This window comes from Streptomyces sp. NPDC054813 (genome assembly GCF_053611365.1).
Genome location: NZ_JBSHAF010000007.1, coordinates 315,803 through 371,452 on the forward strand (window position 1 = coordinate 315,803; position 55,650 = coordinate 371,452).

Consider the following 55,650-nt stretch of genomic DNA (forward strand, 5'->3'; position numbering starts at 1 on the left):
ACGCCGACGGGCACCTCATCGACGGAATCGTGCCGGGCAGCGTCCTTGACCGCGTCGATGCGCTCGTCGGCTCCGGGCGGTCCCAGACCACCACGGTCGGCGGTCACCTTCTGTATGCCCAGCCGATCCGGCTGGAAGGCCACCGCGTCATGGTGGTCGTGAGGGTGGATCTGACGCCGTACGAGACGTCGGAGCAGCACAGCCTGACGATGTCGCTCATTCTGGGCGGCATCTCGATCCTGCTCGCAGGCGTCGTTGCGCACCTCGTGGTGGGTCGTGCGTTGCGGGTGGTCCACGAAATGGCGGCTCTCGCCGACGAATGGGGCGATCACGAACCCGGGCGCCGATTCGACCTCGGCGTTCCTCACGATGAATTCGGGGAGCTCGGGCGAACTCTCGATCGCCTGCTCGACCGCGTGGACAACGCGCTCGCGGACGAGCGCCGGCTCACCGATGAGATCGCACATGAGTTGCGGACGCCCCTGACGGCCCTGCGAGGCGAGGCACAGTTGGCGCAACTTTCCGGTCAGCATGTGGCACCGGCGGCCGTTCTGACCGAGGTCGACCGCCTGAACACGGCGATCACCACGATTCTTGGTGCCGCCCGGACACGGATCGACGGCGGTACCCGCTGCGATCTCAGGGCGGCGGCGCGACAGGCGATCGCCGGTCGCTCCATCGAACTCGCCATCCCGGCCAACGTCGACGTCGCCGTGGCGACCGAACTCGTCGTGGCTGTGTTGTCGCCCCTGCTGGAGAACGGCCTGCGGCATGCGAGTTCGCGGGTCTGGGTCACGGCGCGCATCCAGTCCCAGGGGGTCGTGATCGATGTCCTCGACGACGGCCCGGGGTTCGATCCGGCGGAGGTCGACAGGGTCTTCGAAGCGGGCGTGACCAGCGGCGACGGGCACGGGTTGGGGCTGGCGGTGGTAAAGCGTCTCGCCGCGTCCGCGGGAGTGGCAGTCCGTGCGATCGCGGCTGGTCACGGTCGCGTCGAGGTGACCTTCCCCACGGCAGAGGCGAACGCGTAGTCAGGTTGTGTGCAGGTTGGCCGAGCCAACCTCGGCGCATGACAACGACGAGCGAAGCCCGCACGCGGCGCAGTGGGCAGCTGATGCTGAACAAGGTTCCCGAGGTCACCATCTGGTTCTGGGTGATCAAGATCCTGTGCACTACCGTCGGTGAGAGCTTCGCCGACTGGATCAACATGAAGCTGGGCGTCGGCCTGGTGAACACAGCTTGGATCTTCACCGCCGTGTTCGTCGTGGCCCTGGGCGTCCAGCTGCGGCTGAAGCGGTACGTCCCGTTCCCGTACTGGCTGACCGTGGTCGTTGTCAGCGTCACGGGCACGCTCTACACAGACATCCTCACCGACCAGCTCAACGTGCCGCTGTGGATCAGCACCACGGTGTTCTCGGTCCTGCTCGCCGTGGTCTTCGGCGCGTGGTGGCTGCGCGAGCGCACCCTCTCGATCCACTCGGTCACGACGCTGTCGCGTGAGTCGTTCTACTGGCTCACCGTTCTCGTCACCTTCGCGCTCGGCACCGCGACCGGCGACTGGACCCTCGAGCTCACCGGCTGGAGCCCGGGAGTCTCGGTCCTGCTGCCGCTCGGCCTCATCGCTTCGATCACGCTGCTGCGGAAGTTCGGCGCGAACCCGGTGCTGTCCTTCTGGCTCGCCTACATCCTGACCCGCCCGCTGGGCGCCAACATCGGTGACTGGCTCGCCTCCCCGAAGGTCGCTCAGCCGGGCGAGCCGAGCGGCCTCGCCCTGGGCACCTTCACCACCAGCCTGATCTTCCTCGGCCTCATCCTGGCGACCGTCATCTACCTGACGGTGACGCGTTCCGACGTGACCGAGACCTACGACGCCACGCACACCCCGCAGATCACCCCGAACCCGCGCAGGGAGCGCACCGCGCTGGTGGGCTTCGGCCTCCTCGCCGTGGCCACCGGGGTCCTGCTGGTCTGGGCGCACAGCCAGCCGCACGTCGGCCCGGCGCCGGAAGAAGACGCCACCTCCACCGTTCACCTCGCGCCTGGCCAGGCCGTGAAGAAGTTCCCGTCCACGAAGGTCGACGCGCTGCGGACACTCGCATCGACCTCGCTCAGGGACGTGCAGTCGGGGAACGCTACCGGGGCCCACACAGCTGCCCAGTCGCTGCGAGACCTCTGGGATGCCGACCAGGCTTCGTTGCAGCCGCTGGACAACACCGGATGGACGTTCCTCGACGCCCAGATGGACCAGGTCCTGAAGACCTTCGGTATCGACCACTCGAACCCGCCGATGTCGCCGGCCCACCAGGTGACCGAACTCCGCACCCTCCTCACGGATATGCGCTGACGGACCTGATCGGCGGCGACTCCGCTGGAGTCGCCGCCGATCACGCGTCACCGCGAGGCCGGCGGGCCACTGCCCAGCCTGATGCGGGCGAGCTGCTCATCGGAGATGGTGCCCTCGCCCCGGTTGGAGATGTACATCGCGCGGGAGTCACGGCTGATGTAGGACGGGGACCTGGTGCCCGGCGGCAAGGGCGGAGCGCCGCCATGACAAGGCCGTGGCAGGGAGGCGACACGGCACCATGCTGCTCGGGCGAGGGCGGCGGGGCGGCGAATGCGGCACGGCAGTCAGGATGTGTTCAGGTAGTCCGTGGCACGGTCGGGCCTCATGGCACACGAGACATCAGAAACCACGGCGGCCTCGTCGGTCGATGCCGCGGCGTCCTCGGGCCGCCGATTCTGCTGGAACAAGGTGCCCGAGGTCACCGTCTACTTCTGGATCATCAAGGTGCTGTGCACGACGGTAGGGAAGACCGCCGCCGACCTGCTCGACGAGAAGGCCGGGCTCGGCCTGACCGGAGTGACGGTGTTGATGAGCGCCCTGCTGGCGGTCGTCCTGGTCGTGCAGTTCCGCACCGCTGCCTACCGTGCCGGCGTGTACTGGTCGGCTGTCGCGCTGATCAGCGTCGTCGGCACCCTGATCAGCGACAATCTCACCGACAACATGGGGGTGCCGCTGGAGACCAGCGCCACCGTCTTCGCGATCGTCCTCGCCGTGGTCTTCGTGGTCTGGTACCGGCGCGAGCGGACGCTGTCCATCCACAGCATCGACACCCCGGGCCGCGAGTCCTTCTACTGGCTCGCCGTCCTGCTGACGTTCGCGCTCGGTACCGCCACCGGCGACCTGGTCTCCGAGCGGATGGACTTCGGCTACTGGCTGTCCGCGGTCCTGTTCGCCCTGGTCATCGCCGCGCTCGCCCTCGCACACTTCGCGCTTGACCTGGACGCGGTGTGGAGCTTCTGGATCGCCTACGTCCTCACCCGCCCGCTCGGCGCGTCCGTCGGCGACTACCTCTCGCAGCCGACCGGTGACGGCGGAGTGGGCCTGGGCACCGTCGTCACGAGCGTGCTGTTCCTCGGTGTCGTCCTCGGCCTGGTGGTGTACCTGGCGGTGACCCGGAAGGACGTCGCGCAGCCGCACCAAGCCGCGCGCCACGCCGCCTGAACAGGGAAGGAGTAGGCGTTCAGAACCACGATCGCGCTGTTCCTGATCTTCGTGGTGACGCTCGTCGTCCAGCTCAGGTCCCGCTGCTACAACCCGTTCTTCTCCTGGACGGTCATCCTGTCGACCAGCATGGCCGGCACCACGATGTCCGACTTCATGAACCGCGACGCCAGCGCCGAGTACCTGCGCGGCGGCGCCACCTCGCTCGGCTGGGGACCGCAGGGCCTCGGCCTCGGCTACCCGGCCGGCGCGGCGATCCTCATCTCGATCCTGCTGGTCGTGTTCGCGGTCTGGCGGCTGAGCGGGATGACCTTCCAGATCCGCGACATCGGCACCTTCCGCCTCCGTGTCTCCTTCGCTCAGGTCGCGGCCTGGGCGCCCCGGTCACGCTGGGAGACGGCCAGGTAACCGACGAATCCGACGATCGCGACCGTCCACGCCAGAGTGACCGGCGCTGGGCCGAAGCCGAGGCCGCCGCGGGCGTGGCCGAGAGCCATCCAGTCGGCGAGGGAGGCACCGAGGGGGCGGGTGACGACGTACGCGGTCCAGAAGGCCGCTACCGCATTGAGGGCGCCGAAGCGGTGAGCCAGGGCGGGCACGCAGATGGCCGCCGCGAACAGGACGACCGAGCCCAGGTAGCCGAGGCCGGCGGTGGCGGTGAGGTCGCCCGCGGCGGTGCCCAGGGCGAAGGCGGCGAGTACGGCCGCCCAGTAGAACGCTTCGCGGCGGCGGGTGATGGTGTGGACGGAAGGTCCGCTCGCTGGCGTACCAGAGCATGAAAACCGCGGCCAGGACGATGAGGAAGGCCGGCGTCGACGCCGTGTACGGCACGCCGAGGCCGACGTGGAGGACGTCTGCCGCCATGGTGCCGAACACGCTGACCATGACGACGGCGGTCCAGTAGGCCCAGGCGACATACCGGCGCAGGACGAACTGGACGGTCAGGGAGGTCGCCAGGGCGAGGCCGCCGAGTGCGACTGCCGGTACTGGGCCGAATGTTCCGGCCAGGAGGTTCGACGCCGTCTCGCCCCTACCGGTGGTCAGGACCTTGATGATCCAGAAGTAGAAGGTCACCTCTGGCACCTTGTTCGCCAACTGGCGTGCGGAGATGAGGGGCCGGTCGTCGAGGACGTGCCCAGCGGACATCTCCGCACGATGGCACGCCGAACCTGAACGTGACCTGAACGGTGAGACCAAGGGCGCAGTGGCGCGTAGTACCACCGTACGACCCGGCGGGCGTGGATCAGTCCGCGGTACCACCGAATCAGGGTGTTTCGCCTCCTAGCGTTGTCGCTGAGGCGTCAGGGAGACAGACGGGCGCCGGTTCCGACAGGAAGAGACGCGCATGATCGACGCTCAGCAGCTGACCAAGCGGTACGGGGAGAAAACGGCCGTCGACGGCCTGGACTTCGCCGTGAAGCCGGGCACGGTCACGGGCTTCCTGGGGCCCAACGGCGCGGGGAAGTCGACGACCATGCGCATGATCGTCGGACTCGACGCCCCGACCAGCGGCTCCGTCACGGTGAACGGACGCCGCTACGCCAGCCACCAGGCGCCGTTGCAGGAGGTGGGGGCGCTTCTGGAGGCGAAGTCGATCCATCCGGGCCGCTCGGCCTACAACCATCTGCTGGCGCTCGCGCTGACGCACGGGATTCCCCGGCACCGGGTCGACGAGGTCATCGAAATGGCGGGCCTCGGCAGCGTGGCGAAGAAGCGGGCCGGTGCCTTCTCCCTGGGCATGGGCCAGCGGCTCGGTATCGCCGCGGCGCTGCTGGGCGACCCGCAGACGGTGATGCTGGACGAGCCGGTCAACGGGCTCGACCCGGAGGGCGTGCTCTGGATCCGCAACCTTCTGAAGGCACTCGCCGACGAGGGGCGGACCGTCTTCGTGTCCTCCCACCTGATGAGCGAGATGGCTCTGGTCGCGGATCACCTGATCATCGTGGGGCGCGGGCGGCTGCTGGCCGACACCACCGTGAGGGACCTTGTCCGGGAGGCGGGCGGGGACACGGTGCAGGTGGCTACCCAGGAGCCGGCCCGGCTGCGGGAGGCGCTGGCCGGACCGGGGGTCGACATCACCGGCCGGGCCGGCTCCGAGGAGCTCCAGGTGGCCGGGCTGAGTGCCCGGGAGATCGGCCTGAAGGCGGCCGAGCAGGGGATCGCGCTGTTCGAGCTGACGGCGCGGACGGTGTCGCTGGAGGAGGCGTTCATGAACCTGACCAGGGATGCCGTGGAGTACCACGGCTCCACGACCGTCGAGACCCTGGAGACCGTCGGGAGGTCCGCATGAGCACCCTCACCACGACTGTGGAGGCGCCCCCGGCGGCTTCGGCCCGCCCCGCCTACCGGGTGACCGGACGGCGTGTGCTGGCCTCGGAGTGGGCCAAGCTGTGGTCGCTGCGTTCGACCTGGATCACGCTGGGCCTCGGCCTGGTCTTCCTCGTCGCCTTCGGCCTGATCGCCGCCGCTCACTACAAGTCCAGCATCGGCTCCCCGCACCAGGACCGGGACTTCGCCACCGCCACGGCCGTGAGCCTGTCCCTCTTCGGCACCAACTTCGCGCAGCTCGCGCTGGGCGTGCTCGGCGTGCTGGTCACGGCCGGGGAGTACTCCACCGGCATGATCCGCTCGACGCTCGCGGCCGTGCCGCGCCGGCTCCCCGTCCTGTGGTCCAAGGCGGCCGTGTTCGGGCTGGTCGCCCTGGTGGTCGCCACCCTGGGCGCGTTCGTCGCCTTCGGGTTCGGCAGCGGCATCGTCTCCGGCACCCCCGCCGCCATGGGATTCGGCCACGCTGGAGTGCTGCGCAGCCTGCTGGGCGCCGGACTCTACCTCGGCCTGGTCGGCGTCATCGGCACCGCCCTGGGTGCCCTGCTGCGCTCGGTGGCCGGCGGCATCTCGGTACTGGTCGCCTCCCTGATGCTGATCCCGGGACTGGTCTCGCTGCTGCCCAGCTCCTGGCAGGACAACATCAGCCCCTACCTCCCGAGCAACGCGGGCGAGTCGATGTTCGCCCTGACCCATGACAGCACCACCCTGTCGCCGGGCGCCGGGCTGCTGGTCTTCCTCTGCTGGACGGCGCTCGCGCTGGCTGGGGCGGCGTACCGGCTGGTGCGCAGCGACGTCTGACCGCCCGCACGATGGGCAGGTGACGACCTTGACCACCACCACGTCCACCGACGACGTCAACGGGATGGGACCGCTGGTCGCCCGGTTCGCCCGGGCCGGCCAGCGGCTCCGGCAGGCGGACCGCGCCCACCCGTGGGTGCTGGACACCACGGTGGTGGTGCTGGTCTTCGCCATGTTCTGTCTGCCGGACCTGCTGCACCACGGCGGCGCGGGGGAGGAGGGGGACGGGGACGGCCGGCACCGGTTCCAGTTCGCCTTCACCCAACTCCCCCTGGCAGCCGTACTGGCCCTGCAGGCCGGGTTGGTGCTGCCGCTGCTGTGGCGGCGGCGCCGGCCCCTGGCGGCGTTCGTCGCCATCGCCGTCGTCTTCGTCCTGCAGTGGTCGCTGGGTGCCGCGCTGCGCGCGGACGTGGCCCTGTTCGTGGCCCTGTACAGCCTGGCCCTGCACGGGCGGCTGCGGCGGCTGCCGTGGGCCTGCGCGGTCATGGCCTCCGGGATGGTGCTGGTCGCGGTGCGCGTGTCGCCGGCCATGTCCGTGTGGGATGCCCTGTTCTTCCTGCTGAGCACGGCGACCGCGGCCCTGGCCGTCGGTCTGATGGTACGGTCCCGGCGGGCGCAGCTCGCGGGACTGCGGGAGCGGGCGGCGCGGCTGGAGACGGAACGCGACCAGCGCATCAGACTCGCGACCGCCACGGAACGCGCCCGGGTGGCCCGCGAGATGCACGACATCGTCGGCCACAACCTGGCCGTCATCATCACCCTCGCCGACGCCGGCGCGTACGCCACCGACACCGCTCCCGAACGCGGCAAGGAGGCTCTGCACCTCATCGGCGAAACCGGCCGCACGGCCCTCGGCGAGCTGCGCCGGGTGCTCGGCGTCCTGCGTGAGGCGTCGGACGGATCCCGCCAGGCGCCCGAACTCAGTCCCCAGCCCGGCCTCGTCGACATCGAGACGCTGTGCGACGGCGTGCGCGCTGCGGGCCTGGAGATCGTCTACCGGACCGTCGGCGAGGTGGACGCCCTGGACCGGGGAGTGCAGCTGACGGTCTACCGCATCGTCCAGGAAGCCCTGACCAACACGCTGAAGCACGCCGGCGCCGGCACCCAGGTGAAGCTGTCGGTCGTCGTCGGGGACGAACGACTCGTCGTCCGGATCCGCGACAACGGGCCGGCCGGACACCCTGGACCACGGAACGAGGAGGGCCACGGACTGGTGGGCATGCGCGAACGAGCGGCGCTGTACGGAGGGACCGTTGACGCCGGTCCCGCGGCCAACGGGGGATGGGCCGTGGAGGCCGCCCTCGACCTGACACCTCGGGGAGGCGCCCGGTGACCACGGTCCTCGTCGTCGACGACCAGCAGCTGCAACGCTACGGCTTCCGGGTGCTGCTCGACTCCATGCCCGAGACGGAGGTGGTCGGCGAGGCCGCGAACGGCTCCGAGGCCGTCCGCAGGACCGCCGAACTCCGTCCCGACGTGGTGCTGATGGACGTACGGATGCCCGGCATGGACGGCATCGAGGCGACCCGCCGGATCGCCGAGGCCGGGGGGCGTTCCCGGGTCCTGGTGCTGACCACCTTCGACGTCGACGAGTACGTGCATGCCGCCCTGCGGGCCGGAGCCAGCGGCTTCCTCCTCAAGGACGCGCGCCCCGACGAACTCCTCGCCGGGATCCGCGCGGTCGCCGGGGGCGACGCGGTGATCGCGCCGGCCCTCACCCGCCGCATCCTCGACGAGTACGCCCGGCACGTGCCCACCAGAAGGGGGGACCCGGGGGAGGACCCCCGCCTGGCCGCCCTCACCGAACGCGAGCGCGAGATCCTCGTCGCCATCGGCAAGGGCTGGACCAACGGCGAGATCGCCGCTCGCTTCGTCGTGGCCGAGTCCACCGTGAAGACGCACGTCGGCCGCGTCCTGGCCAAGATCGGCGCCCGTGACCGAGTCCAGGCCGTGATCTTCGCTTACGACCAGGGTCTCGCCCGCCCCGGCATCAGCTGACCGGAAGCCACTGGTGAGGCTTCCACCTCCGGCGCGCCCAGCAGCGGGATCGCCGTCAGGGCGGGCCCTCGTGCCTGGACGTCTCGCACCGTCCGGACGTCTTGCGTTGGCCGCCGCTTGCCGTGCCCGGCGCTTCACGAAGAAGTGTGGAGGCGGCTTCTCACCCGCCTCTAACCCTACAGGCCGTAGTGTGGGATGTCCGCCTACGAGCTATAGAGGATTCGATTCCGTGGCGTGCGACGACGAGAGGTGCAAGATGGCCGACGGCTCGAACGCCACGACGACCGGTGCCCCGCGCACCGGGCTGCCCGCGCGGGCCGTCCGGCCCCGGCGCCCGCGGGGCGAGCCCCGGCTCGGGGCGGTCGCGGCCGCCTTCACGCTCGCCCAGCTCGTCCTCGTACGGCCGGATCTCGGTCTCGGCTGGGACGAGACGGTCTACGTCAGCCAGGTCAGCGGTCACGTTCCCGCCGCCTACTTCAGCGCGCCGCGCTCCCGCGGTATCTCACTCCTCGTCGCGCCGATCGCCTCGTGGTCCGACTCCACCGTCCTGCTCCGGATCTACCTGGCCGTCCTCTCCGGTCTGGCCCTCTACCTCGCCCTGCGCGTGTGGCGGGGCCACTTCGGGCCCGGCGTCCTGGCCCTGGCCGGCGCCCTGTTCGCCTCGTTGTGGGTGACGCTGTTCTACGGCCCCCAGGCCATGCCCAACTACTGGGTCGCCATCGGTGCCCTGGCCTGCGTCGGCTGCTTCCTGCGCGCCCGCGCGAACGCACGGGACCGGGCGGCCTGGTGGGGGGTGTTCGCGGGCGCGGCGTTGATGGCGTGGATGCGCCCGATGGACGCGGTCTACGTCGTGCTGCCCCTGCTTGCTCTCTCCGTGCGTCGGCCGCGTCTGCTCGCCGTGCTGGTCATGGGGTTGATAGCGGGTGCCGGCGAGTGGGTGATCGAGGCTTACGTGAGCTACGGCGGCCTTGCTCAGCGCCTGTCCGCTGCCTCCGCCATCCAGGGCGGTCTTGGCTGGCACCTTGCCGTGCTCGACCAACTGCGCAGTCTCGGCGGCCGTACTCTGTGCCGGCCCTGCACCGGAGCGGCCCCCAGCCCCGTGGTGACGTTGTGGTGGTACGTGCTGCCGCTCCTCGCCGTCCTGGGCGCGGTGGTCGCCGTGCGCGCCCGGCGCGCGCTGCCCGTGCTGCTTCCGCTTGCCTGCGCTGTCACGGCCGCGGTCCCCTACCTGTTCCTCATCGGCTACGCGGCCCCCCGCTTCCTGCTGCCCGCCTACGCTCTGCTCGCCCTGCCCGTCTCCCACGGCCTCGTCCGCCTGGTCACGGCCCCGATCGGCCGGATGGCGCGCACCGCCGCCGTCAGCCTGGTGGCGATCGGTGTGGCGGGTCACCTGGCCGTGCAGTACGCCGTCCTGGAGCACACCGTGCACAGCTCCGCGGCCTCCCGCGCCGACTGGTCTCGCACCGCCGCCGCGCTCCGTGCGCTCGGTGTCCGGCAGCCCTGCCTGCTCAGCGGCTACGACGCCGTACCGATCGCTTTCTACACCGGCTGTGGCTCTGCCCAGACGGCGGGGCACGACGCCAGCACCACCGTGGCCGAACTGAAGCGCGCCGCTGACCGCACGCCCTTCGCTGTCCTCGCTCCACCGGGGGGTCGTCCGCCCGCGTACGCGCGCACCTGGCCCACGGAAAAGGTCGGCGGTCTTCGGGCGTACGTGGCACCCGATGTACAGCAGGGGAGGTGACCGTCGTGACCGCGACCGAGAGCCTGCCGATCACCTTGGGCAGGCGCCCGTACTTCCAGCTGGGCATCACCCTGATCGTGCTGGCTGCCGCCGGCTGGATGCTCGCCGCGCACCGGGCCACGCTCGACAGTGGCACAGACCGGCTGGCCGCTGCCGACGGGGAGTGGTTGGTGCTCGCCTGCGCCGCCGCCGCGGCCACATGGGTGTGCGCGGCTGTGGCCCAGCAGGGGGCGGTGGTCGAACGGCTGCCCAGAGGGCGGCTGGTGGCCGCGCAGTTCGCGGCCGGCGCCGCCAACCACCTCCTTCCGGCGGGGGCCGGCGCGACGGTGGTCAACCTGCGGTTCCTGACACGCTGCGGGCTGTCCACCAGGCGCTCGGTGACCGCGCTGGCGGTGAAGGCGGCCGTCGGCGGGATCGTCCGGTGCGCGCTGGGCGTGGCCCTGCTCGTCGCCTCGCCCGGCACGGTCCGTCTCTCCGCGCGAGCCCCGCATCTACTGGGCCTGCTGCCGGTGGCGGCCGGAGCCGTCGTCCTGGTGGTCACGATCAGCGGTCGCCTCAGACGACTGGTGGCCCGGGCGTTCGCCGATGTCCGGGACGTGCACCGATGCCGGGCTCGGGCCTGTGCGCTGTGGGGCGGGTCGGTCGCGTTCGCTCTGTTGCATGCCGGTGTGGTTGTTGCTGTGGTCCATGCGATCGGTATCGGCCTGCCCGCGAACCGTGTGGTCATGGCCTACCTGGTCGCCAGCGGCGCGGCGGCGCTGCTGCCCACGCCGGGCGGACTGGGCTCCCTGGACGCTGCGCTCGCCCTCGCGCTCACGGCGGCCGGCGCGCCGGGGTCGGCGGCGGTGTCGGCGGTCCTCGGCTACCGTCTGCTGACCGGATGGCTGCCGCTGGCCCCGGGGCTGCTGGTCCTGGCGCTGCTCGCCCGCCGCTCGGCACTGTGAACCAGCGAGGTGTTCGCCGTACAGGGGGCGCCGTGGGCGCGTTCTCAATCCGGCGGATCAGATTGGTGTTCCAGCCGGTACCCGTGGCCCCGCAACGTGGTGATCCGGGGCAGCCGGGCCTGCCTCCCCTCCGCCTGTGCCGCGTCGGTGAGTCTGCGGCGCAGGCCCGCCAACGTCACGTCGAGGGTCTTGGTGGAGCCGAACCAGTTCTCGTCCCACACCTCGGCCATCAGCGTCTCGCGGGAGACCGCCTCGCCGACCCGCCCGGCCAGCACTGCGAGCAGGTCGAACTCCTTGGCCCGCAGCGGGACTTCGACACCTAGCAGCGCGCAGCGCCGGGTCGTCACGTCGACGACCAGATCGCCCAGCCGCACCGGCCCCCGGGCCGGTACGGCCACCGCGTGCCGCCTGAGGTGAGCCCGTAGCCGGGCGAGCAGCACGGTCATGCTGAACGGCTTGACCAGGTAGTCGTCGGCGCCGGCGTCCAGCCCGGCGATGACGTCGATGTCGTCGGTCCGTGCCGTCAGGACGACGATCAGCAGGTCGGGGAGGCGGGCGCGCAGCTGCCGGGCAACGTCCAGGCCGTCCACGTCCGGCAGCCCCAGGTCCAGCAGCAGTACCTCGTACGGTGCCCGCCCGGCCTCCGCGAGTGCGCCTGCTCCGGTGCGGCACCACGTCGGCGCGTAGTCGTGGCCGCGCAGGCCGGTTTCCAGGTGGCGGCCGATGGTGTCGTCGTCCTCGACGACGAGGACGCGTAGTCGGCTGCGGTCCGGTGCGGCGGGCGTGCGCATGGTCGACAGCCTAGGAGCCCCTGGGACAAGGTGCCCGTCGTGGGTGCACGCCGTGTTCACAGGTCGCGGAGCTCCTCCACGGCGGGGCGGTGGCTGCCGCGGATGCCGTTGAGGGCCGCGGCCAGGATGGCGGCGACGGCGGCGGCCCCGGTGAGTGCCAGGTAGGCACCGGGGACCGACAGGGCCGCGGGCGGCGGATCGAAGACCCCGGTGAGGACCTTGACCAGCATCTCCGACAGGGCCCAGCCGATGAGGGCGCCTCCGGCCAGGCCGCCGACGGCCAGCAACAGGGCCTCGGAGAGGACCATGCCACGCAGGTGGCGTGGTTGTGCGCCGAGGACGGTGGCGATGGCGAAGGTCCGGCGGCGTTCGGCGAGTCCGAGGGCGAGGACCAGGCCGCCGGCCCCGGCAGCGAGCAGCACGGCGAAGGCGAGTTCGATGCGGGTGAGGCCGGCCAGGTCGACGGAGGTCAGGCTGGTGCCGACGGTGCCGCGGGTCTGGGTGAGGTCGGTGACGGTGGCCCGGGTACCGAGCTGCCCTCGCAGGTGGGCGGCGATCTGTGGCTGGTTCGTGCCACCGGTGTCGAGGAGGAAGGACCCGACCGCGTCGCTGCCGGTGGCCCTGGCGATGTAGGAGGCATTGGCGACGAAGAAGCTGTCCTTGGGGGCGGTGGGGAACTCCTTGGCGATACCGGCGTAGTGGAAGGGGACCGTGCGCAGGGCCTTGGTGCGCGCGTCCTGGATGCGCAGGTTGACGGTGTCGCCGGGGGAGAGCTGGAAGTCGTTCACGGTCTCGACGCTGACCAGGAGGTTGTCCGGGCGCTGCGCGAGGCGGCGCATCAGCTGGTCGGCGGTGCCGCCCGCGAAGGACGCGTCCTGGAGCGAGGTGGCCTTGGCGATGCTGCCCGGTCGGACGCCGTAGAGGTCCTGCAGGTCGGAGCCGACGTAGGCGAAGCGGTGCTGGAGGGGTTCGACGTGCCGTACGCCGGAGATCTTCAGCGCGGCCCCGGCGGTGGGCGGGACCTGGGCGCCGGGTGGTTCGGTGACGGTGACGTCGGCGCCGTTGGTCAGCCGGGCGTCGACCTCGGCCTGCTGGTGGTAGGTGGCGTTGAACACGGCGGTGGAGATCGCGAAGGAGACGGCGAGGGCGAGCAGGACCACCGACCGGGCGAACGGGCGGCGGCGCCGGGCCAGGACGGCGGCGGTGGTGCCGGCCAGGGTCGCGGTCAGCGGCCGGACCAGCCGGACCAGGACGGGGCGGCCGTGGGTGAGGGCGAGCAGGGTGAGGCGCCACAGCAGCAGGGCCGCGCCGATCCACAGCAGGGCGGGGCCGAGGAAGGCCCAGTACGACACGGAGATACTGGGGACGCCCTCCGGGGCGAGGACGAGTGCGTACTGGTTGCCGGAGGAGGCGCGGAAGACGAGCCAGGAGCCGATCAGGAGGGCGAGGTCCAGGCCGTACCGCATCCACCAGGGCGATCGGGAGCGTCGTACGTCCTCCTGCTTGCGGGTGTCGGCGACCGTGACCGTGCGCAGGTCCCGCAGGGCGGGGACGAGGACGGCGCCGGCGGCCACCGCGGCTCCGAGGACGAAGGCGACGGCGTACCAGACGGACCAGGTCGCCGCGCTCGCGCCGAACGAGGCCGTGCCGAAGGCGAGTCGGCCGGTGAGGGCGGCGATGCCGAGCCCGGCCAGACCTCCTGCGAGGCCGATCAGGGCGGCCTCCAGACCGGCGAGTGCGGTGATCTGGCGGGGCCGCAGACCGCGCAGCCGCAGCAGCCCCTGTTCCTGGCGGCGCCGTTCGCCGCCGGCCGAGGCGACCGCCGCCGTCAGCGTGGCGGCCAGGACCGCGCCCGGCACACCGAGGAAGAGGAAGAGGATCTGGGCGTACAGGGCGTCCTGGCGGGCCGAGTCGAGAGCCGCGCCGACGTTGTCGCCGACCAGGGCCGTGCCGGCGGAGCGGGCTTCGAGGTTGTGGGCGGCGCCGGTGACGGCGGAGTACGCGGAGGCCGGGTCGGAGGGCAGCCGGGTGTTGTCGCGAGCGGCGTGGATCTGGGTGGTGACACCGGTGGCGCCGCGGGTCAGGGAGGCGAACTGGGTGGCGGGCAGCAGGACGACGTTGTCCGGGGGAGCGGTCGGCTGGGACTGGCTGGGGGCGCCGACGGTCTGGAAGAGGGAGTCGGCCTGGGGCAGGTCGACCACGCCGTCCACCTTCACCTGCCGCAGACCGGCACCGGGCAGCTGGATGCCGATGGTGTCGCCGGGGACCGCGTGCAGGTTGGAGGCGGTCTGCTGGGCCAGCAGGACACCGGTGGACGCGCCGGAGAGCGTGCGGATGGCATCGGGGAAGCGGGCGCGGTAGCCGTCGGGCAGGCCGAGGGCCATGCTGGGCCCGGTGGTCTGGGTGCTGCCCTGCACACGGGCGGTGAAGCCGCTGGTGTGCGCGAAGCCGACGGGCAGGGCGGTGCGGGTGCCCGGGGTCCCGGTCACCAGGGACAGGACCGTGTGCGGGTCGGCGCCGGGTTGCACCTGGACCTGCCAGTCCACGGCGACCGAGCGCACGGCGCGCTGGGTCATGGTCGCCTTCGACGCGGTGAGGAAGGAGCCGAGTGCGGCGACGAGGGCGACCGCGAGCGCGATGCCGGTCAGGGCGGCCAGCAGCCGTCCGGTACGGTGGCGGGCCAGTCCGCTCGCCCATGTGATGATCACGACACCTCCTCGGGTGTGAGCAGTCGTCCGTCGCGCATGCTGCGGCGGACGGTGAGCCGGGCGGCGACAGCGGGGTCGTGGGTTGTGACGACGAGGGCTGCGCCGGTGTGGTCGGCGGCCGTCAGCAGGGCGTCCAGGACGCGGTCGCCGGTGGCGTGGTCGAGGCGGCCGGTGGGTTCGTCGGCCAGGATCAGGCGGGGTGCCTGGGCCAGGACCCGGGCGGCTGCCACCCGCTGGGCCTGGCCGCCGGAGATCTCCTCGGGGAGCCGGTCGGCCAGGTCGGCGGCGTCCACGAGGGCGAGTGCCGCGAGCGCGCACAGTCGCGCCTCGCTCTCCGGACGATCGGTGAGGACCAGGGGCAGAGCGGTGTTCTCCACCACGTTCAGGGCTGGTATCAGGCTATCGCCCTGGAAGACCAGGCCGATGTCGTACGGCTCGAGCACGGCGGCCCGTGTGACGGTGCCGCTGGTGGGCTGCTCCAGCCCGGCGAGCAGGTGCAGCAGCGAGCTCTTGCCCGACCCCGAGGGGCCGACGACCGCGAGCCGATCCCCGGCCCGGATCTCCAGGTCGGCCCCGTGCACGGCCACGACCGCCTGAGGCCCACGGCCGAAGGTCAGGGCCGCGTCCGCGCAGCTGACGAGTACCTCATCCGACGGCATCGCGTGCCTCCTCGTGATCCTGCCGCCGGGCGTCGGTGGCCTTCCCATCTGTCAGGGTGATCACCCGGTCCGCGATGCGGACGGCTTCTCGGCTGTGCGTGACGATCAGTACGGCGCACCCTTCCGCGGCCCGCTCCCGCAGCATCGCCAGTACCAACTGCTCTGTCTCGCCGTCGAGTTCACCGGTCGGTTCGTCGGCGAGCAGGACGGTGGGTGCGTTGGCCAGCGCGACGGCGAGTCCGGCCCGCGCCAGCTCTCCGCCGGACAACTGTCGCGGCAGGGCGTGCGCCCGGTCGGCGAGCCCTACCCGAGCCAGTAGTTCCCCGGCCGGGACGGAGGCCCTGCGGCCCCGTGCCCGCTGCGGCAGGCGGACGTTGTCGCGCACGCTGAGGTGCGGCAGCAGGTTGCGGGTCTGCAGCAGGACGCCGATGTGCCGGGCCCGCAGCCGGGCCCGCTCGGTCTCGGGCCGATGGCTGATCCGTACGCCGTCGACGTGGACCTCGCCGCCGGAGGGCTCGTCGAGTCCGGCCAAACACGCCAGAAGGGTCGACTTGCCGGCCCCGGACGGGCCCACGACCGCGACCGTCTCTCCACGACGCACCGTCAGCGACACCCCGCGCAGCGCGAGTGTCTCCTCCTCGCCGGCCCGGTAGAAGCGGTACAGCTCGCGGGCCGTGAGGACATCGCCGGCGACACCGCCGGTCTGTGTGCCGTCGGACATGGTGCTCACCGCCAGGTGAAGGAGTCGCTGACGATGCGCCACGGATCGACGTTGTCGGCCTTGACCGGTCCGGACAGGGTCAGGTCCACCTCGTGTCCCGCGCGGTAGAACGCGTATCGCTCGAAGGCGTCCCGCACCACCTTGCCGGTGACCGGGTCCTTCGCTGAGTCGCCTTGATAGGTGAGCAGGACCGCACGGCCGGCGTGCCGGGTCACCTCACTCACCTTGGGTGAGGAGAACTTCGGTACCTGGGAACGGAGCTGAGGTACAACCGCGTTGGTGACCGAGCCGGCCGTGGGCGCGCCGGAGGCGGAAACCGAGCTGATCCTCACGGTGTTGAGCTTGTCGGTGAACGCGGTGGTACCGCCTTGGCTTGTACGGGCCCAGCCCTCAGGTACCTTCACGGTGAAGCCGGTGTAGGAACCGCCGGTCGGCTGGTAGGCGACGTACACCTGGTTGTCAGGGATGTCGCCGGGCGGGTTGGACTCGGTGGGTGCCGGCTTGTGCTGTCCGCTGACGGTGGTCGAACCGGACACAGGGCTACCGGAGCCGGCGTGCGACCCGGAACCGGAACAGCCGGCGGTCACCGCCGCCACGACGCTCAGCCCGACGACGGCGTACGTCCGTGTGTGTGCTGCCATGGCCACTGCCCTCCAGGGGTGTCCTCGGACCGGACGGTCATGGCACCGACGCTAGGAAGCCGCCGGTTAACGCCCCGCTCGCCGAGGGTTAGACGACGGCAAAACCGTGTGGCGCAGCACATCCGCCCAGGTGAACGGCCCGCATGATGAGGGCATGAGACAGCGCGTGGTGCGAGTCGCCCTGACCGCCGCTCTGGTCGCCGTCGTCCTCCTCGCCGTCCCGCTGGCCCTGGCGATCAGGTCGTCCCTGTACGCCGACCAGCGCGACACCCTGGAACGGTCGGCCCTGGCCGCGGCCGTACATGTGAGCCCGGACTACGTGACCGGCGACCCGGTGGAACTGCCCGCGCCGCCATCTGGCGGGCGTCTCGGCCTGTACGACCCTCGATTGCGACTGCGCGCGGGCAGCGGCCCCCGGTCCGGCGACACCCCGGTCCGGCAAAGCCTTGGCGGTGAGGTGGTACGGGGCCGGGCGGGCCCGGACCTGGTGGTGGCCGTACCCGTCTCCCACGCCGAGAAGGTGATCGGCGTCGTACGGGCCTCATCTCCCGCCGTTGCCGTACGGAACCGGGTCGCCATCGCCTGGCTGCTGCTGCTCGGCGTCGCCGCACTCGCGCTGACCGTCGCGGTCCTCGTCGCCCGCCGTCAGGCCCGGGTGCTGGCCGCACCGCTGGAGGACCTCTCCCGCCAGTGCCGGGCGGTGACCGAAGGCGACCTGAACGTACGGGCCGCCCCGAGCAGCGTCGCCGAGATCGACCAGGTCGCCCGCACACACAACGAAATGCTGCACAGCCTTTCGGAACTCCTGCGCCGCGAACGTGACTTCACCGCCAACGCCTCCCACCAGCTGCGCACCCCGCTCACCGGCCTGCAACTCGCCCTGGAGGCGGGCCTCGCCCAGGACGACGACGCCCGGCTGCGGCCCGTACTGGCCGAGGCGCTTGCCACCACCCAACGCCTGCACCACACAGTGGAGGAAGTGCTGCGCCTGTCCCGCTCCGGAGAAATGGCTCGCCCCACCGCCGGGACGATCGCCGTACGACAGCTGCTGCGGGAGACGGAGGAACGGTGGCACGGCCTGTTCGCCCAGGACGGAAGACGCCTGGAGTGCGCCACCCAGGAGACACCGGCCGACATCCGGGTCCCGGGCGCGTCCGTCTCGGAGGTGCTCGGCATCCTGCTGGACAACGCCCGGGTGCACGGGCGCGGCACGGTCCGCGTGGCGGTGCGGGACCTGGAGGACGCCCTCGCCTTCGACGTGAGCGACGAGGGCGCCGTGACGGGCGAGTACTCCCGGCTCTTCGACCGCGGGCGCACCGGCGACGGAGAGGGAACAGGCATTGGCCTGGCCCTCGCCCGTGACCTGGCCGTCTCGCTCGGCGGCAGGCTCTCCCTGACCAACCGACACCCGGCAACGTTCACTTTGCTTCTCCCCGTCGACCAGGATGAGACACAGGAGGCAGGGATACCGGGGTGAGACGGGCCGCGTACAGCGAAGAGAGACTGACCGGCGGCGGAGCTACGGCCGTGCGGCCGGAACGCAGTGCGGGGCCGCCGGGTGGCTGTCACCTGGGCGGCCCATCGCCTACCGCGAGCTCCAGCACCGCATGGCCGCCCTCGGTACGGTCCCGGAGACCGACCAGGCCGACGTGAACGCCCTGTTCAGCGCCGCCCGCCCGCCGGCCGTGCCCGGCGTCCCCGCCAAGGGCCACTCCGCCCCGACGCTCGCCCTGCTGCACCAGACTCTGCGCGCCGCGCACGACGCCCTGTCGGCAGCGGAGGCCGCCGAACGCACCAGGGTCTCCCGTGCCACGGCCCAGCGCTATCTCTCCTACCTGGTCAAGGAGGGCATGATCCGGCTCGAACTGCGCTACGGAGCCACCGGGCGCCCCGAGCACCGCCACCGTGCCGCGCACTGAACCGGGTCAGGGCAGGGCGGCGGGACTGGGCGCCGGGGTGTCGTGGGCGGCGCGGGGGTGGGAAAGGGCGAGGTAGCCGACCAGCGCGGCGCACACCAGCGCGGCGAGGATCGCCGTGGTGCCGAACCCGACGCCGACACCGAGCGGCCTGTCCATGCCGAGCCAGTCGGCGAGTGAGGCACCGAGGGGGCGGGTGAGGACGTACGAGGCCCAGAACGCGGCGATGGCGTCGAGCCCGGCGAATCGGTGCAGCAGCCACGGCACGAGGATCGCCGCGCCGAACAGCAGCGCGGAGTGCACGAATCCGAGGTCGAGGTAGAAGCCGGTGAGGTCGCCGGCGGCGGTGCCCAGGGCGAAGGTGAGCAGCACGGTCAGCCAGTAGAAGACCTCGCGACGGCGCGTGGTGACGGTGTGGATCGACAGCGTGCGCTCGGTCGCGTACCAGGCGGCGAAGCACCCGGCCAGGGCGATCGCGTACCCGGTCGTCGTGACCGGCAGGGGCACATGCAGGCCCACGCGGAAGCAGTCCGCGGCGGCGGTGCCGAAGACCGCGATCATCGCGACGGTGAACCAGGACGGCGCGGGGTGGTACCGCGAGGAGCGGAACTGCCACCAGAAGGCACCCACCAGGGCGGCGGCACTCGTCCCGGCGGACAGCCACAGGCTCCACTGGCCGAGAAAGTCGGAGGTGGCCTCACCCATGCCGGTGGTGAGGGCCTTGACGATCCAGAAGAGCGCGGTGGCCTCGGCGACTTTCGTCGGCGTATTCGCCGATGTTTCCTTTTTCATTTCCTGACTTCTGCTTTCTGTGGTTTATCTGTGCCGTACTCGGGGTGTCCTTCCGGTGAGGTTAGAAATGCGGGCGGGAACGGTGCGTCAGTCGATGGTCGCTACTTTCCGCAGGTGTACGACCTTCGGTTGATGTCCTGTGCGCCGGTGTCCCGTAGCCTCGGGAGCGTGATTTCGATCGGCCCGGAATTCCTGGAGCGTGTGCGCCGGCCGGCCCTCGCGCCTCTGCTGGTGTTCGGACCGCCTCTCGTCTGCGCCGCCGTCGCGGTCCACGAACTGCTCTACAACCGGGCGGGGGCGGTGGACTGGACGCTGGCGACGGCGGTGATCGCGCCGCTGGTGCTGCGCCGCCGGGCCCCGGTCGCCGTCTTCTGGTGCTGCTGGGTGGTGGCCGTGCTGACCTGGGCGCTGGGCACCGTGTCGCTCGCCGAGCTGGCGGTCCTCGTCGCCCTGTACACCGTCGCCGCCGAGCGCGGTCTTCGGTACTCGCTGAGTGCGGCGGTCGCCGTCGCGGCCGGTGCCGGGGTGGTGGCGGTGCGGTTCGGGCCGCCGGGCAGCGTGAATGACGTCGTGCTGGTGCTCACCGGCTTGGCCGCGGCGGCCTTCTTCCTGGGCACGACCGTGCGGGCGCAGAGCCGCTACCTGCTCTCCGTGGAAGACCGCGCCCAGCGGCTGGAGCAGGAGCGCGCCCAGCAGTCCCGGCTCGCCGCGGCGGCCGAACGCACCCGTATCGCACGGGAGATGCATGACATCGTCGCCCACGGGGGTCGTCGTGGTCGCCCTCGCCGAGGCCGCCGCGGCCACGACGGCGACCGATCCGGACGGCGCCCGCCACAAGATGCTCCAGGCCGCCTCGACCGGCCGGCAGTCCCTGACCGGCATGCGCCGCCTGCTCGGCGTCCTGCGGGCGGAGGACGGGGCCGACCGGGCACCGCAGCCGGACCTGGGCTCGCTCAAGACCCTGGTGGACGAGACCCGCCGCACCGGCCTGGACGTCCGGCTGACCGAGACCGGCACCGAGCAGCAGTTGGACGCCGAGGTGCAGACCACCCTCTACCGGATCGTGCAGGAGTCACTCACGAACGTCGTCAAGCACGCGACGGAGGCGTCGAAGGTCGACATCGTCCTGCACCGCGATCCCCGCCGGGTCGCCTTCACCGTCACCGACGACGGCAGACCGGCCCCCGGACCCCGCCCGGGCGGCTCCACCGGCAACGGTCTGACCGGGATGCGGGAGCGCGTCGCTCTGTTCGACGGAGACCTGACCGTCGGACCCACCGCCACGGGCTGGAAGGTCTCCGGTGAACTGAAGCTGAGCGAGCCGCGATGACCATCAAGGTCCTCCTCGCCGACGACCAGGCGCTCGTCCGCATGGCGTTCCGCAGCCTGCTCGGCACCATGCCGGACATCACCGTCGTCGGGGAGGCCGCCGACGGCCGGCAGGCCGTCGACCTCGTCCGGCGGACGGCACCGGACGTGGTCCTCATGGACGTCCGCATGCCCATGATGGACGGCATCGAGGCGACCCTTCGGATCGCGAGCGCCTCGCCGTGCCGCGTGCTCATCCTGACCACCTTCGACCTCGACGAGTACGCGTTCGAGGGGCTACGGGCGGGAGCCTGCGGATTTCTCCTCAAGGACGTCGTCCCGGCCGTGCTGCACGAGGCGATCCGGGCCGTGGCCGGCGGTGACGCGGTACTCACCCCGCGCATCACCCGCGACCTCGTCGACCGCTTCGCCACGGCCGCGCCCTGGCCCCGTGACGAGGCGGCCGGCGCGCTGTTCGCCCAGCTGACGGCCAGGGAACGGGACGTCTTCCACCTCATCGCCACCGGCCTGACGAACGCGGAGATCGCTCAGCGCCTCCACCTCACCGAGGCCACGGTCAAGACCCACATCACGCGCATCCTGGCCAAGCTGCGGCTCCGGGACCGGGTGCAGGTCGTGATCTTCGCCTACGAGCACCGACTGCGCCCGCACGGAACCTGACCGGTCGCGCCTGCGCGGCGGCGGTAAGAGACGGGTGCCTTCCCGGTGGGTGATTTCACGCGAACCGCTTACCGGCTACATCCTTGTAGACGTCAGATGAACTGTGGATGATCGAAACGGGGCGTCCATTCGTCCCTGCCCTGAACGACGGGAGCGCGAACCCCGTGCCGGGGCGGTCGGACGAGCCTCCGGCGCGGCGGAACCGGCCGACCCGACACCTGCGGTGGCCGCCCGGCGGGGGCGAGGCAGAGGAGGCAGTTCTTGGCTGACACCCATCGTGGCGGAATGGGCGTCGAGATCCGTCGTCGTACCGCGACGCACCTGGCGGCACCGCCCCCGACCCGGGCCTCAGTCCTCGGCGTCCCGGACGCCGGACCCCAGCCGTGGCACCGGGGCATGACCCTGATGGCCACGATCAGCCTGTTCATCGGAACGCGCGCCGCCTGGACCACCGCGATGGCGACGCGCCCGCCGGTCGCCGCCGTCATCTCCATCTGCTACGCCTCGATCCTCGTCTGCGCCGTCCTCAGCCTCCTCATACGGCGCCGACGGGCACTGATCAGGGTCGACGCGGCTGTACTGGTCACCGCCCTCGCACTGGTGATCTGCGGCTACCTGCTCGACCACGCCGGCACCGACGAAGCCGCGCTGACCTCCCAGGCCGCGAACCAGATCCTGCATGGCCGGCCGGTCTACGGCCAGGCGTGGCCCTGGTTGTTCGACACGCACGGCGTCGGGATCACCAAGACCATGTCCGGCGGCGCCGACTACACGTACGGCTATCCGCCACTGACCGCCCTGCTCGCCGCACCGGTGCATGCCGTCCTCCACTCGACGTCGGCCGCCACCCTGGTGCCCACGGTCGCGCTCCTCGTCTCCTCGGTCCTGCTGTGGTTCCTGCTGCCGGCGCCCTGGCGGTCCGCCGGCACGGCCGTCTGCCTCGGCTTCGGCCTGCTGCCCCACTACGCCTACGCCGGCTACCCGGCCGTCACGGCCCTCGCACTGCTCATCCCCGTTGTGGTCAGCTGGCCCGGCACGGGCGAGGGCGGCCACCTCGGGGCAGGGGGCGTGCTGCGGGCGGCCTTGCTGGGCGCCGCCTGCGCCGCCCAGCAACTCGCCTGGTTCCTCGCCCCGTTCCTCCTGATCGGCCTGTACGCCGTCCGGCGCGGCGAACTCGGCCCCCGGCGCGCCCTGGCGGTCACCGCCCGCTATACGGCCACCGCCGCCCTCACCTGGTCCGCGGCCAACGCGTACTTCGCCGTCCAGGACTTCCCGGCCTGGCTGAACGGAATCCTGCTGCCCCTGGAGCAGAAGGCGATCCTGCACGGCCAGGGCGTGATGGGCATCTCCTACTACTTCACCCACGGCAGCAGCCGCCTCGACTACTACTCCTACGGCAGCCAACTGCTCCTGCTCGGCCTGCTCACGACCACGCTGCTGTTCGTCCGGCGGCTGGGCCCCGCCCTCACCGTCCTCCCGTGGCTCCCGTTCTACCTCGCCACCCGCTCCCAGGACGGCTACTTCCTGATGATGACCCCGCTGTGGCTGGCAGCCGCCGCCACCGTCCCGGCCAGCGCGTTCGCCACCGCATGGCAGCCACGCCTGCCCCGCCTGCCCCGTCTCACCGGCCGCCGCGCCAAGGCCGTCGTCGCGGTCGGGCTGCTCGCGCCCGCCCTCGCGTGCCTCGTGATCGCCGCCGCGAGCCCGCCGCCGCTGCGCATGAGCCTCGTGCCGCACTTCGCCAGGCACGGGTCACGTGTCGGTGTCACCACCATCGACGTCCGGGCCGTCAACACCACCGGTACGGCACTCGAGCCGCACTTCGCGAGCCGTACCGGCCAGGGCGCCTCCAACTGGTGGACGATCGCCTCGGGCCCCACCGTGCTGGCCCCGCACGCCGCCGCGGAGTACCGGGTGGAGCCAGAGGGGGGGTTCCGCGCGATGCCCGGCGGCCACGGGCCGGGCAGCTACCTCATCGCCGTCACCGGCACACCGATGACGATCACCTCCGCCCACATCCCGGCCGCCGCTTCCGGCGCCGGCGCGTGATCCGAGCTTCCTCGCCGGTCATTGCCGTGCGCGACGATCGGTTACTCCCGTGTTGAAACGGGCGGTTCGGAATACGTTGTTCTCGGCGCGCACGGGCTGGTCCCGGATCCATGGCGCGAGGGGTCTGGAACCGTGTTGAGTACCGCTGAACAGCATCTGACGTGGCCAATCTGCAAATAGCTCTGACTTGCGCGAATGTAGTACCGGTAGGTCGCTGGAGAAACCAATTTCGGGAGAGAGAAAGCACATGCCGCAAGCAGGGGCTTTACCCTCGGGTCGTCATCAGCCCAGGAGGGCTTGGAACCGATCGAGGCCAATAGCGGCTAAGAGACCATCTCAGTTGGCGTGATCTTGCGGCAGCCTGGGGTGATGACTGCTGCGCTTGTCGAGCGGATGGCGCCGGAAGAGCTGTGGACGTTGTCCCAGCGGGTGGTGCCGCCGGCACCGGTGCGCCCGCAGGGTGGAGGGCACCGCCGGCGAGGGGACCGCGAGGTGCTGGCCGCGATCGTCTTCGTGGCCACCTCGGGCTGCACCTGGAACCAACTCCCGCCGGGCTTCGGGCTGTCGGGGGTCACCGCCTTCCCACGGTTCACCGAGTGGACAGAGGCCAGGGTGTGGGCCAAGCTCCACCGCCTGGTCCTGGACCATGGAGAGTCCGGCGGGGACTGACAGCAGTTCGAGGAATGCCGATCGGCGGACGGGGTAGGCGCGTGCCTGCCGGACGATGGACCGGCGAGGACGAGGCTGATCGACCGGGAGGGCGCCATGATGCCGACGACGACCGTGCTGACGGCCGGGCAGACGGTGGATGTGCCGGAGATCACGGACCCTTCCAAGGTCGCGCCGAAGGACGCGCGGGAGCTGTCGAAGCCGTTCTTCGACCGGCTGGCCGTCCTGGAGGAGGGAACGCCCGAGTATCAGTACGCGCGCAACACGCTGATCGAGATGAACATGTCCCTGGTCCGCTTCGCGGCCGGCCGGTTCCGCAGCCGCGGGCCGGAGGAGTTGGAGGACATCGTCCAGGTCGGCATGATCGGCCTGATCAAGGCGATCGACCGCTTCGAGCTGGCCCGCGAGGTCGAGTTCACCTCCTTCGCTGTGCCGTACATCGTCGGCGAGATCAAGCGGTTCTTCCGCGATACCTCTTGGGCCGTACATGTCCCGCGCCGGCTCCAGGAAGCCCGCGTCCAACTCGCCCGCGCCAACGAGGAACTGCGCAGCCGACTGGGCCGGACACCGACCACCAAAGAGCTTTCCGAGCTGATGAGCCTTCCGGAGGACGAGGTCGTCGAGGCCCAACTGGCCTCCAACGGCTACAAGTCCGCCTCCCTGGACGCGGCGATCAACGGCAGCGAGGACGGCGAGGCCGCGCTGGCGGACTTCATCGGCGACGAGGACGCCGCCCTCGGCCTGGTCGAGGACTTCCACGCCCTCGCCCCGATGATCGCCGAACTCGACGAACGCGACCGCAAGATCATCCACTGGCGGTTCGTGGAGGAACTCACCCAGGCCCAGATCGGTGAACGTCTCGGTGTCTCCCAGATGCACGTCTCCCGGCTGATCTCCCGTCTCCTGGCGCGCCTGCGAGAAGGCATGCTCAGCACCGTCTGACGCGCGAAGGCATGCTCATCACCGTCTGACGGTCGGGGGCCCGGCAGCCGTTTCGGCCTGGCGCCGGTCTCTCGCGTGGGCGCGACCTTCACGACATACTCACCGCCATGAGCCCTGTGAGCGGTGAGGCCAGGCCGCCGGATCCGACCACGGCGCATGCGGGCCCGCTGCCGCACCTCATGCAGTGCGAACAGGGCGACGCGTGGGTGGTGACCGTCGTCGGCGCCTTCGACCTGGACTCAGCTCCCGTCCTGTCGGCGGCGCTGGGGACCGGAGCCCGGACCCACTCCAAGGTGGTGGTGGATGCCGCTGGCCTGACCTTCGCGGATTCGACCGTCCTGAACCTGCTGCTGCACTTCAACCGGACGGCCGTGCTGCGGGTGGCCAGGCCCGCGCCGGCACTTGCGAGGGTTCTGGAGCTGACAGGAGCGGATGCCGTCCTGGACGTCCGGCCGACGGTGGAGGACGCGCTCGCCGGGTGACAGGCATGCCAGGCACCGGCGGAGACCGTACGCTGAGGGGGCTCGGGGCCTGCCATGGGGAGGTCTGCGATGCCGCGGAGCATCTGGTCCGGCGCGATCAGCTTCGGCCTGGTCACTTCTCTGAACTAGCAGCTGAGCTGTACGAGCGGCGCTGCTCACCACCACCCGAGCATGCTGGAAGACATCGACCATGTCGGCCTGGTCACCGCCGGAGCCGATTGCTTGCCACCCAACAGGACCCCTCCCTCCTTCCGAGGCAGGCAGCCGCGCCGAAGGTATGCGCTCCACACCTGCTTCACAGCGCCGGTACGGCACCGATCTGCTGCATGACTCCGAGGAGGTCGGGCTGGCCTCGTTCGCCGACGATCCGGCCGTGGGCCAGGTAGTAGAAGTTCATGGCCTGCACCGAGACCTTGTTGCCGCTCGCAGGGATCCCGAAGAATTCGCCCTCGTGCGTGCCGCGCATGGTGAACCGCGCAGCCACCGTGTCGCCTTCCCTGACCATCTCTTCCAGGGTCCACTGGATGTCCGGGAGTCCGCTGCGCATCATCCCGATGACTTCCATGTAGCCCTCGGGGCCTCGAAGCGGTTCCGGGTGACTCGGTGCGTGAAACACTGCGGCGGGAGAAATGACCTCGCGGGCAAGGTCCTCGTTGGCCGTGTTGATGAACTCGACGAAGCGGTTCATTACTGACTCGACAGATTCCGGCGGCATCATTCTCTACCTTTCAGGGTGGTCGGTGGGGATCCGGTCTCCACGCTAACATCGAATCGATGTGTGCATCGATTCGATGTGGTTGTGGGATACTGGGGGCATGCTGGAACTAGCGATACTGGGCTTCCTGGCCGAGGGCTCCCTGCCCGGACACGAGCTACGCCGCCGGGTCTCGCAGTTGACCGGGTACACGCGGCCGGTCAGCGACGGCAGCCTGTATCCGGCGATCAACCGCCTCGCCAAGGCGGACCTGCTGGAGCGGTGCGCCGACCCGGGTGCGGGCGCAGCGCGGTACGTGCTGAGCCTGACCGATGCCGGGCGCACTGAGCTGCTGAATCGGCTGCGCAAGCCGGCCGACCATGAGATCACCGACTTCACCCGCTTCTTCACCGTCCTGGCGTTCCTCTCCCACCTGCCCGACGTGTCCGAACAGCACGCGGTGCTGCGCAGACGGCTGGAGTTCCTGGAGGAGCCGGCGAGTTTCTTCTACTCCGGTGACAGGCCGCTGCGAGCCGAGGAGGTCCCGGACCCCTACCGGCGCGGCATGCTGCTCACCGCCCGCGCCATCAGCAGCGCCGAACGCGCCTGGTTGCACAGGGTTCTGGATGGCGACGAGCCCACCGAGAACGCTTCCTTCCCGCTCGACGAACCTGCAAGCTGACCGCCCACGGAGGTACCCATCCATGCTTGCGTCCTGGTACGACGAACAGGGCCCCGCCGCCGATGTCCTGCACGTTGGCGACCTGCGCGACCCCACTCCCGGCCCCGGCGAGGTCCGCGTCCGCGTCAACGTTTCGGGCGTCAATCCCGGCGACACCAAGAAGCGGCGCGGCTGGCTCGGCTCCTCGATGCCGCACCCGCGGGTGATCCCGCACAGCGATGCCGCCGGAGTCATCGACGCAGTGGGCGACGGGGTCGATGCCCGCCGCGTCGGACAGCGGGTCTGGGTGTACGGCGCCCAGTCCTATCGCCCCTCCGGCACCGCCGCCCAGTTCACTGTCGTACCCGCTGATCTGGCCGTCCCGCTGCCCGACCACCTCAGCGACGAACTCGGCGCCAGCCTGGGCATCCCCGGGATCACCGCCCACCGCACCGTGTTCAGTGACGGCCCCGTCGACGGGAACCTCGTGCTCGTGCACGGGGTGCTCGGCGGCGTCGGCTCCCTGGCCGCGCAGCTCGCCCGGTGGGGCGGCGCGACGGTGATCGGGACCGTGCGGCACGGCAGCGACCTGGACCGCGTCGACCCCGCTGTGGTCACCCACGCCGTGGCGCTTGACGCGGACGACCCCGTCACCGCGATCCGCGCGCACGCTCCCAACGGGGTGCACCGAATCGTCGAAGTGGCCCTGTCCGACAACGCGGACCTGGACAACGCCGTCGTCGAGAACGGCGCGGTTATCGCTGCCTACGCCACCAGGGACGATCGGCCCCGACTTCCCCCATGCGGCGAAACGGCAGGCGGCCCGCGACCTCACCGCCGCAGCCGCGGTCGGCATGTTGACCGTCGCCATCGGCGACCTGTACCCCCTGGAAAAGATCGCCCAAGCCCACGACCGTGTCGACGCCGGCGGCCGAGGTCGCGTACTGGTGACCATCCCCAGCTGAACTGCATCGGCACGACGCGTCCCGTAAGGCCCCGGCTGCCAAAGCTGTCACCATCCGCGGTCAGCCGTGGACCACGAACGAGATCAATAACTTCAGCTCGGTTTCAGATCGGCACGGGGTGTGGGGGTGGGTCCCCCCAGCGTGGAGCGCGGGGATCTCATGTAAGGCGAGTGGGAACGGCTGAGGCCGTTTCTGCCGGTCCATCATCGGTCCTTCCTTCGGGCAGGAAGGCCGATATTCACCGGACCGCCGGGGGACTTGGTGTCGATTTGGCTGATCTTGGATTCGGCGCCGGCCAGGCTGATGCGGAGCCCTTCAATCTCGCCGAGCCAGCCCTCCCTTTGCGCCTCGGCGATGCGGTCAATGAGGTTGTTCCGGATTTCCATCAGCCGACCGCGCTGGGTGGGGTCGGGGCGAAGGGGCGAAGGAGAGAGCATCGAACGCAGGCGTGCTCGTGGACGCACGCGGTGCCGTAGGCGCGGGCGCAGGTGCCGACGGAGAGTTTGCGGCGCTCGAAGTGGCCGAGAAAGTCCTCCCACTCGGCATCGGTAGGGGTGCGGTATTCCTCTGCCGGGCGCAGGGCGCGGCGGCGGGTGATGAAGGCGCGGTGGGCTTCGATGGTCTCTTCCGGGTAGATCGCGTTGTAGCCCATCGTGGTGTTGATGTTGGCGTGGCCGGCGATGACCTGCGCGATGTGAGGCGGGAGGCCGGAGCGGATGGCATCGGTGATGAACGGGCGGCGGAAGTCGTGCGGCGCGAAGACCAGAGGCTGGCCGTTGAGTCGGTGAGGCCGATGAAGGTGAGGACCTCTCCGAGCGCGCTGCGGATGAACTCGCCCGACATGCGGGATCTCGTGCGCAAGGAGCGAACGCCCGTACTTCGGCGGGCAGTTGCGCTTGACCGGCGTCGACGCCGACGCCGACGGCATGCGGCTCTCACCGCGTTCGCCCCCGCGTTCGCCGCCAACACCACCCACACCCCGATCGCAGTCCTGGAACCGCGTCACCGTCAGCGGCCCCGCGCCTGCCCGAGGACCGCATCCGCGCCTCCGCCGGGACAGCGTGGACCCCTTGCGTCGCAGACCTTCATCCCGTTTTCCTCCGTATTACAGAAAGAAACCCATGACTATCAAAATTTCAGAAGTTTCGTCCGTTCCATCGCTTTCCTCCCCCGTCGCCCTCGGGAAGATCGAGCTCGCCAACCGCATCGTCATGGCACCGCTGACTCGGGTCCGGGCCGGTTCCTCCGGCATCCCCGGGGGACCTCATGGTCGAGTACTACCGGCAGCGGGCGAGCGTCGGAATGATCATCACCGAGGGCACCTACCCCGACAACGCGTCGCAGGGGTATGTCGGTGAGCCGGGCATCGCCACCGACGAGCAGGCGGCCGGCTGGCAGCGGGTGTTCGAGGCGGTGCACGCCGAGGGCGGCCGCATCGTCCTGCAGATCATGCACGCCGGCCGCGGCAATCACCCCGACGTCAACGGCGGCCGCCGCATCCTCGCCCCCAGCGCGATTGCCATCGACGGCAAGACGTTCACCGAGAAGGGCGAGCAGCCCTACCCCATACCGGAAGCGATGACCACCGCAGAGATCCGGGCAGCCCTGGAGGACTTCGTCACCGCGGCCCGCCGGGCCGTCGAGGCGGGAGCGGACGGCGTGGAAATCCACGGCGCCAACGGCTACCTGCTCCAGGAGTTCCTCTCCCCGGCGGCCAACCAGCGCACCGATGGATACGGCGGCTCGCCGCAGAACCGCGCCCGCTTCGTCGTCGAGGTCGTCACGGCGGTCGCCCAGGCCGTCGGTGCCGAGCGGGTCGGGCTGCGGATCTCGCCGGAGGTCGACCTCGGGGACGTCTTCGAGACCGACCGGGACGACGTCCTGGCCACCTACGGCACCCTGAGGGACCAACTGCGACCGCTGGGCCTGGCCTACCTCTCCGTACTGCACGCCGAGCCGGGCGGCGACCTTGTACAGGAGCTGCGGCGGCCCTTCGACGGCAAGCTGATCGTCAACAGCGGCTCCTTCGGGGGGCAGACCACCCGCGAGCAGGCGCTCCAGCAGGTCGAGGCCGACCACGCCGATGCCGTGGTCGTGGGCCGGGCCCTCATCGCCAACCCCGACCTGGTCGAGCGCTGGCAGGGTGGCCACCCGGAGAACGAGCCGCGGCCGGAACTGTTCTACGGGCCGGGCGCCGAGGGCTACACCGACTAACCCCTTCCTCGAAGCGGCTTGAGGCCCACGGTCACGCCTGTCCATGCGGCAGCCCCACTCACACATGGACAGGCGCCCGACCGGCGACACTGTGCCCGCCCCTTTGAGCCCGCGGTCACACCGGCGATCACCGGCTCGAGGACCGTCGGGTCCGGCAGAGCGTTGACGGTCCGCAAGTTCCTGGTCAGCAGCCTGCGTTCGGTGACCTCGTCGAGCACATCGCTCTCGTGCGTGGCCACCGCGGCGGCCTTCGGCCGCAGCTGACGCCTATGACAGTTTTCCGGCGGCGGCCCATCTACCAGGTCCGCCTTCCGCTTCGGAGGCGAACTCTTCCAGCACGCCCCGGGGGTGGGCGGGGGCGTGCTCGCCGGACAGCCACGCCGACCACACCTGCTCCGCCGACGGGAACGTGGCGGGGGCCTCCTCAGCGAGGCGGCCGGCTGTCGACGGAACGGCGGCCGCCATGGCTTCGGCCTTGCCGACCCTGCTGTGGAAGCTGAGCACCCGGCGGAACCGCTCCTCAACGGCCGCACGCATGAGGACCGTTTATGGCGGGGGTTGACAGTTGTCCGTTTGTCCACAGTGCCGCGAGCTGGAGTGCAATGTCACCCCAGCGGCCTCGCGTAGCTGGCTGCGTATCTCTTGGTGGACTCACACAGAGCCACGCGTAGATGGCTGCGCTGTCCTGGCCTCGACATCGGTAGCGGATGCTGACGCTGCGCCGCAAAAGTTGCCGCAGATCGACTCGCGTGGCTCGTCGGTCAGTCGGGTGTCTCGGCCGAGTCGGCGGGCTGGGAGTCGTCGGCCGGCGCGGACCGCTCGATGTCGTCGTTGGTCGCGGCCCAGCTGGCCAGCAGGTTCAGGCCGTCCTGCGAGGGTGACGCGGGCTCGGGGGTGTAGGTGAGGAGGAACTGGCTGGGGCCGTCGGGGAGCGGGAAGGTTTCGAAGGGCAGGTCGAGGTCGCCGACGACCGGGTGGTGGAGGAGTTTCACGCCGGTGGTGTGCATGCGGACGTTGTGGGCCGCCCAGCGGCGACGGAATTCCGCGCTGCGGGTGGACAGTTCCCCGATCAGGTCCGTCAGCCGTCGATCGTAGAGATCGCGGCCGGCCTCGGCGCGCAGCATGGCGACCGTGTCGTTGGCGACTTCGTCCCAGTGACGGAAGAACTCGGTCGCGTGCGGGCTGAGGAAGACGAACCGGGCGTTGTTCGGCGGCCGTACCGGGTCGGCGTAGACGGGGGAGAACAGGGCGCGCCCGAGGTGGTTGGCCGCCAGGATGTCTCCGCGTCCGCTGAGGATGAACGCGGGTGTGCCGCTCATCGAGTCGAGGACGCGCTGCACCGCGGGCCGTACACGCTGCTGGGCAGGCCGACGACGTGGCGGACGGCTCGTGCCGGCACCGCGCAGGAGGTCGAGCAGGTGGATGCGTTCGGCCTCGTCGAGCTGCAGTGCCTGTGCGATGCCGTCGATGACGCTCTCGGAGACTCCGGTGGCGTTGCCGCGCTCCAGCCGGGTGTAGTACTCGCTGGAGATGCCCGCGAGGAGGGCGACCTCCTCGCGGCGCAGCCCGGTGACCCGTCGGCGCTCTCCGCCGTAGAGGGGCAGTCCGGCCTGCTCGGGGGTGACCCTGGCCCGGCGCGTGCCGAGGAATTCCCGGATCTCCGCGCGGAAATCATCGCGGATGTCGCGGTTGGTGCCTTGTGGGTCGCTTCTGCCTGCCATGCGTTTCACTCTACGAGTGCTTCCGCCGGGTTGGGGGTCCCTGTCAGTGACCCCCTCAGCAGGGACTCCCACACGCGCGTGACACGCGGTTTTGTTGGTGGTGCACCGCCCACGGCGGTGTGAACCGTCCGGACAGACGGCGCTTGTGCCGCCGGTCCCAGCCCCCTCTGCGGCGCTGTCGGCGCTGCATGCATCACCCCCGCGCACAGCGGGTGCCGGATCACGGCGCCTGAAAGGAAGCCCCCCATGAGCAAGGTCATTCTCGTCACCGGTGCCGGACGCGGTCTCGGCGCTGATATCGCCCGCGAGGCCCTCGCCGCAGGCCACCGGGTCGTCGCCACCGGCCGCCGCCCCGAAGAGGTCGAGAAGACCCTCGGCGGACCGCACGACAACCTGTTGGCCACCAGGCTCGACGTCACCAGCCTGGAGGATGCCGGGGCCGCCGCGCAGGCAGCCGTCGACCGCTTCGGCCGCATCGATGTCCTGATCAACAACGCCGGGAACCTGTTCACCGGCTACTTCGAGGAGATCTCGCCCGCGCAGATGCGCCGGCAGTTCGAGACCAACCTCTTCGGCCCGATGAACGTCACCCGCGCCGTCCTGCCGATCCTGCGCAAGCAGCGTGCCGGCCACGTCATCACCATCACCTCGACCGCCGGGCTGGTCGGCATGGAGTTCACCTCCGCCTACGCCGCCTCGAAGTTCGCCGAAGAGGGCTGGATGGAGTCCCTGCGCTACGACGTCGAGCCGTACAACATCCACACCACGATCGTGGAGCCCGGCTACTTCCGCACCGAACTCCTCGTGGACGGCTCCACCACCTGGCCCGAGCTGTCCATCGACGACTACGCCCCGCGCACCGCCCCCCGGATCGAGGGCATGAAGAGCATGAACGGCAAGCAGCCCGGCGACCCCGCCAAGCTCGCCCGCGCCCTGCTCACCATCGCCGAACAGGACAAGCCGCTGCTGCGCTTCATCGCCGGCGCGGACGCCATCGAGGCCGCCGAGGCCAAGGCGAAGGAACTCCTCGCCCAGGCCGACGCCTCCCGCGAACTGGGCGGCGCCCTGGCCTACGACGACGCCCACGCGTGAACACCACACCCCGCACCCAGGCCAGGACGGAGGACCGCCCCGGGTGCGCGTTCGACAGCACGGAGAGAGCCAACATGCCCCTCAAAGGCGAGTACGAGCCGAGCAAGGCGCAGGTTGTACGTGACCAGGTGGAGCTGTACGAGAGCTCCGGCGGTACGCAGGGAACGACGCTGAGCATCCTGGTCACACAGGAGGAAGACGAGAGGCTCCGGGACCTGCCCGTCGTCATCCTGACCACCCTGGGCGCGAAGAGCGGCAAGATCCGCAAGACACCGGTCATGCGGGTGGAGCACGACGGCGTCTACGCCGTCATCGCCTCCATGGCAGGAGCCCCCAAGCACCCGGTCTGGTACCACAACGCGGTGGCCGACCCCCGAGTCGAGCTTCAGGACGGCCCGGTGCGCCAGGACATGCTGGCACGCGAGGTGACCGGGGACGAGAAGGCCCTGTGGTGGGCCCGAGCCGTCGAAGCGTTCCCTGACTACGCCGAGTACCAGAAGAACACGGACCGTGAGATCCCGGTCCTCGTTCTGGAGCCAGCGGCCCACGAGCACTGACCCGGCGCAGCCTGGCCCTGGCAACACCAGCGTCGGACCCCACCTGCCAGCGGCCAGCTCGAATCCCCCAAGGTCGGCCCGCCCGGCCGCCTGGACGAAGCACATCACAGGCGACCGCGGCATCGATGTCCTCGGCAGCCTGACCTACGACGACACCCACGCCTGAGCACCATGCCCGGCCGAGGCCGGAAGCCGCCGGGTGCACCCCACGGCGCTGACCCGCTACCCGCAACGGCGCCCGCGCCGGCAGCGCTCGGACCACCGAAGCACGGTCCGCCAGCTGGTGGCGCAGCCCGTTGATCAGACCGGCCTGACGGCCGTCACGAAAAGGAGTACCTGATGAAGCACGTATCACTGGGCGCGCTCGATGTCTCCCGCATCGGACTGGGAGCCATGACCATGGCCGGCGTCTACACCACGGGTGGGGGGCTCGACGACGCCGAGTCGACCCGCACCATCCATCGTGCGCTGGACCTCGGGGTCACCCACATCGACACCGCCGAGATCTACGGCCCCTTCCACAGCGAGGAAATCGTCGGCAAGGCCATCAAGGGCCGCCGGGACGACGTCGTCGTGGCGACGAAGTTCGGTCTCGTCTCCCACGCCGGCAACGGCCCCGGCGTCATCGACAGCAGCGCCGGCAACGTGAAGGCCGCGGTCGAAGGCTCGCTCCTGCGGCTCGGCACCGATCACATCGACCTCTACTACCAGCACCGCGTCGACCCGAACACGCCCATCGAGGAGACCATCGGCGCGCTGGCCGAGCTGGTCGCCGAAGGCAAGGTGCGCCACATCGGCCTCTCGGAAGCCGGACCCGAGACGATCCGCCGAGCGCACGCCGTGCATCCGGTGGCGGCGCTGCAGACCGAATACTCCCTGTGGACCCGCGACGTCGAGGTTGAAATCCTCCCGCTGCTGCGCGAGCTCGGTATCGGATTCGTGCCCTACTCGCCGCTCGGCCACGGCTTGCTGACCGGGCAGATCCGCACCGTCGACGACTTCGCCGACGACGACTGGCGCAAGACCAACCCGCGCTTCACCGGCGAAAACTTCCAGCGCAACCTGCGCATCGTCGACGAAGTACAGGCCATCGGCGCCGAGATCGGCGCCACCCCGGCACAGACCGCGCTGGCCTGGCTGCTGACCCGCGGCGACGACATCGCCCCCATCCCCGGAACCCGCCGGGTCGCACGCGTCGAAGAGAACACCGCCGCCGACGGCGTCGAACTCAGCGCCGCTCAGCTCGACCGCCTGAACAACCTCACACCGGCCGCGGGCGAGCGCCACGACGAGGCGAACTTGGCCACCATCGACCGGTGATCTGACGCCCCGCGACGTACTGACGCGTCGCACCCGGCCAACCCGCATCCGTTGACCCATTTCACCGATCACTGAAGAGGCTTTCTCATCATGTCCAAGGTTCTCCTTGTCGTAGGCCACCCCGACCTGTCCCGGTCGAAGGCCAACGCGGCGCTCGTGGACGCCGTCCGCGAGCTGGCCCATGTCACCGTGCACGACCTCTACGCCACCTACCCTGACTTCCAGATCGACGTCGACGCCGAGCAGGCACTGCTGGCCGAACACGACGTGATCGTCTTCCAGCACCCGGTGTTCTGGTACAACACCACCCCGCTGTTCAAGCAGTGGCAGGACAAGGTCTTCACCCTCGGTTGGGCCTTCACCATGGACGGCTCTGCCTCGCAGCTGGCCGGAAAGAAGGCCGTCGTCGCCGTCACCACCGGCGTCCCCGCCGACCACTACACCCCCGAAGGCGCCAACCAGGCCACCATCGAGACCCTCCTCAGCAACTGGCACGCCACCCTGCGGCTTTGCCAGTTCGACATCCAGCCGATGGTCAAGTTCTACGGCACCGCCTTCGGCCTCTCCGACGAGGACTTGGCCACCGCCGCCAAGCAGTACAACGAACTGCTCGCCTCCTTCGCGGCCTGACCGCACTCCCACGACGACAGCCGCCCTCGCCGATCGCGACGCAGCGGCGATGTGCCCCACCGGTCTCCGGTCGTTTTTCGCCGGATCGGCGCCAAGCGACCGGAGATCAGTATCGTCAGTATCGGCGGCGACCGTGTCGTGAAACAGCGACCGCTCGGCCGCGCGCCGTTCGGCGTTCTCCGCTGTCTTCCGGGCCGCTGCGTGCTGGTTCTTCAGCGATACCCCGATGGGGAAGCCGTCCCACACTGCTGTGGTCGGGGGGAGCAGATGCCCGTGCGCTTGCGCGTACGACCTGGCGACGGCGAGGTCGGCTTCCCACGCGGATGCCTGCACGGACCACACCATCCGGAGTGTCTCCAGCTGCTCCACGCGCGCGGCTTCCAGGGTTCCGGCCGCGTAGTACGGCGCTGATCGGCGATCCACACCCCGAGCGGGTGCCCGCCGGCCGCGCCCCACGCCTCTGGGGTGCGGCGGCATTACCATCTGTGTCCGCACTCATATCGACACCGACAAGGCGGAACCGCCCGATGGCTGACGAGGCTTACCTCTTCCTGCTCCCCGACCGTCACCCGAGCCTCGGCGCCGCCATGGCGGCCGTCGCGCCGCTGGAATGCGACCAGACCCCGGCCGTGCGGGGCTGGATCTCCGCCCACGATGTGGCCCCCTCCTGCGAGCAGTTGAGGATCCTTCCCGCCGGATCGGAGATCCTCATCCCCGAGGAGGCCGAGCGGCTGCCGATCCCGCTGACCGCGCAGGAGGAGGTCCGCGTCCAGCAGGAGTGCGCACCCCAGACGGTCACCGACATGGAGCGCGAACTTCTGGACTACCGGGACACCACCCAGGGCTGGGAGACCCTGGTGCACCGGGCGCTGACCGCGGGCATCCCAGCCCCGCGCATCGCCCTGCTGACCGGACTCGACCCCCAGGAGATCGGCCGCATGACCGGCGTGTGACGCCGGGCCGCCCTCAGCGGGAGGCGGAGTCCGGTTCGGGGCTCGGGCCGGTGAGTTCCGGCTCCAGCCCCTCACCGACCGACGCGGGCCGCCGGCCCCCCCCGCCCCGCCACGCCTCGAAGGCACGGCCGGTCAGCACGACGACGGCGAGCCCGAGGAGCCATCCACCGAGCACGTCGCTGAACCAGTGCACGCCGAGCGCGACCCGGGTGAAGCCGACCCCGAGCACCGACAGGACCGCCACGACCCAGCACGCGACACGAGCCCGGCGCGGCACCACGGGCAGCAGGACCAGCAGGAACACCGCGAACGAGGTGGTCGCGGTCATCGCGTGCCCGGACGGGAAGGAATAGCCCGGCGCGTGCGCCACGGGGTCCTCCAGCGCCGGCCGCGCCCGCTCGACCAGCGTCTTGACGCCGAGCCCGATCAGACCGCCGGCCACCGCGGTCACCGCCGCCCACGCGGCCAGCCGCCGGGCACCGCGCCACAGCAGCCAGCCGGTCAGCAGCGCCACGCCCACGCGCAGGGTGAGGGGGGCCCAGACGTCGTCGGAGAGCACGCGCAGCGTGCGCGTCCAGGCCGGGTGGTCCAGCGCGATCTGGTGCAGACCGTTCGCCGCGTCGCGGTCGAGGTCGCGCAGCGGCCGCCACCGGCCCTCCACGAGGACCAGCACCAGGGCGAACGGCACCGAGGCGGCCGCGGCGACGGCGACCGCCGCCAGCAGCCGGACACCGAACCGGCGGTCGGCGCCGCTTCGGCGGCCGGGAGAACGCGGCGTCTCGGGTTGCGTCGGCATCAGACCCCCGGGTCGGGTTGGATCGGTTCGGGCCTGCGCCCCCGCACCGCCTCCAGTTGCGCGGCGAAGGAGAGCCCGAGGAAGAGGGCGATCGAGGTCAGGTAGGCCCACAGCAGCAGGGACATGAAGGCGCTGAGGGGGCCGTAGACCGTGTCGAAGGAGCCGCTCAGATCGAGGTAGAGGGTGAGCAGCCAGGTCAGGGTCATCCAGAGCACCAGGTAAAGCGCCGCGCCGAACGCCAGCCAGGTGTAGCCCGGTTGGCTGCGGCGCGGTGAGCACCGGAAGATGGTGCTGGCGGAGATCAGGGCGAGCAGCAGCCCGAATGGCCAGCGCACCACGTTCCACGTCGTCTGCGCGGTCGAGTCGAACCCGTAGACCGAGCCGGCGGCCGAGGCCAGGTCGTCGCCGGCGACCATGACGACGAAGCCCAGGCCGAGCGGGAACCCCGCGCACAGCGCCATGACCAGCCCGCGCGCGTACTTGAGGTGGAAGGGCCGGTCGCGTTCGTTGCCGTAGATGCGGTTGGCGCCGCGCTCGATCTGGCACATCGCCGTGGTGACGTTGACGATCGAGAAGATCGCGCCGAACCAGAGGGCGAGCTGGCCGTCGTCGCCCGCCTTGCGCCTGCTGCGGTCGAGCGCGTCATCGACCACCTCCGCGCTGGGCCCCTCGGCGATCCGGTGGATCGTCAGCTCGGCCATCCTGCCGATGTCCTCGGTGTGCAGGCTGGTGGAGAGGCCGACGAAGGCCAGCGCCAGCGGGATCACCGCCAGCACCGTCTGGAGGGCGAGCGCGCGGGAGTGGCTGAACCCGTCGGCGTAGCGGAAGCGGAGGAACGCGTCGCGCAGCAGCGGCCAGCCGCCGTAGCGGCGCAGCGTCACCCACGCCTCGTCGGCGGACAGCTCGTCCCCGCTCATGTCCCGGGTCTCCGGGACCTTGGTGGAGCTGCCCATGTCAGCCCTCCAGGTCCGGGACCAGCACGGTCAGCGCGCCCGGAACGACCTCGACGGACAGTCGGCGGCCGGAGCCGACCGCATCCCCGTCGATCTCGCGGGGCTGTGGGGACTCGAAGGTGAACTCGGCCCGTCGGAAGGTACGGAACTCCGGCTGCCCGCCGCCCTTCCGGCCGGCGCCCTTCCGCCCGTCCCGCCTGCGGTGCGGCAGCAGCGAGCCCACGGTGCGCAGCCAGTCGCCGGGGCCGCGCGGGTCGAGCATCAGCAGATCCAGCAACCCGTCGTCTGGGCGGGCGTCGGGTATCAGGCGCAGGCCGCCCTGGAGGGCGCCGGTGTTGCCGACGAGCACCATGCGGGCCGTACCGCGCAGGGGCTCGGCTCCGTCCAGCCGGACGCTCAGCCGCATCCGGGGGCCGCGCATCGCCTTCGGGACGGCCAGGACGTACGCGGGCCAGCCCAGCACGGCCTTGGCCCGGTCGTGCTCCTGCGTGTACTGCATCATCGCGGCGTCCAGACCGACGCCGGACATGACCGCGAAGTGGGTGGCGGGGATGCCGTCGCCCTCGACGCGGGCGAGGTCGACCGCGCGGGTCGTGCCGCCGAGGGCGGCGTCGAGCGCCTCGGCCGGAGCCAGCGGGAGGCCGAGGTTGCGGGCGAGGAGATTGCCGGTGCCGCACGGCACGACGGCGAGCGGGACGCCACTGCCCGCCAGACGGTCGGCGGCCGCGCGCACGGTGCCGTCGCCGCCGCAGACCACGACCAGCTCCGCCCCGTCGCCGAGGGCCTGGGCGGTCTGGCCACCGCCGGGGTCGGCGGCCGTCGTCTCCAGGAACACCGGTTCCCGGTGACCGTGCCGGGCGAGGACCTCGCGCAGCTCGTCGCGCGTGCCCTCGTCGGTCGCGGTGGGGTTGACGACCACGGCGATCCGGCCCGGCCGGCGCCCCGCGCGGCCGGTTTCGGCGGCGACGGGCCGGGCGACGGGCGCCGACACGCGGGCGTCGCGGAGCAGGACCTGCCCCACCACCAGCAGGGACAGCCCGCCGTTGATCAGGCCGCCCAACACGTCGGTCGGGTGGTGCATGCCCCGGTACAGGCGGGACACCCCCACCACGAGCGGCAGCAGGAGCAGCGCCGCGGCCACCACGCGCCGCCACGGCCCTCGTAGGCGGGTCAGCGCGAGGACGGCGAGACCGCCGTAGAGGGCGGTGGCCGCACCGGTGTGGCCGGAGGTGTAGCTGGAGGTCGGCAGGGAGCCGTCGAGCCGGTGCACCTCGGGTCGCTGCCGCTCCACCGCGATGGTCACGACCAGGAAGACCAGCGACTGCAGCGAGACCGCGAGCGCCAGGAACGACGCCTGGCGCCACAGCGGCAGACGGGGTGCCAGGATCAGCGCCAGGCACGCCGCCAGCGTCACGACGATGACGGTGAGCGTGTTGCCCATCTGGGACCCGATCGAGGAGAGCGTGGTCAGGGTGGACGTACGCAGCCGCTCCAGGCCCCGGTCGACGCCGTCCTCCGCCGTGATCGGCCAGATGTGCCGGGCGGGGCCGGTGATCAGCAGGCCGAGCCCGATCATCAGGGCGGCCTGGCAGGCGGCCGCCGCACCGATGGACGCGGCGGCCCGCACCAGTCCGCGAGGCATCCGGCTGTCCCGCCCGGTGGCTGTCGCCCCGGCGGTGGCGGGGCGGGGGCTGTCCTCGGGCAGGCCCGCTGATCTCTCCGGTACGGCGGTCGGCATCGCTTCTCCCTGGGTCGGCGGTCGGCAGGCGGGGCCGCACCGCACGGGGCAGCCCCACCGCACTGATGCCCCCGCAGGCGCGGAGCAGGCGGTACGGAAGAAGGGCGGCCCGCGGGGGACCGCCCCTTCGCGGAGGACATCAGGCCAGGAGTTCCACCTCCGCCAGGGTCGACGAACCGTCCGGCACCAGGCGGTACTTGCCGTACGACCCCGGGACAGCGATGGTGAAGGTCCGGCTCTGACGGTTCCACGGGAAGGTCTCGGCGGTGCGGTGGCTGGCTGTGTCGGCTTCTTCGGGAGTCGTTTCGGCGTGACTTCGGGAGTCGTTTGGCGGCCAGCCTCGTGATCGATGTCAGCGACTTTTGGGTTCTGGCTCACTTTCCGTGGAGCATGCACGCTGAGTGACGGTTGTGGGGCGATCGGGCCCTGGGGAAGTTGCCCGGAACTGACCTGTTGTGGCTGACAGTTCGACCCGTGGAAGAAGTGGTGCTCCGGCATGAGGAGTTGCTGTTCCCGTCGATCGCCGGCGTGACGGTGTTGTCGGTCGACGTGAAAGACGAAGCGGTACGCATAGAGGCCCGAAGTACGGTGGCCGGGGCCATCTGTCCCGGGCGCGGAAGCTGGTCACAGCGGATTCACAGCTATTACCTGCGCTTTCCTGCTGATGTGCCCAGCGGAGGCAGACGAGTCGTCCTCTGCCTGCGGGTCCGCAGGTTCCTCTGCCGGGTCATCTCGTGCGGGCGCCGGACCTTTGCCGAGCAGCTGCCGGGGCTGACCCGTCGCTACGGTCGGCGGACCGAGCGCCTGCGGTCGACGCTGGCTGCGGTTGGCCTCGCACTCGCCGGTCGGGCTGGTGCCCGCCTGGTGAGCGTGTTCGGCGTGTCCGTCAGCCGCAGTACGGTGCTGCGGCTGGTCGAAGCGCTGCCTGACCCCGAAGTTCCGGCTCCGCGGGTCGTCGGCGTCGATGAGTACGCGACCCGCAAAGGGCGTCACTACGGGACGGTCTTGGTCGATGTCGAAAGCCGGCGTCCGGTGGACCTGCTGCCCGACCGGGAGGCGTCCAGCCTGGCCGCTTGGCTCGCGAAACGGCCCGGGGTGGAGGTGGTTTGCCGCGATCGGGCACCGTTCTTCGCCGAAGGGGCCACGGCCGGGGCACCACAGGCGGTGCAGGTCGCGGACCGGTGGCATCTTTGGCACAACCTGAGCGAGGCTGCAGAGCGGTGCGTCGCGGACCACCGCGGATGCCTGCAGGTCCTGGCGTCAGATCCCGCCCAGCGTGCCCCCGAGCCGGAGAAGCTCGAAGATCCCTCCGGCTCGCCCTGGCCGAGGGGACACCGCTTCGCTGACCGTACCCGTGTGAACCACGCGACGGTCCACGAACTGCTGGCCACCGGGCTCAGTCGGAGGGCTATCGGCCGCCAACTCCGGATGACCTCTCGCACCGTCAAACTCCTCGCTGACGCAGCCACCCCGGAGGACCTGTTCCATGGGCAGTGGCAGGGTCGGCCATCCAAACTCGACGCCTTCAAGCCCTACTTGGATGACCTGCGATCCTGAGGCGCAGGCGTCGGTCTGGCCGCCCCCCACGGCCAGCACCCGCACGGCAAGCCGCTGCTGACGTTCAAGCAGGTCGCCGTGGTGGTCACGTGGACGTATGGGTGAAGCGGCCGGACGGCGCCGACTACGACGCTCCGCACATGGCCAGCACGGTTCGCGCCAGGCCGCGCAGCCAGGCGTGGGCGTGGTCGGTGTCGTAGCGCTGATGCCACGACAGGTATATCGGTGCCGACGGCAGTTCGAGCGGGAGGGGGAGCACGACCAGGCCGAGGTCGGCGACCGCGGACCGCGTGGTGGCTTCGGGGACGCTGATCAGGAGATCGGAGCCGCGCGCGAACTCCAACGCGGCCGCTTTCGTGGGCGCGGTCGCCACCACGCGGCGGGTGAGGCCGAGCCGCGCGAGGGCGTCGTCGAGGGCATTGCTGAGGTTTCCACGTCGCGAGACGGTCACGTGCTCAGCGGCGGCGTACCGCTTTGCGGTGACGGTCCTGACGCGGGTGAGGGGGTGCCCCTGCCTCACGACGATGACGAGGCGAGTCTCGCCCACGTTCTCGGCACGGATGTCCGGTGCGCTCGGGCGGTTGGCGTTCGCCTCCAGGTCGACCTCGCCGCGCCGCAACTCGGGGGTGTCGATGCTCGATTCCGCGACGAAGCGCAAGCGCACGCCCGGGGCCTGTCCGCGCACGGCCGCGAGCAGTGCGGGGCCGCTCAAGGCGACCAGGGAATCGTGCCAGCGGAGTGTGAAAGTGCGCTCCAACGTTGCCAGATCGAGTTCACGGCTCGGTGCCAGCACCCCCTGGACCTGGTGCAGCAGCTCGTGCACCTGTTCCCGGACGGCGATCGCATACGGCGTCGGGGTCATCGTGCGGCCGGTGCGCACCAGGATCTGATCCCCGGTCGTGCGCCGGATTCGGCCCAGACTCCGGCTCATCGCGGGGGCGGTGACGTGCAGGCGCGCGGCGGCCCCGGCCACACTTCCCTCCTCCAGCAGCGCGTCGAGCGCGGTGAGCAGGTTCAAATCCAATTGCATGTGAGTAATCCTAGCCGTGCTTTACATGCATTTGAAGTTAACGAAGGGGCTCTATACCTTCGAGAGGAGAGCGCAAGACGGAACGCGCAGCTCGGCCCGACCGGCCTCAACATCCCTTCCTCCCACGGGAGTACCGCCATGTCCGAAACGCTTCAGACCACTGACGTCGCCGCCTCCGACGCCGACCTGCTCGGCCAGACCGCGATCGCCGTGCGCGCGGCCGGTTCGGCGCTGCGCGAGCGCTTCGGCGAGGTGGTCCGCTACCAGACCCGCGAAGAGCTGATGCGCGCGCTCGCCGCCAACGACGACACGGCCCTCGACATCCTGCGCCCCCGCCTCACGCGCCTGCGCCCGGACGCGGGCTGGGTGGAGGACGAGCTGGACGGCGGGGCGCTGCCGCCCGGCGAATGGTGGGTCGTGGATCCGGCCGAAGGCAACGTCAACCACCTGCACGCCCTGCCGGATTGGGCGGTGACCGCCACTCTCGTGCGGGAGAACCAGCCGGTGCTCACCGCGGTCCACCTGCCGTTGACCGGCGAGACCTACACCGCGCTCGCCGGCGCGGGTGCCCACCTCGACGGCCGGTCTCTGCATGTCTCCCAGACCGCGGACCTCGGCCTGGGCATCGTGGCCACCAGCCAGGCCCGGCCGGACGAAGACGAGAAGGTCGTGAGGCGCGTTGGCTCCTCGATCACCGCGATGCTTTTCGACGCGCTCGTCGTCCGCACCGCCGTGCCCGCGACCCTGCACCTGCTGAACCTGGCCGCCGGCCGGATCGACGCCTTCTGGCAGTTCGCCGGCGCCCGCGCGGACCTGCTGCTCGGGGCGCTGCTCGTCACCGAGGCGGGCGGACAGATCTCCGACGCCGAGGGCCGCCCCTGGACCCCGCAGAGCGAGAGCTTCCTGGCCGCCGCGCCCGGCGTCCACGCCGAGGCCGTCACCACGCTCTCACGCTGACCGCCCACCACAACCTGCACGCACGGAAGGACCAGACCATCATGACCACGATCGCAGTTCTCGGAAATGGCCGCGTCGGCGGCAACCTGGCCACAGCCCTCATCCGGGCAGGGCATGAGGTGACCGTGGCGGACCGCGCGCCGGGCGCCGCCGCCGACGCTGCCCGGACAGCCCAGATCGTCATCAACGCCACCCCGGGCGCCGGCTCGCTGGACCGGCTCGTCGCCCTGCGCGAGGAACTGCGCGACAAGATCCTCATCGACGTCTCCAACGCCACCGTCGACGGACCGGACGGACTGCCCGCCGACCTGATCTACCCCGGCTCAAGCCTCGCCGAGCAACTCCAGGAAGCGCTCCCCGAAACGCGCGTCGTCAAGACACTCAACACCATGCTCTTCCCGGTGATGACCGCGCCGGCCACGCTCACCGAGGCGCCCGACGCCTTCCTCTCCGGCGAGGACCCGCAGGCCAAGCAGACCGTCCGTGAACTGCTCATCGACCTCGGCTGGCGCAAGGAGTGGATCACTGATCTCGGCGGGATCCAGACCGCCCGCGCCACGGAGGCCGCGATACTGTTCGTACCGCACGTGATTCGGTCCAGCGGATTCGCGCCCTTCGCGATCTCGATCGCCAGCTGACCCGCACACAGTGCACCGCCCCCGGCGGGCCCACATCCAGAACGGATACGACGGCGCGGTCACGTCCGCTGGAGTGGTGTATCGACGGCCACTCGGCGATCTCGTTTTGAGGCTACGCGGTGAGTTCGGTGGGCAGGACGGTCTCGTCTCTTTCTGACTCGATCGGGTCGAGGCGGCCCTTGGCCAGCAGGCCGAGTCCCATGTAGCGGCGGGCCTCGGTCCACTCGTCGTTCTGCTCGGCCAGGACGGCACCGACGAGGCGGATCACGGCGGAGCGGTCGGGGAAAATGCCGACCACGTCGGTGCGACGCCTGATCTCTTTGTTCAGCCGCTCCTGCGGGTTGTTCGACCAGATCTGTCGCCAGATCTCCCGCGGGAACACGGTGAACGCCAGCAGCTCGTGCTGGGCGGCGTCCAGGTGTTCGGCGGCCTTGGGGAACTTGGCCTCCAGGGCGTCGAGGACGTGCCGCATCTGGGCCTGGACTGCCTCGGAGTCGGGTTGTTCGAAGACGGTCCGCAGCAGCGTGGCCACCCACGGCTGGGCAGACTTCGGAACCTGGCAGAGCAGGTTGCGGGCGTAATGGGTGCGGCACCTCTGCCACGATGCTCCGGGCAGCACGGCACCGATGGCGTCCACCAGGCCGGCGTGCGCGTCGGAGATGACGAGCTGGACGCCGACCGCGATCAGCGCATGAACGTTGATGATGCGGCCGCCCTCGCGGACCTTCTGGGTCAGCGCGTCGACCCAGACGAACGAGTAGGGCCCGGCCTCCAGTGGCCTGTTGCGGAAGGCGGCGACCTGCTCGTCCAGGTGCTTGGCCATCGCGGAGACCTGGGACTTCGACAACTGCGTGACTCCGAGGGCCTCGGCGAGTTTCTCGACGCGGCGGGTGGAGACGCCGAGCAGGTAGGCGGTGGCAACCACCGAGATCAGAGCCTGCTCGGCACGGCGCCGTCGTTCCAGGAGCCAGTGCGGGAAGTAACTCCCGGACCTGAGCTTGGGGATGGCCAGTTCGACGGTGCCGGCCCGGGTGTCCCACTCGCGCGGGCGATAGCCGTTGCGGTGGTTGACCCTCTCATCGCTGACCTGCCCGTATTCGGCGTTGCAAAGGGCGTCGGCCTCGGCGGACATGAGTGCGTCGGCGAACGTCTTGACCATCGCGCGCAGCAGATCAGGACTCGCCGCGGCGAGGTTGTCTTCCGCGAGGGCGTGCAGGGGCAAACTGTCTGGTGCGGTCATCCTGCTGATCTCCTTCGAGCCTTCGACATCTCGAAGATCAGCCGGTGGCCGTTCTTGTATCCGGATACTCACTCCGACGCCGGGGCAAACGCCCGGATCAGGTGGGAACCGGTACACCACTCCTCAGGACGCAACCTCTCAAAATTCGCTGCACAGTCTCAGGGCAGGCTGCACTCCTGTCCGTTGCCATCGAACCCAGACGACGCTGATCTTTGCCAGCCACCGAGTCGTCGCAGATCAGTCGGCCGTGTCAGTGCTCGGTCCCATACTGACGCCCATGCAGATATCGGCGTACACACTCAAGCGGGCCTGGCACCAGGTGGCCGCGGGCTCTGACGTGCTCGACGACGCGATGCTCCCGCCCACCGGCACCTCACCCGACCAGTACGAGCAGCATGTGGGCGAGCCGCACGGGCATCTCTTCCTGGTCCTGGACGACAACGGCACAGTGCACGGCCACATCGGTCCCTACCGGGAGGTCTTCGCCACTCAGGACCTGGATCAGGTGCTGTACTTCGCCGCCGAGGACGCGGTCCGCAAGCTCGCCGAGCACATCGCGGCCCGGTCCCCGGGCCGCGGCCCGGTGGCCAATCTCGTCTCCGGGCAGGCCGAGCTACTGGACCGGATCAACCCCACCTGGGGCAGCAGATTCCGCAACGGCGGCATGGACGGTACGCAGCCCTCTGCTGCGTGCGGACGCGACCCGCTGGAACGCCTCGCCTGGATCGCCGACAGCTGGCGCGAGCAGGACCCCTACACCCACCTCGCCTTCTTCCGCGGCAGGAGTATCAGCGCCGAACAGATCGCCGTGCTCCACGGAGCCGACCCCGCGCAGATCGCCGCCGGGACCCGTCTTGCGGACCTGCGCAGCATGGACGGCGGGACCTTCGACTACTGGGACATCGTCTGGGAGACCTGCTGCTTCGGGCAGGCCGGCGACTGGACGTTCCTGATGTACCACGAGACCCCCGGCTTCGGGCCCGAGCTTGAAGCTCTCGCCCGGCTCGGCGTCACCGAGACGGTGCACCTGAGCGCCACCTCCGCGAAGGCCATCTACACCTTCGACTACATGTGCGACGGCCGCCGTATCGACGACGACTGGGGCGTCCTGGAGCTGATCTGGTACGACCGCGGCCGCGCCCCCTACTTCCGAGGCGGTCAGCTCGACTTCCTCAACCAGGCCATACGCCGCGCCGAACTGGACCACCCCGAACTCACCAGCGAGTTCGAGCTGTACTTCCACGCCCTGGAGGACGCTTTCGGCCTCCAACTGCCCCGGCACGACATTCAGGAGGGAACGGTCCGGGCCGCGCAGTGGGCACGCCGCAACAGTTGACAGTTCTGTCGTGAGAGCTTGCCGAGGGCCCTGGCATCTCATGACAGCCCGCCTACCCGCGTGCATGGTCCCGCCTCGACGGCCGCGCAGACGTGAATCGCATCTGTTTCCAGCTTGACAGCGGGCTGTCGACCAGCACTCCTGCCGTCCTTGCAAGCGTGCCGAGGATGTGCCACGTCTCGTGAGACTGACCAGTGGCCATCGACGTGAGACAGCTTGAAACTAGCTGGTCAGGAACCCTGCCTATGCCAAGGGCGGCGATACCCTACACATCCAATCGAGTCGTTTGACAGCGAACTCAGCCGTTTCGGGTTCTTTGACGGCGAACCTAGTCGTGTGGGGTGAGCACGTTGGGGGTGTTGTATGGCCGTACCGGCTGGGACGGACGGGGTCGTGCCGTACATCGAGGTGTCGTGCAAGGATGCCGCAGGCACACGTCGGCGGCGTCCCCTGCTGGACTGCGCGACGGCCAGGTTCGAGGACGCGGTTCCGGTACGGCCGTTTCGGTGGTCGCGGGGTTCGCGCCATTTCCCGGGCTGGTACTGGTCGGCGGCGCCCGGGCAGCACGCCAGCTTCGAGTCCTGGCTGGAGCGGGACCGCCTCGTGCTCATGGACACGCGATCCCGAACGGCATCAGCACTAAGCGGCTTTGACGAAGTTCGCTACTGATCCCACTCAACGGGACCGCTCGCGTCGCCACCACCAGTACGGGACGGCGGCCAGGATCACCGTGGGTATCGTCACGGCGGGACCGGTGAACTCCCAGAGCGTCGTGATGCCCGCGCCGACGAGGAAGCCCGTCAGGGGCGGGCGTTCGCCATCAGCGGCGAGGGGCGGCGGGCGAGGGAGCCGGTTGCGGCTCAGGCGGCGGCAGCTGCGGCGGCGCCAGGTGGTCCTGGAACTCGGCGTGGCGGAACTGATACACCGGCCCGACCGCACGGATCAGGCCCAGCCGGTGCGCATCGTCGAGGAACGGCATCAGACGCCACGGCAGGTCACCGCGGCAGGCCGCGTACCCGACTGAGACCGAGTACACGAGCCGGGCGCGTTCGCCGCTGAACAGGGTCAGTCTCAGGGCGATGGCAGGCAGAGCGATCAGGCTCCCGACCGTTCCGTCGTTGTGGAGGTGACTCCGCAACAGCAGGATGAGAACCGCTTCGGTGCAGACCACGACGGCGGCACAGCGGAGCACTCGGCTGTCCCGGTCCGCTGGCAGCGATCCTATGGGGCAACCCGGGCACCGGCATGCCCATGGGGAACCCGACCGATTCGCAAGGAAGACCTAATAGCACCCCAAACCACCTGAAACAGGGAATATTAGAGACCGTACTTACTGCCCCGAGACCGGCAGCAGCGGTTGAGTATCGTGAGCCGTCAAGCTGACGGCAGGGCCGCCGACAACCTGCTCGCCGCCTCCGCAACCGCGCGGTACAAGGGGACCGCGAACGCAACGACGAACAGGCCGAAGACAGTGATGGGCAACAGCCAGAGCAACTGCGCAGGGTCATCCCTCAGCCAGTGCCGATTGCCCCACCAGTTCGCGCTGACGTCCAACACCATCACAGCACTTGCCAGCCAGATCCCTTCCCGCCGCACAAGTCCCACCAGCACGGCAGCCAACGGATCGAGGATCACCAGGCTGACGAAGAACACCTGCAGAGAGACCAGCGGAAACGACACGTAGGCGTGGATGCCGCCACGGACCAGATCTGCGATGTGGGAACCCGTGCCCTCAGTGAAACCGATCAAGTACACCGTGAGAACCCGTCTCGCCCACAACGGCTGTGCGCCCCACCGTTCCCGCAGCTCAAACCCCACCGTGTCACCCTAGACGAGCGCCCGAGTCTCTGCGAAAGAGATGGCAGCGTCGGAGTGATCAACAGTCCCCAGCACGGTTTCTCACACCGGTTCGAGCGCGGTCAGCAGCATCGTCGATGGTCAGCGCCCCGGTGGGGAATCGTGATCACAGGGGTGGGGAAATACCTGACGCTGATCATGCAGATCGTGGGGAATTTTCTGGTTCTGGCCGCGATTCCGTGAATCCCCGGCTCATGATCGGAGCAGGATGCGGGTGCGGAGGAGGCGGAACGAGGCTCGGCCGTACATGGCCCGCTTGATCGTCTTGATGCGATTGACATGGCCTTCGACGATGCCCGAACTCCATGGAAGGGTGAGGCCGGCGGTGACGGCATCGAGGTCGAGGCACAGGCCCTGGGCGAAGGACAGGATGGGCGCCGGCGCGTCGCGCTCGGCTTCGCGTATCCACGTCAACAGCTGGTGGCCGCGCCGTTGTTGGAGCAGGTCGTGGAAGGTCCAGGCGAGATCGCACGCCCGGGCGATGTCGGGGCATGTCAGCCGCACATTGAGGAGCTGTTCCTCCTCGCGGAGCTTCAGAGTGCCACGGGGCAGCATGATCCAGGTGGTGATCTTGCGTGGGCTCGGGATGGCGCCGCGGGCAGGTTCGACGGTGCCGGTCCTGAGCCCGGCCACGTAGCGGCGCACGGGCAGGTCGCTGCCCTGGTAGCCACGCTCGCGTATCTCGTGGAAGAGGTCGGTCGGGCTGGTCACACCGTCGGTGAACCGCTCGGTCAGATAGGCGGTGAACGGCTCCAGCACCCCTTTGGGGCGCCCGAGCCGTGCGGACGCAAGCAGCTCGTCGAGGTCGGTGTCGCGGAAGCGGCGGACGGTCTTGCGGTCCAGGTGCAGTCGCCGTGCGATCTCGGAGACGGAGTGCCCCTGCCCAAGCAGGCGATGGACGTCGGAGTACCGGTCGACCGTGCGGACAGCGATCTTCGTGGGCGGCAACGTCGGCGGTGGCAGGGGATTGATGATCCGCCGGGGCTCCGCATCGCGATCGGCTTCAGCCTGTTTACGCAGGCAGGAGCGGTGTTGATGGCACGTCTTCTCGACCGCGGAGGAGAGGTTGTGGAGCAAATGCCAGCGATCGGCGACCTCCTGGGCTTCTGGAACGGCTTCACGGACGGCACTGGAATAGGCACTGGCCCGGTCCCGACAGATGATCTCCGCGCCGGGATGTTCGCGCAGCCAGGTAGCGAAGGAGGCCGCGTCCCGGTCGGGCAGGACATCGACCACGCGGGCCGCTTCGATGTCGACCAGGACGGTTCCGTAGCGCCAGCCCTTGCGGAAGGCGAACTCGTCGACACCCAGCACCCGCGGAGCGCGCTCGGGCACCGCCGGGGCCGTGAGCAGGCCCAGTAGATGAGTACGGCCGGTGGGTAACTGCAGCACCCGGCATAGGCGTTCACCGGGACGACCGCCCAGGAACGTAGCGACGGCCTGCATCCATCGCCGCAGCCCAACGCTGTGACGGCGATACCGCTCGCTCAGATCCGGGACCTGCTCGACGAACGTCCGCCGACAGCAAGACGCCCGCTCACAAAAGAAGCGGCGCACACTGAGCCGGATCACCAACGCCCGCCCCACCAGGGGGCGTTCGGCCACGCGGCGCACATACCGGGAGTGCACGCGACGTCCCGGCCAGCCGCAGTCCGGGCAGGTCGGCGGCTGCCCACACGACGACGCCTCCACCGCGACTCTCTCCGCTGTGGCGTGCACCGCCGTGACACGCACATCGATCCCGGGAAACAGCACATCCTCGACCGCGGCAGCCCCCATACCAGGGCAATCCCCACGAGAAACGTTCCCGCAGTCGAACGCCTACCTGGGGATTCACGGAATCGCGGCCAGAACCAATTTTCTGACCGTCGACACTCCTCGCCTGTCTGTGGCGGGGTGGCCAGATCCCCCCTTTCGTCGCGCGCATGTTCAGCGAGTCGATGGCGCACCGGGACGAGTCCAACTCGCCACGCGCGCCGAGTTCGTCCAGGACCAGGCGGTGGAGCTTGCCCCATACCCGGGCCCGGCTCCACTCGGTGAATCGCCGGTGCGCGGTCGGCCGGGACGGGCCGAAGACTGGCGGCAGTTGCCGCCAGGTACACCCCGTCGTGGCCACGAACAGGATCGCCGCCAGCACTTCGCGATCACCGTAGCGGCGTCGGCCCCCACCCTGCGGACGCACCGGCGCAGCCGGGACCACGCGCTGGAACAACTCCCATAACCCGTCCGGCACCAGACGCCCCACCATCGCCATCACGGCCGCCAGCCTAGTGATCAAGCCAGTTGAGACGATCTCTAAGGAACACACCCTGGTGAGCCGGCATCCAGTGACACAGACGTGAGCGGTAGCTCCGATACCCGATGTGCTGTACGCGGCCGGGCAGTTGGTCGGCATGCCCGCCGTAGTCCAGGCCCGCACCGAGACCTGGGAGGGTTGCATGCTCGTCAGCGGTTGGGCGGTCACCGGGATAGAGCTGATGACCGCCCAGGTCGCGCCGTGGCCTCCCATGGAACTCTGCTTTCTACCGCAGGTTCGGCGGGTGAATCACGGAGCCAATGCCCTCGACCCCTGTCCAACGCCCCCACAGAGAGAACAGCAGTGTGCGCCGTGACCCACGAGACCATGGTGACCGAGGAGCTGGCCAAGCTCCGGCCCGCTCTACGCCACCAGGCCGGCTGGCACCGACGCCATCGCGCTCCTGGAAGAGGGCGCACCGCTCGGCATCTCGGTGGACCTGGACCACGTCGACATCGAGTTCGTGGACAAGACCCTCGACCCCGAGGACGCCGAGTGGTCCGCCTACGATGACGACCTCCGCTAGCTCACCTAGCGCGCCGTCAGCATCGCATCACGTATGTCCAGCGGCGGGGTGCCATCCGGGACTGGGTCGCGGACAGGCTCCGCTGGCGCCTGAGCGCGGACGTCGCCGAAGTCCAGGCGCTGAACCGCCTCGCCGAACAGTGCCCCACCGCCACCGTCGCCTATGAGGAAGTCCCGTAACCCCCAGGCCGCCGACCACCCCCTGCCTGCTGGACCGCAGCGACGGCCGATGCGCCGCGCAGCCGTGCGGCTCCAGCGGTAGTACAAGAGAGACGTGACCCGGTACGGCACCAGCGGGATCGGGCAGGACCTCACGGGCGGCCCTACCCGGCCGCTCCCGCCGATGCCGTCCTACGCGCCCGCCGCCCCCACGGCGGCGAGCGCGACGTTCCTGGCATGGCTGCGCACCCCGCGCCCGGCAGCGCCTGTCGGGGTCTAGCGGGCGGGGCGCGAGCCGCGCCCCCCGAGCAGGAACCGGAGCACACCCCAGGCCGCCGGCTGGTCGGCGGCGCCCTGATGCTGGGGCCGCTCGCGTGGGTGGTCTGGTCGCTGCACCGAGGAGGTCCGGGGCTGCAGGTCGGGGAGGTCTGGGGGCGGCCTGGCGGGGGACTCGGGTGCCAGGATCACCGTTGCCCCGGGGCAGCTGGCGGGTCCAGGTTTCTCCGGTTCAGCCCGTGAGCCGGAGAAACCGCCCCCAACTGTGGATCAGAGGCTGCCTTGCTCGCAGACGCGGCGAGCGACCTCGCGGAGCTTGACGTTCTCTTCCTGGGAGTACAGCGGCATCGCGATCGGGGGAGCTCATCTACGAGACCGCTCACCGCACGGATGGGGCCGCCCGGGGGTACGGACGCACTCCTCGCCGTGATTTGGGGTAGGCGGTGTGGCACCCGACGGAAGGATCGTCATGACCACCTACGTGATCACCGTGCCCGGCACCTTCACCGCAGGCGTCGACGACGCGGCACGCCAGCGGCTGGGGCGGGCGCTGCGGCCCGCAGATCCGCACGGCACCAAGATGGGCAGCGCCGAGGACCTGGACGTGCTTGCCGTCAACGACGACAACACCTTCGCCCTCCGGCTCACCGTGGAGGCGGACAGCAATGCCGACGCGGAGCGCGAGGCGCGGCGGCTTGCGGACACCGCGCTGCGGGACGCCGGGCTCGACGCGGACGGCGTGCCGCTCGGCCCCGCAGTGATCACCGGCATCGACTCCGAGATCGCCTAACCTGCCGGGGACTGTCCGACCCCGCCGCGCGCCCCTTGGTCGACGGCGGGGCGTGCCCACGGCCGCCGCCGCGGGCCCGACGGGGTGTGGTCAGGCGTCATCGATCTCTTCGGTGATCCAATCCTGGGGTACGAGAGCTTGGTCGTTGCTGCGCCGCCACCGGGCTTCGACCGAGCTGCGGAAGGGCTCGTCGTCCAGGTCTGCATGCTCCATCACGATCACCTGAAAATCACCGTCAAGGGCTTCGATCGTGTTCTGGATCGTCTTGTAGAGGGAGGTCAGTCCGTGGTCGATCGTGACCATCGCCCTGCCCTTGTTGTGGTCGTCCGGTAAGACCACGACGGCGAAAAAGGCGACGGCGAAGAAGTCGGCCGCCCGCAAGCCCCGACGCAGTGCGTAGCCGCGGGGCGGCGGTCAGGCGCGGGTGTGGATGTACCGCACGGCCGGACCCCATCCCGGCTCTACCTTCGCCATGCACCACTGACACAGCGGGCTGCCGCCGCTGCCGTACCGGTGGGTCCTGCGCTGGCATCCGGCACACGATCCGACCCGGTCGCCGGGGCAGACCAGCGCGGACGGGTCGGGTTCCGAGATCGGTGGCGGAGGCGTGGTCATGGCGGTGTCCTGTTCCGGGTGGCACTTTCAGGCCACCCAACCCGCAGGATACCGGCCGTCCTGGCACATCCGTTCGAACCGGGCTGGGTCCTGGACGGATCGGCGGATGGGGGGCGGTGAGTCGGCCGAGGTGTCCGGGCATGGGTTCCCCGGTCACAGTGGACAGTGCGATAACGGCGCGGCCGCCGGGTGCGGCGTGCACGGGGTCACCGGCTAAGTCGACGATGTGCAGGGAGGTGTCCGGGCGGCAGATCGGGCAGGCCGACACCCCGTCGGTGGTGAGGAGGCGGCGGGCGTCGTCCTGGCCGACCGGCTGTGTCCGGGGGCCGGTCATGCCGCAGTCGCCGAGGTGCACGGCCAGGGGATGCCCCGTGGCGCGGGCGAGTTCGAGGATCCAGTCCGGCGCCGGCGGGCGGCGCGCCCGGCCGCGGTTCTCTTCGGCCTGCCGCTGCCGCAGGTCGGCGGCCTTGCGGTCGATGCGCTCCAGCCACATGGCATGCCAGATCCGCAGCGTCTGGAGCCGCTCCAGGTCGTCCGGAAGATCCCGCGAGTTGTCGAACATATTTTTGATTCTAGGTGCGCGACCGCGACCTCCGCTCTCGCGTGTTTGATTTTCTGTTCGATACTGTGACGAGGGAGGTGAGTGCTGGATGCGTGCGGAGTCGACGGGGCGTCGGCCGGGTGTGGTGATGCATGTGCGCTGCCCGGACCGGCTGTCGGAAGAGGGCTACCGGCAGCTCCGGTCGGTTCCGACAATTGCCTCATTCCCTGGTCGAGTGGGCCGCTATGCTCACCCGCCGCGCAAGTTATTCGACGTTGACCCCATAGGCGAGGCCGTCGAGCCCATCTGCCCAGCCTTGGCCGAGGGCTCGGAGTTTCCACACCGGGTGGCCGTCGGCAAGGTGCTGGTAGAGCTCGGCGATGACCATGGCGCGGATGGAGGGGTCTGCGGGAGGCTTGAACGTCCAGGCAGTGCCGCCTGCACAGTCGAGGTCCAGGGTTGCGTGGGTGAGGGATCCGCAGGTCAGGCCGGTTTCGACGTCCATGTTGATCGCGATGGCGATCCGCTGCACGCGGTCGGGCAGGGCGGACAGATGGATGGTGTCGCGTTCGACCGTGTGGGGGCCCTCCTGCTGTTTGCCGAGGAGGCGGGCGCCGCCGTCTGCAGCGGACGGCTGGTTGTAGAAGACAAAGTCCTCGTCACCGGAGACCCTGCCGTCGTTCCCGACCAGGAACAGAGTGAGGTCGGCGTCGGCGCCAGCGAAGCTGAAAGAGACGTGAATTTCCCTGCCGGGCTTCTTCGGGCAGGACGAGGGTCTGGCCCGGGACGAGGACTGCGGACACGGTTGGAGGAGCAACGGGTGTGGGACGTGACGGAGAGGGAGTCCGTTGCTTCCACTCGGTGAATGATCGGATCCGGTACGGGCCGTCGGCCCTGGCCGGGGAACCGGAGGGGGTGTTGGCGCCGAGGGTGATGTCAAGGAACACACACGTCCAGCACGAAGGCCGTGAGGATGAGTCTGCTGCATCACGACGCCCGGTCGGAGACATTGGCGCAACTGTCATGCTTCCGGGGCGAGTTCTACTCCTGTCTGGCCGCTCGTTCGGACGCGTTGTTCGAGCTGGCCGATGCCGTTCTGTGCGGCGACGGACCGGTGAGGTCGCTGGCTGAGCTGTCGCTGGTGGGTGAACATCGCCGAGGCCATGGCGGGCTCTACGCCGCCCTGGCCCGTGGACGCATCGACGCCGGCCGGCTGCGGCGGGCACTGGCCGAAGTCCCACTGCCACGGGCTGCCGACGGCCGGCTGGTCCTGGCCGTCGACATCACCTGCTGGCTACGCCCCGACGCCCACACCTCACCACAGCGGATCCTGCGCCACACCTACGGCCGGGGCAAGGACCAGCACATCCCCGTCCCCGGCTGGCCCTACTCGATCATCTGCGCGCTCGAGCCAGGCCGCAGCTCATGGACCGCACCCCTGGACGCACTGCGTCTGACGCCCGGGGACGACACGTCACCGCCCGGCAGCTGCGCGAGCTGCTCCAGCGACTGATCACCGCGGGGCAGTGGCAGACGGGCGACCCGGACATCCTCATCGTCGCGGACGCCGGATACGACGCACCCCGCCTCGGCTTCCTCCTCAAAGACCTGCCCGTGCAGGTGCTGGCCCGGATGCGATCAGACCGCGTCCTGCGCAGGGCCGTCCCACCCCGGCTGCCGCACACCCAGGGCCGACCGCCCCGGCACGGCGGCGAGTTCGTCTTCGGGCAGCCCGACACCTGGGGCACCCCGGACACCGAAACCGTCACCGAAACACGCCTCTACGGCCAAGCCACCGCCCGCTCATGGAACCGGCTCCACCCCAAACTGACCCACCGCTCCTCCTGGGCAGCCGCCGACGGC

The 55,650-nt window shown here is 70.2% G+C and carries 50 protein-coding genes and 9 pseudogenes (2 of these 59 only partly in view); 34 read left to right on the plus strand and 25 right to left on the minus strand.

Annotation, left to right across the window (positions count from 1 at the left end):
* From ACWGJB_RS16955 to ACWGJB_RS16970, 4 genes are all read left to right on the plus strand, one after another.
* On the plus strand, window positions 1–1,031 hold the 3' portion of the coding sequence (locus ACWGJB_RS16955; protein ID WP_453380933.1) for a sensor histidine kinase. It extends 238 nt beyond the left edge of the window; 1,031 of the gene's 1,269 nt are visible here — the last part of the coding sequence; the start codon falls outside the window, past its left edge; its stop codon occupies window positions 1,029–1,031.
* Window positions 1,032–1,069: 38 nt separating this feature from the next.
* Window positions 1,070–2,344, plus strand: coding sequence for a COG4705 family protein (locus ACWGJB_RS16960; protein WP_453380934.1), 1,275 nt, complete (start codon window positions 1,070–1,072; stop codon window positions 2,342–2,344).
* A 324-nt stretch (window positions 2,345–2,668) separates the two neighbouring features.
* Window positions 2,669–3,505 (plus strand): COG4705 family protein, encoded by an 837-nt coding sequence (locus ACWGJB_RS16965; RefSeq protein ID WP_453380935.1) that lies wholly within the window; start codon window positions 2,669–2,671, stop codon window positions 3,503–3,505.
* Between the two features lie 54 nt (window positions 3,506–3,559).
* The gene (locus ACWGJB_RS16970) at window positions 3,560–3,913 is read left to right on the plus strand and encodes a hypothetical protein (protein ID WP_453380936.1); all 354 of its coding nucleotides are present in this window, start codon (window positions 3,560–3,562) and stop codon (window positions 3,911–3,913) included.
* Here ACWGJB_RS16970 and ACWGJB_RS16975 read toward each other — a convergent pair.
* From ACWGJB_RS16975 to ACWGJB_RS16985, 3 genes and pseudogenes are all read right to left on the minus strand, one after another.
* On the minus strand, window positions 3,865–4,104 hold the full coding sequence (locus tag ACWGJB_RS16975; protein ID WP_453381012.1) for a hypothetical protein: 240 nt from the start codon (window positions 4,102–4,104) through the stop codon (window positions 3,865–3,867). The genes ACWGJB_RS16970 and ACWGJB_RS16975 overlap by 49 nt on opposite strands.
* Before the next feature lie 42 nt (window positions 4,105–4,146).
* A pseudogene (locus ACWGJB_RS16980) lies at window positions 4,147–4,422 on the minus strand (hypothetical protein); the annotation flags it as partial.
* Window positions 4,316–4,651, minus strand: a pseudogene (locus ACWGJB_RS16985) (hypothetical protein); the annotation flags it as partial. The pseudogenes ACWGJB_RS16980 and ACWGJB_RS16985, both read right to left, overlap by 107 nt.
* A gap of 199 nt (window positions 4,652–4,850) precedes the next feature.
* Between ACWGJB_RS16985 and ACWGJB_RS16990 the strand changes: the two are divergent.
* The 6 genes from ACWGJB_RS16990 to ACWGJB_RS17015 all read left to right on the plus strand — a co-directional run bounded on the left by ACWGJB_RS16990 (window position 4,851) and on the right by ACWGJB_RS17015 (window position 11,317).
* A complete protein-coding gene (locus ACWGJB_RS16990; RefSeq protein ID WP_453380937.1) occupies window positions 4,851–5,795 on the plus strand; it encodes an ABC transporter ATP-binding protein in 945 nt (314 codons plus the stop codon).
* Window positions 5,792–6,631, plus strand: coding sequence for an ABC transporter permease (locus ACWGJB_RS16995; RefSeq protein ID WP_453380938.1), 840 nt, complete (start codon window positions 5,792–5,794; stop codon window positions 6,629–6,631). The genes ACWGJB_RS16990 and ACWGJB_RS16995 overlap by 4 nt, the downstream gene beginning before the upstream one ends.
* A gap of 64 nt (window positions 6,632–6,695) precedes the next feature.
* Window positions 6,696–7,964, plus strand: coding sequence for a histidine kinase (locus tag ACWGJB_RS17000; RefSeq protein WP_453381013.1), 1,269 nt, complete (start codon window positions 6,696–6,698; stop codon window positions 7,962–7,964).
* On the plus strand, window positions 7,961–8,629 hold the full coding sequence (locus tag ACWGJB_RS17005; protein WP_453380939.1) for a response regulator: 669 nt from the start codon (window positions 7,961–7,963) through the stop codon (window positions 8,627–8,629). The genes ACWGJB_RS17000 and ACWGJB_RS17005 overlap by 4 nt, the downstream gene beginning before the upstream one ends.
* A 256-nt stretch (window positions 8,630–8,885) precedes the next feature.
* Window positions 8,886–10,373, plus strand: a complete 1,488-nt coding sequence (locus tag ACWGJB_RS17010) for a hypothetical protein (RefSeq protein WP_453381014.1) — start codon at window positions 8,886–8,888, stop codon at window positions 10,371–10,373.
* A 5-nt stretch (window positions 10,374–10,378) separates the two neighbouring features.
* Window positions 10,379–11,317: a lysylphosphatidylglycerol synthase domain-containing protein gene (locus tag ACWGJB_RS17015; RefSeq protein WP_453380940.1), complete on the plus strand. Its 939-nt coding sequence runs from the start codon at window positions 10,379–10,381 to the stop codon at window positions 11,315–11,317.
* Window positions 11,318–11,361: 44 nt separating this feature from the next.
* Here ACWGJB_RS17015 and ACWGJB_RS17020 read toward each other — a convergent pair whose 3' ends face one another.
* Genes ACWGJB_RS17020 through ACWGJB_RS17040 form a run of 5 tightly spaced genes read right to left on the minus strand, consistent with a single transcriptional unit; the run spans window position 11,362 to window position 16,837 of the window.
* A complete protein-coding gene (locus tag ACWGJB_RS17020) occupies window positions 11,362–12,108 on the minus strand; it encodes a response regulator transcription factor (RefSeq protein ID WP_453380941.1) in 747 nt (248 codons plus the stop codon).
* Window positions 12,109–12,164: 56 nt separating this feature from the next.
* Complete coding sequence (locus ACWGJB_RS17025) at window positions 12,165–14,816, minus strand: FtsX-like permease family protein (protein WP_453380942.1); 2,652 nt, start codon at window positions 14,814–14,816, stop codon at window positions 12,165–12,167.
* A complete protein-coding gene (locus ACWGJB_RS17030) occupies window positions 14,813–15,475 on the minus strand; it encodes an ABC transporter ATP-binding protein (RefSeq protein WP_453380943.1) in 663 nt (220 codons plus the stop codon). Before ACWGJB_RS17030 ends, ACWGJB_RS17025 begins: the two co-directional genes overlap by 4 nt.
* Window positions 15,462–16,196, minus strand: a complete 735-nt coding sequence (locus tag ACWGJB_RS17035) for an ABC transporter ATP-binding protein (RefSeq protein ID WP_453380944.1) — start codon at window positions 16,194–16,196, stop codon at window positions 15,462–15,464. Before ACWGJB_RS17035 ends, ACWGJB_RS17030 begins: the two co-directional genes overlap by 14 nt.
* 5 nt (window positions 16,197–16,201) lie before the next feature.
* Complete coding sequence (locus tag ACWGJB_RS17040; protein WP_453380945.1) at window positions 16,202–16,837, minus strand: hypothetical protein; 636 nt, start codon at window positions 16,835–16,837, stop codon at window positions 16,202–16,204.
* A gap of 154 nt (window positions 16,838–16,991) precedes the next feature.
* On the opposite strand from ACWGJB_RS17040, the gene ACWGJB_RS17045 reads away from it, so the two are divergent.
* Both ACWGJB_RS17045 and ACWGJB_RS17050 read left to right on the plus strand, forming a co-directional pair.
* On the plus strand, window positions 16,992–18,314 hold the full coding sequence (locus ACWGJB_RS17045) for a sensor histidine kinase (RefSeq protein ID WP_453380946.1): 1,323 nt from the start codon (window positions 16,992–16,994) through the stop codon (window positions 18,312–18,314).
* A 130-nt stretch (window positions 18,315–18,444) separates the two neighbouring features.
* The gene (locus tag ACWGJB_RS17050) at window positions 18,445–18,756 is read left to right on the plus strand and encodes a MarR family transcriptional regulator (RefSeq protein ID WP_453380947.1); all 312 of its coding nucleotides are present in this window, start codon (window positions 18,445–18,447) and stop codon (window positions 18,754–18,756) included.
* A 6-nt stretch (window positions 18,757–18,762) separates the two neighbouring features.
* On the opposite strand, the gene ACWGJB_RS17055 is transcribed toward ACWGJB_RS17050, so the two are convergent.
* Window positions 18,763–19,545: a COG4705 family protein gene (locus ACWGJB_RS17055; RefSeq protein ID WP_453380948.1), complete on the minus strand. Its 783-nt coding sequence runs from the start codon at window positions 19,543–19,545 to the stop codon at window positions 18,763–18,765.
* Window positions 19,546–19,677: 132 nt separating this feature from the next.
* Between ACWGJB_RS17055 and ACWGJB_RS17060 the strand changes: the two are divergent.
* From ACWGJB_RS17060 to ACWGJB_RS17090, 7 genes and pseudogenes are all read left to right on the plus strand, one after another.
* Window positions 19,678–20,115: pseudogene (locus ACWGJB_RS17060) on the plus strand (DUF7134 domain-containing protein); the annotation flags it as partial.
* Window positions 20,116–20,290: 175 nt separating this feature from the next.
* Window positions 20,291–20,875 (plus strand): sensor histidine kinase, encoded by a 585-nt coding sequence (locus tag ACWGJB_RS17065; RefSeq protein WP_453380949.1) that lies wholly within the window; start codon window positions 20,291–20,293, stop codon window positions 20,873–20,875.
* Window positions 20,872–21,534: a response regulator gene (locus ACWGJB_RS17070; RefSeq protein WP_453380950.1), complete on the plus strand. Its 663-nt coding sequence runs from the start codon at window positions 20,872–20,874 to the stop codon at window positions 21,532–21,534. Before ACWGJB_RS17065 ends, ACWGJB_RS17070 begins: the two co-directional genes overlap by 4 nt.
* Window positions 21,535–21,819: 285 nt before the next feature.
* Window positions 21,820–23,583, plus strand: a complete 1,764-nt coding sequence (locus ACWGJB_RS17075) for a hypothetical protein (protein WP_453381015.1) — start codon at window positions 21,820–21,822, stop codon at window positions 23,581–23,583.
* Window positions 23,584–23,952: 369 nt separating this feature from the next.
* Window positions 23,953–24,249 (plus strand): annotated as a pseudogene (locus tag ACWGJB_RS17080) (transposase); the annotation flags it as partial.
* Window positions 24,250–24,348: 99 nt separating this feature from the next.
* Window positions 24,349–25,194, plus strand: coding sequence for an RNA polymerase sigma factor SigF (locus tag ACWGJB_RS17085; RefSeq protein ID WP_453380951.1), 846 nt, complete (start codon window positions 24,349–24,351; stop codon window positions 25,192–25,194).
* 107 nt (window positions 25,195–25,301) lie between these two features.
* Window positions 25,302–25,676: an STAS domain-containing protein gene (locus ACWGJB_RS17090; RefSeq protein ID WP_453380952.1), complete on the plus strand. Its 375-nt coding sequence runs from the start codon at window positions 25,302–25,304 to the stop codon at window positions 25,674–25,676.
* A 295-nt stretch (window positions 25,677–25,971) separates the two neighbouring features.
* Here ACWGJB_RS17090 and ACWGJB_RS17095 read toward each other — a convergent pair whose 3' ends face one another.
* The gene (locus tag ACWGJB_RS17095; protein ID WP_453380953.1) at window positions 25,972–26,394 is read right to left on the minus strand and encodes an ester cyclase; all 423 of its coding nucleotides are present in this window, start codon (window positions 26,392–26,394) and stop codon (window positions 25,972–25,974) included.
* A 97-nt stretch (window positions 26,395–26,491) separates the two neighbouring features.
* Here ACWGJB_RS17095 and ACWGJB_RS17100 point away from each other — a divergent pair, with 97 nt between their 5' ends.
* The gene (locus ACWGJB_RS17100; protein ID WP_266514243.1) at window positions 26,492–27,052 is read left to right on the plus strand and encodes a PadR family transcriptional regulator; all 561 of its coding nucleotides are present in this window, start codon (window positions 26,492–26,494) and stop codon (window positions 27,050–27,052) included.
* Window positions 27,053–27,074: 22 nt separating this feature from the next.
* A pseudogene (locus tag ACWGJB_RS17105) lies at window positions 27,075–27,996 on the plus strand (NADPH:quinone reductase).
* Between the two features lie 203 nt (window positions 27,997–28,199).
* Here the strand turns inward: ACWGJB_RS17105 and ACWGJB_RS17110 are convergent.
* Window positions 28,200–28,382, minus strand: coding sequence for a hypothetical protein (locus tag ACWGJB_RS17110; RefSeq protein WP_453380954.1), 183 nt, complete (start codon window positions 28,380–28,382; stop codon window positions 28,200–28,202).
* On the minus strand, window positions 28,382–28,924 hold the full coding sequence (locus ACWGJB_RS17115; RefSeq protein ID WP_453380955.1) for a site-specific integrase: 543 nt from the start codon (window positions 28,922–28,924) through the stop codon (window positions 28,382–28,384). The genes ACWGJB_RS17110 and ACWGJB_RS17115 overlap by 1 nt, the downstream gene beginning before the upstream one ends.
* 193 nt (window positions 28,925–29,117) lie before the next feature.
* Between ACWGJB_RS17115 and ACWGJB_RS17120 the strand changes: the two are divergent.
* A pseudogene (locus tag ACWGJB_RS17120) lies at window positions 29,118–30,232 on the plus strand (alkene reductase).
* A 739-nt stretch (window positions 30,233–30,971) separates the two neighbouring features.
* Here ACWGJB_RS17120 and ACWGJB_RS17125 read toward each other — a convergent pair.
* On the minus strand, window positions 30,972–31,931 hold the full coding sequence (locus tag ACWGJB_RS17125; RefSeq protein ID WP_453380956.1) for a helix-turn-helix domain-containing protein: 960 nt from the start codon (window positions 31,929–31,931) through the stop codon (window positions 30,972–30,974).
* A gap of 246 nt (window positions 31,932–32,177) precedes the next feature.
* Between ACWGJB_RS17125 and ACWGJB_RS17130 the strand changes: the two genes are divergently transcribed.
* From ACWGJB_RS17130 to ACWGJB_RS17150, 5 genes are all read left to right on the plus strand, one after another.
* The gene (locus ACWGJB_RS17130; protein WP_453380957.1) at window positions 32,178–33,023 is read left to right on the plus strand and encodes an SDR family oxidoreductase; all 846 of its coding nucleotides are present in this window, start codon (window positions 32,178–32,180) and stop codon (window positions 33,021–33,023) included.
* A 74-nt stretch (window positions 33,024–33,097) separates the two neighbouring features.
* Window positions 33,098–33,580: a nitroreductase family deazaflavin-dependent oxidoreductase gene (locus ACWGJB_RS17135; protein WP_453380958.1), complete on the plus strand. Its 483-nt coding sequence runs from the start codon at window positions 33,098–33,100 to the stop codon at window positions 33,578–33,580.
* 339 nt (window positions 33,581–33,919) lie between these two features.
* Window positions 33,920–34,900 carry an aldo/keto reductase gene (locus tag ACWGJB_RS17140; RefSeq protein ID WP_453380959.1) on the plus strand — a complete coding sequence of 327 codons (981 nt, stop codon included), beginning with the start codon at window positions 33,920–33,922 and terminating at the stop codon, window positions 34,898–34,900.
* 90 nt (window positions 34,901–34,990) lie between these two features.
* Window positions 34,991–35,530 (plus strand): NAD(P)H-dependent oxidoreductase, encoded by a 540-nt coding sequence (locus tag ACWGJB_RS17145; RefSeq protein WP_453380960.1) that lies wholly within the window; start codon window positions 34,991–34,993, stop codon window positions 35,528–35,530.
* A 527-nt stretch (window positions 35,531–36,057) separates the two neighbouring features.
* Window positions 36,058–36,483, plus strand: a complete 426-nt coding sequence (locus ACWGJB_RS17150) for a DUF6003 family protein (RefSeq protein ID WP_453380961.1) — start codon at window positions 36,058–36,060, stop codon at window positions 36,481–36,483.
* A gap of 13 nt (window positions 36,484–36,496) precedes the next feature.
* On the opposite strand, the gene ACWGJB_RS17155 is transcribed toward ACWGJB_RS17150, so the two are convergent.
* The 3 genes from ACWGJB_RS17155 to ACWGJB_RS17165 are packed head-to-tail and all read right to left on the minus strand — an operon-like array spanning window position 36,497 to window position 39,970.
* Entirely contained in the window at window positions 36,497–37,279 is a 783-nt protein-coding gene (locus tag ACWGJB_RS17155; RefSeq protein ID WP_453380962.1) for a phosphatase PAP2 family protein, read from the minus strand.
* On the minus strand, window positions 37,279–38,232 hold the full coding sequence (locus ACWGJB_RS17160) for a YihY/virulence factor BrkB family protein (protein ID WP_453380963.1): 954 nt from the start codon (window positions 38,230–38,232) through the stop codon (window positions 37,279–37,281). Before ACWGJB_RS17160 ends, ACWGJB_RS17155 begins: the two co-directional genes overlap by 1 nt.
* A 1-nt stretch (window position 38,233) precedes the next feature.
* Complete coding sequence (locus ACWGJB_RS17165) at window positions 38,234–39,970, minus strand: diacylglycerol kinase family protein (RefSeq protein ID WP_453380964.1); 1,737 nt, start codon at window positions 39,968–39,970, stop codon at window positions 38,234–38,236.
* Window positions 39,971–40,444: 474 nt separating this feature from the next.
* Between ACWGJB_RS17165 and ACWGJB_RS17170 the strand changes: the two genes are divergently transcribed.
* Window positions 40,445–41,527, plus strand: coding sequence for an ISL3 family transposase (locus ACWGJB_RS17170; RefSeq protein ID WP_453380965.1), 1,083 nt, complete (start codon window positions 40,445–40,447; stop codon window positions 41,525–41,527).
* A gap of 124 nt (window positions 41,528–41,651) precedes the next feature.
* Here ACWGJB_RS17170 and ACWGJB_RS17175 read toward each other — a convergent pair whose 3' ends face one another.
* The gene (locus ACWGJB_RS17175) at window positions 41,652–42,557 is read right to left on the minus strand and encodes a LysR family transcriptional regulator (protein ID WP_453380966.1); all 906 of its coding nucleotides are present in this window, start codon (window positions 42,555–42,557) and stop codon (window positions 41,652–41,654) included.
* A 138-nt stretch (window positions 42,558–42,695) separates the two neighbouring features.
* Between ACWGJB_RS17175 and ACWGJB_RS17180 the strand changes: the two genes are divergently transcribed.
* Together ACWGJB_RS17180 and ACWGJB_RS17185 are read left to right on the plus strand one after the other, a co-directional pair.
* Window positions 42,696–43,514 (plus strand): 3'(2'),5'-bisphosphate nucleotidase CysQ, encoded by an 819-nt coding sequence (locus tag ACWGJB_RS17180; protein WP_453380967.1) that lies wholly within the window; start codon window positions 42,696–42,698, stop codon window positions 43,512–43,514.
* Window positions 43,515–43,555: 41 nt separating this feature from the next.
* The gene (locus tag ACWGJB_RS17185) at window positions 43,556–44,152 is read left to right on the plus strand and encodes an NADPH-dependent F420 reductase (protein WP_453380968.1); all 597 of its coding nucleotides are present in this window, start codon (window positions 43,556–43,558) and stop codon (window positions 44,150–44,152) included.
* Window positions 44,153–44,264: 112 nt separating this feature from the next.
* Here the strand turns inward: ACWGJB_RS17185 and ACWGJB_RS17190 are convergent, their stop codons facing one another.
* Entirely contained in the window at window positions 44,265–45,392 is a 1,128-nt protein-coding gene (locus ACWGJB_RS17190; RefSeq protein WP_453380969.1) for a transposase, read from the minus strand.
* A gap of 277 nt (window positions 45,393–45,669) precedes the next feature.
* On the opposite strand from ACWGJB_RS17190, the gene ACWGJB_RS17195 reads away from it, so the two are divergent.
* A complete protein-coding gene (locus ACWGJB_RS17195; protein WP_453380970.1) occupies window positions 45,670–46,728 on the plus strand; it encodes a hypothetical protein in 1,059 nt (352 codons plus the stop codon).
* An 820-nt stretch (window positions 46,729–47,548) separates the two neighbouring features.
* Here ACWGJB_RS17195 and ACWGJB_RS17200 read toward each other — a convergent pair.
* From ACWGJB_RS17200 to ACWGJB_RS17215, 4 genes and pseudogenes are all read right to left on the minus strand, one after another.
* Complete coding sequence (locus tag ACWGJB_RS17200; protein ID WP_453380971.1) at window positions 47,549–47,899, minus strand: hypothetical protein; 351 nt, start codon at window positions 47,897–47,899, stop codon at window positions 47,549–47,551.
* A gap of 203 nt (window positions 47,900–48,102) precedes the next feature.
* Complete coding sequence (locus ACWGJB_RS17205) at window positions 48,103–48,546, minus strand: hypothetical protein (protein ID WP_453380972.1); 444 nt, start codon at window positions 48,544–48,546, stop codon at window positions 48,103–48,105.
* 231 nt (window positions 48,547–48,777) lie between these two features.
* Window positions 48,778–50,364: an ISL3 family transposase gene (locus ACWGJB_RS17210; protein WP_453380973.1), complete on the minus strand. Its 1,587-nt coding sequence runs from the start codon at window positions 50,362–50,364 to the stop codon at window positions 48,778–48,780.
* 76 nt (window positions 50,365–50,440) lie between these two features.
* Window positions 50,441–50,839: pseudogene (locus ACWGJB_RS17215) on the minus strand (transposase); the annotation flags it as partial.
* An 841-nt stretch (window positions 50,840–51,680) separates the two neighbouring features.
* Here ACWGJB_RS17215 and ACWGJB_RS17220 point away from each other — a divergent pair.
* Both ACWGJB_RS17220 and ACWGJB_RS17225 read left to right on the plus strand, forming a co-directional pair.
* Complete coding sequence (locus ACWGJB_RS17220) at window positions 51,681–51,845, plus strand: hypothetical protein (RefSeq protein WP_453380974.1); 165 nt, start codon at window positions 51,681–51,683, stop codon at window positions 51,843–51,845.
* A 465-nt stretch (window positions 51,846–52,310) separates the two neighbouring features.
* Window positions 52,311–52,631: a hypothetical protein gene (locus tag ACWGJB_RS17225; RefSeq protein WP_360496509.1), complete on the plus strand. Its 321-nt coding sequence runs from the start codon at window positions 52,311–52,313 to the stop codon at window positions 52,629–52,631.
* 90 nt (window positions 52,632–52,721) lie between these two features.
* Here ACWGJB_RS17225 and ACWGJB_RS17230 read toward each other — a convergent pair whose 3' ends face one another.
* The 3 genes and pseudogenes from ACWGJB_RS17230 to ACWGJB_RS17240 all read right to left on the minus strand — a co-directional run bounded on the left by ACWGJB_RS17230 (window position 52,722) and on the right by ACWGJB_RS17240 (window position 54,604).
* Window positions 52,722–53,012 carry a DUF3732 domain-containing protein gene (locus tag ACWGJB_RS17230; RefSeq protein ID WP_453380975.1) on the minus strand — a complete coding sequence of 97 codons (291 nt, stop codon included), beginning with the start codon at window positions 53,010–53,012 and terminating at the stop codon, window positions 52,722–52,724.
* A 520-nt stretch (window positions 53,013–53,532) separates the two neighbouring features.
* Window positions 53,533–53,808, minus strand: a pseudogene (locus tag ACWGJB_RS17235) (DUF6233 domain-containing protein); the annotation flags it as partial.
* A 244-nt stretch (window positions 53,809–54,052) separates the two neighbouring features.
* The gene (locus tag ACWGJB_RS17240; RefSeq protein ID WP_453380976.1) at window positions 54,053–54,604 is read right to left on the minus strand and encodes a TerD family protein; all 552 of its coding nucleotides are present in this window, start codon (window positions 54,602–54,604) and stop codon (window positions 54,053–54,055) included.
* Between the two features lie 255 nt (window positions 54,605–54,859).
* Between ACWGJB_RS17240 and ACWGJB_RS17245 the strand changes: the two are divergent.
* Window positions 54,860–55,650: pseudogene (locus tag ACWGJB_RS17245) on the plus strand (NF041680 family putative transposase); it runs 561 nt beyond the window's last position.

Bases quoted from the DNA above. Each gene is read 5' to 3' on its own strand.
- ACWGJB_RS16960 (WP_453380934.1), top strand. From the start codon at position 1,070: ATGACAACGACGAGCGAAGCCCGCACGCGGCGCAGTGGGCAGCTGATG.
- ACWGJB_RS16965 (WP_453380935.1), top strand. From the start codon at position 2,669: ATGGCACACGAGACATCAGAAACCACGGCGGCCTCGTCGGTCGATGCC.
- ACWGJB_RS16990 (WP_453380937.1), top strand. From the start codon at position 4,851: ATGATCGACGCTCAGCAGCTGACCAAGCGGTACGGGGAGAAAACGGCC.
- ACWGJB_RS16995 (WP_453380938.1), top strand. From the start codon at position 5,792: ATGAGCACCCTCACCACGACTGTGGAGGCGCCCCCGGCGGCTTCGGCC.
- ACWGJB_RS17000 (WP_453381013.1), top strand. From the start codon at position 6,696: ATGGGACCGCTGGTCGCCCGGTTCGCCCGGGCCGGCCAGCGGCTCCGG.
- ACWGJB_RS17010 (WP_453381014.1), top strand. From the start codon at position 8,886: ATGGCCGACGGCTCGAACGCCACGACGACCGGTGCCCCGCGCACCGGG.
- ACWGJB_RS17020 (WP_453380941.1), bottom strand. From the start codon at position 12,108: ATGCGCACGCCCGCCGCACCGGACCGCAGCCGACTACGCGTCCTCGTC.
- ACWGJB_RS17030 (WP_453380943.1), bottom strand. From the start codon at position 15,475: ATGCCGTCGGATGAGGTACTCGTCAGCTGCGCGGACGCGGCCCTGACC.
- ACWGJB_RS17035 (WP_453380944.1), bottom strand. From the start codon at position 16,196: ATGTCCGACGGCACACAGACCGGCGGTGTCGCCGGCGATGTCCTCACG.
- ACWGJB_RS17040 (WP_453380945.1), bottom strand. From the start codon at position 16,837: ATGGCAGCACACACACGGACGTACGCCGTCGTCGGGCTGAGCGTCGTG.
- ACWGJB_RS17045 (WP_453380946.1), top strand. From the start codon at position 16,992: ATGAGACAGCGCGTGGTGCGAGTCGCCCTGACCGCCGCTCTGGTCGCC.
- ACWGJB_RS17050 (WP_453380947.1), top strand. From the start codon at position 18,445: ATGGCCGCCCTCGGTACGGTCCCGGAGACCGACCAGGCCGACGTGAAC.
- ACWGJB_RS17055 (WP_453380948.1), bottom strand. From the start codon at position 19,545: ATGAAAAAGGAAACATCGGCGAATACGCCGACGAAAGTCGCCGAGGCC.
- ACWGJB_RS17065 (WP_453380949.1), top strand. From the start codon at position 20,291: ATGACATCGTCGCCCACGGGGGTCGTCGTGGTCGCCCTCGCCGAGGCC.
- ACWGJB_RS17070 (WP_453380950.1), top strand. From the start codon at position 20,872: ATGACCATCAAGGTCCTCCTCGCCGACGACCAGGCGCTCGTCCGCATG.
- ACWGJB_RS17075 (WP_453381015.1), top strand. From the start codon at position 21,820: ATGGGCGTCGAGATCCGTCGTCGTACCGCGACGCACCTGGCGGCACCG.
- ACWGJB_RS17085 (WP_453380951.1), top strand. From the start codon at position 24,349: ATGATGCCGACGACGACCGTGCTGACGGCCGGGCAGACGGTGGATGTG.
- ACWGJB_RS17090 (WP_453380952.1), top strand. From the start codon at position 25,302: ATGAGCCCTGTGAGCGGTGAGGCCAGGCCGCCGGATCCGACCACGGCG.
- ACWGJB_RS17095 (WP_453380953.1), bottom strand. From the start codon at position 26,394: ATGATGCCGCCGGAATCTGTCGAGTCAGTAATGAACCGCTTCGTCGAG.
- ACWGJB_RS17100 (WP_266514243.1), top strand. From the start codon at position 26,492: ATGCTGGAACTAGCGATACTGGGCTTCCTGGCCGAGGGCTCCCTGCCC.
- ACWGJB_RS17110 (WP_453380954.1), bottom strand. From the start codon at position 28,382: ATGGAAATCCGGAACAACCTCATTGACCGCATCGCCGAGGCGCAAAGG.
- ACWGJB_RS17115 (WP_453380955.1), bottom strand. From the start codon at position 28,924: ATGCCGTCGGCGTCGGCGTCGACGCCGGTCAAGCGCAACTGCCCGCCG.
- ACWGJB_RS17125 (WP_453380956.1), bottom strand. From the start codon at position 31,931: ATGGCAGGCAGAAGCGACCCACAAGGCACCAACCGCGACATCCGCGAT.
- ACWGJB_RS17130 (WP_453380957.1), top strand. From the start codon at position 32,178: ATGAGCAAGGTCATTCTCGTCACCGGTGCCGGACGCGGTCTCGGCGCT.
- ACWGJB_RS17135 (WP_453380958.1), top strand. From the start codon at position 33,098: ATGCCCCTCAAAGGCGAGTACGAGCCGAGCAAGGCGCAGGTTGTACGT.
- ACWGJB_RS17140 (WP_453380959.1), top strand. From the start codon at position 33,920: ATGAAGCACGTATCACTGGGCGCGCTCGATGTCTCCCGCATCGGACTG.
- ACWGJB_RS17145 (WP_453380960.1), top strand. From the start codon at position 34,991: ATGTCCAAGGTTCTCCTTGTCGTAGGCCACCCCGACCTGTCCCGGTCG.
- ACWGJB_RS17150 (WP_453380961.1), top strand. From the start codon at position 36,058: ATGGCTGACGAGGCTTACCTCTTCCTGCTCCCCGACCGTCACCCGAGC.
- ACWGJB_RS17155 (WP_453380962.1), bottom strand. From the start codon at position 37,279: ATGCCGACGCAACCCGAGACGCCGCGTTCTCCCGGCCGCCGAAGCGGC.
- ACWGJB_RS17160 (WP_453380963.1), bottom strand. From the start codon at position 38,232: ATGGGCAGCTCCACCAAGGTCCCGGAGACCCGGGACATGAGCGGGGAC.
- ACWGJB_RS17165 (WP_453380964.1), bottom strand. From the start codon at position 39,970: ATGCCGACCGCCGTACCGGAGAGATCAGCGGGCCTGCCCGAGGACAGC.
- ACWGJB_RS17175 (WP_453380966.1), bottom strand. From the start codon at position 42,557: ATGCAATTGGATTTGAACCTGCTCACCGCGCTCGACGCGCTGCTGGAG.
- ACWGJB_RS17180 (WP_453380967.1), top strand. From the start codon at position 42,696: ATGTCCGAAACGCTTCAGACCACTGACGTCGCCGCCTCCGACGCCGAC.
- ACWGJB_RS17185 (WP_453380968.1), top strand. From the start codon at position 43,556: ATGACCACGATCGCAGTTCTCGGAAATGGCCGCGTCGGCGGCAACCTG.
- ACWGJB_RS17190 (WP_453380969.1), bottom strand. From the start codon at position 45,392: ATGACCGCACCAGACAGTTTGCCCCTGCACGCCCTCGCGGAAGACAAC.
- ACWGJB_RS17195 (WP_453380970.1), top strand. From the start codon at position 45,670: ATGCAGATATCGGCGTACACACTCAAGCGGGCCTGGCACCAGGTGGCC.
- ACWGJB_RS17210 (WP_453380973.1), bottom strand. From the start codon at position 50,364: ATGGGGGCTGCCGCGGTCGAGGATGTGCTGTTTCCCGGGATCGATGTG.
- ACWGJB_RS17225 (WP_360496509.1), top strand. From the start codon at position 52,311: ATGACCACCTACGTGATCACCGTGCCCGGCACCTTCACCGCAGGCGTC.